This window comes from Murimonas intestini (genome assembly GCF_024622195.1).
Taxonomy (GTDB): domain Bacteria; phylum Bacillota; class Clostridia; order Lachnospirales; family Lachnospiraceae; genus Murimonas; species Murimonas intestini.
The window spans coordinates 115,344-173,014 of record NZ_JANKBI010000013.1; the positions used below are offsets into that span (position 1 = coordinate 115,344).

At 46.1% G+C, this 57,671-nt stretch carries 52 protein-coding genes and 1 pseudogene (1 of these 53 only partly in view); 14 read left to right on the top strand and 39 right to left on the bottom strand.

Features of this window, described 5'->3' with window-relative positions:
• Positions 1–989: the 5' portion of an extracellular solute-binding protein gene (locus NSB28_RS17180; RefSeq protein ID WP_109747692.1), read on the bottom strand. The gene continues 376 nt to the left of window position 1, outside the view; the window shows 989 of its 1,365 coding nt (coding positions 1–989); it begins with the start codon at positions 987–989; its stop codon lies beyond the left edge, outside the window.
• Between the two features lie 393 nt (positions 990–1,382).
• On the opposite strand from NSB28_RS17180, the gene NSB28_RS17185 reads away from it, so the two are divergent.
• The 10 genes from NSB28_RS17185 (at position 1,383) to NSB28_RS17230 (ending at position 9,202) form a co-directional block, all read left to right on the top strand.
• Positions 1,383–2,288 (top strand): ArsR/SmtB family transcription factor, encoded by a 906-nt coding sequence (locus NSB28_RS17185; RefSeq protein WP_109747693.1) that lies wholly within the window; start codon positions 1,383–1,385, stop codon positions 2,286–2,288.
• An 89-nt stretch (positions 2,289–2,377) separates the two neighbouring features.
• The gene (locus NSB28_RS17190) at positions 2,378–2,635 is read left to right on the top strand and encodes a TIGR03905 family TSCPD domain-containing protein (protein ID WP_109747694.1); all 258 of its coding nucleotides are present in this window, start codon (positions 2,378–2,380) and stop codon (positions 2,633–2,635) included.
• A gap of 79 nt (positions 2,636–2,714) precedes the next feature.
• Complete coding sequence (locus NSB28_RS17195; RefSeq protein ID WP_109747695.1) at positions 2,715–3,680, top strand: transglutaminase-like domain-containing protein; 966 nt, start codon at positions 2,715–2,717, stop codon at positions 3,678–3,680.
• A gap of 18 nt (positions 3,681–3,698) precedes the next feature.
• Positions 3,699–4,760: a type II secretion system F family protein gene (locus NSB28_RS17200; protein WP_109747696.1), complete on the top strand. Its 1,062-nt coding sequence runs from the start codon at positions 3,699–3,701 to the stop codon at positions 4,758–4,760.
• 14 nt (positions 4,761–4,774) lie between these two features.
• Positions 4,775–5,107, top strand: coding sequence for a hypothetical protein (locus tag NSB28_RS17205; RefSeq protein ID WP_109747697.1), 333 nt, complete (start codon positions 4,775–4,777; stop codon positions 5,105–5,107).
• Positions 5,108–5,116: 9 nt separating this feature from the next.
• Positions 5,117–5,644: a DUF4860 domain-containing protein gene (locus NSB28_RS17210; protein ID WP_109747698.1), complete on the top strand. Its 528-nt coding sequence runs from the start codon at positions 5,117–5,119 to the stop codon at positions 5,642–5,644.
• Positions 5,634–6,122, top strand: coding sequence for a hypothetical protein (locus NSB28_RS17215; protein ID WP_109747699.1), 489 nt, complete (start codon positions 5,634–5,636; stop codon positions 6,120–6,122). The genes NSB28_RS17210 and NSB28_RS17215 overlap by 11 nt, the downstream gene beginning before the upstream one ends.
• Positions 6,122–6,616 (top strand): hypothetical protein, encoded by a 495-nt coding sequence (locus NSB28_RS17220; RefSeq protein ID WP_109747700.1) that lies wholly within the window; start codon positions 6,122–6,124, stop codon positions 6,614–6,616. Before NSB28_RS17215 ends, NSB28_RS17220 begins: the two co-directional genes overlap by 1 nt.
• Positions 6,617–6,634: 18 nt before the next feature.
• Positions 6,635–7,699: a type IV pilus twitching motility protein PilT gene (locus NSB28_RS17225; protein ID WP_109747701.1), complete on the top strand. Its 1,065-nt coding sequence runs from the start codon at positions 6,635–6,637 to the stop codon at positions 7,697–7,699.
• Between the two features lie 147 nt (positions 7,700–7,846).
• On the top strand, positions 7,847–9,202 hold the full coding sequence (locus NSB28_RS17230; RefSeq protein ID WP_109747702.1) for a sodium-dependent transporter: 1,356 nt from the start codon (positions 7,847–7,849) through the stop codon (positions 9,200–9,202).
• A gap of 161 nt (positions 9,203–9,363) precedes the next feature.
• Here the strand turns inward: NSB28_RS17230 and NSB28_RS17235 are convergent, their stop codons facing one another.
• The 15 genes from NSB28_RS17235 to NSB28_RS17305 all read right to left on the bottom strand — a co-directional run bounded on the left by NSB28_RS17235 (position 9,364) and on the right by NSB28_RS17305 (position 28,341).
• The gene (locus tag NSB28_RS17235; RefSeq protein WP_109747756.1) at positions 9,364–10,275 is read right to left on the bottom strand and encodes a nucleoside hydrolase; all 912 of its coding nucleotides are present in this window, start codon (positions 10,273–10,275) and stop codon (positions 9,364–9,366) included.
• 31 nt (positions 10,276–10,306) lie between these two features.
• Positions 10,307–13,672, bottom strand: a complete 3,366-nt coding sequence (locus tag NSB28_RS17240; protein WP_109747703.1) for an ATP-binding protein — start codon at positions 13,670–13,672, stop codon at positions 10,307–10,309.
• Positions 13,629–14,270, bottom strand: a complete 642-nt coding sequence (locus NSB28_RS17245; RefSeq protein WP_109747704.1) for a DUF4194 domain-containing protein — start codon at positions 14,268–14,270, stop codon at positions 13,629–13,631. Before NSB28_RS17245 ends, NSB28_RS17240 begins: the two co-directional genes overlap by 44 nt.
• Positions 14,267–15,637, bottom strand: coding sequence for a Wadjet anti-phage system protein JetA family protein (locus tag NSB28_RS17250; RefSeq protein ID WP_109747705.1), 1,371 nt, complete (start codon positions 15,635–15,637; stop codon positions 14,267–14,269). The genes NSB28_RS17245 and NSB28_RS17250 overlap by 4 nt, the downstream gene beginning before the upstream one ends.
• A gap of 163 nt (positions 15,638–15,800) precedes the next feature.
• Positions 15,801–17,054: a hypothetical protein gene (locus NSB28_RS17255; protein WP_257497532.1), complete on the bottom strand. Its 1,254-nt coding sequence runs from the start codon at positions 17,052–17,054 to the stop codon at positions 15,801–15,803.
• Entirely contained in the window at positions 17,051–18,172 is a 1,122-nt protein-coding gene (locus tag NSB28_RS17260; protein WP_109747707.1) for a DUF58 domain-containing protein, read from the bottom strand. The genes NSB28_RS17255 and NSB28_RS17260 overlap by 4 nt, the downstream gene beginning before the upstream one ends.
• An 11-nt stretch (positions 18,173–18,183) precedes the next feature.
• Complete coding sequence (locus tag NSB28_RS17265) at positions 18,184–19,128, bottom strand: AAA family ATPase (RefSeq protein ID WP_109747708.1); 945 nt, start codon at positions 19,126–19,128, stop codon at positions 18,184–18,186.
• 130 nt (positions 19,129–19,258) lie between these two features.
• Positions 19,259–19,801, bottom strand: coding sequence for a hypothetical protein (locus NSB28_RS17270; protein WP_109747709.1), 543 nt, complete (start codon positions 19,799–19,801; stop codon positions 19,259–19,261).
• Positions 19,802–20,301: 500 nt separating this feature from the next.
• Positions 20,302–20,907 carry a protein adenylyltransferase Fic gene (gene fic, locus NSB28_RS17275; RefSeq protein ID WP_109747710.1) on the bottom strand — a complete coding sequence of 202 codons (606 nt, stop codon included), beginning with the start codon at positions 20,905–20,907 and terminating at the stop codon, positions 20,302–20,304.
• A gap of 237 nt (positions 20,908–21,144) precedes the next feature.
• Positions 21,145–22,203 carry a family 43 glycosylhydrolase gene (locus NSB28_RS17280; protein WP_109747711.1) on the bottom strand — a complete coding sequence of 353 codons (1,059 nt, stop codon included), beginning with the start codon at positions 22,201–22,203 and terminating at the stop codon, positions 21,145–21,147.
• 12 nt (positions 22,204–22,215) lie between these two features.
• Positions 22,216–23,109: a carbohydrate ABC transporter permease gene (locus tag NSB28_RS17285; protein WP_109747712.1), complete on the bottom strand. Its 894-nt coding sequence runs from the start codon at positions 23,107–23,109 to the stop codon at positions 22,216–22,218.
• Positions 23,110–23,120: 11 nt separating this feature from the next.
• A complete protein-coding gene (locus tag NSB28_RS17290) occupies positions 23,121–24,077 on the bottom strand; it encodes an ABC transporter permease (protein WP_109747713.1) in 957 nt (318 codons plus the stop codon).
• A 60-nt stretch (positions 24,078–24,137) separates the two neighbouring features.
• Positions 24,138–25,706, bottom strand: a complete 1,569-nt coding sequence (locus NSB28_RS17295; protein ID WP_109747714.1) for an ABC transporter substrate-binding protein — start codon at positions 25,704–25,706, stop codon at positions 24,138–24,140.
• 210 nt (positions 25,707–25,916) lie between these two features.
• Positions 25,917–26,705, bottom strand: coding sequence for a response regulator transcription factor (locus tag NSB28_RS17300; RefSeq protein WP_109747715.1), 789 nt, complete (start codon positions 26,703–26,705; stop codon positions 25,917–25,919).
• Positions 26,683–28,341, bottom strand: a complete 1,659-nt coding sequence (locus NSB28_RS17305) for a sensor histidine kinase (protein ID WP_257497530.1) — start codon at positions 28,339–28,341, stop codon at positions 26,683–26,685. Before NSB28_RS17305 ends, NSB28_RS17300 begins: the two co-directional genes overlap by 23 nt.
• Before the next feature lie 230 nt (positions 28,342–28,571).
• On the opposite strand from NSB28_RS17305, the gene NSB28_RS17310 reads away from it, so the two are divergent.
• Positions 28,572–29,600, top strand: a complete 1,029-nt coding sequence (locus NSB28_RS17310; RefSeq protein WP_109747717.1) for a LacI family DNA-binding transcriptional regulator — start codon at positions 28,572–28,574, stop codon at positions 29,598–29,600.
• A 93-nt stretch (positions 29,601–29,693) separates the two neighbouring features.
• On the opposite strand, the gene NSB28_RS17315 is transcribed toward NSB28_RS17310, so the two are convergent.
• The 13 genes from NSB28_RS17315 to NSB28_RS17375 all read right to left on the bottom strand — a co-directional run bounded on the left by NSB28_RS17315 (position 29,694) and on the right by NSB28_RS17375 (position 43,677).
• Entirely contained in the window at positions 29,694–30,251 is a 558-nt protein-coding gene (locus NSB28_RS17315; RefSeq protein WP_109747718.1) for a hypothetical protein, read from the bottom strand.
• Positions 30,252–30,254: 3 nt separating this feature from the next.
• Entirely contained in the window at positions 30,255–31,643 is a 1,389-nt protein-coding gene (locus NSB28_RS17320; protein WP_109747719.1) for an MATE family efflux transporter, read from the bottom strand.
• A 31-nt stretch (positions 31,644–31,674) separates the two neighbouring features.
• Entirely contained in the window at positions 31,675–33,057 is a 1,383-nt protein-coding gene (locus tag NSB28_RS17325; RefSeq protein WP_109747720.1) for an MATE family efflux transporter, read from the bottom strand.
• A gap of 100 nt (positions 33,058–33,157) precedes the next feature.
• The gene (locus tag NSB28_RS17330; RefSeq protein WP_109747721.1) at positions 33,158–34,198 is read right to left on the bottom strand and encodes a sugar phosphate isomerase/epimerase family protein; all 1,041 of its coding nucleotides are present in this window, start codon (positions 34,196–34,198) and stop codon (positions 33,158–33,160) included.
• Positions 34,199–34,215: 17 nt separating this feature from the next.
• Positions 34,216–34,659, bottom strand: a complete 444-nt coding sequence (locus NSB28_RS17335; protein ID WP_109747722.1) for a C-glycoside deglycosidase beta subunit domain-containing protein — start codon at positions 34,657–34,659, stop codon at positions 34,216–34,218.
• A gap of 38 nt (positions 34,660–34,697) precedes the next feature.
• Positions 34,698–35,531 (bottom strand): sugar phosphate isomerase/epimerase family protein, encoded by an 834-nt coding sequence (locus tag NSB28_RS17340; RefSeq protein ID WP_109747723.1) that lies wholly within the window; start codon positions 35,529–35,531, stop codon positions 34,698–34,700.
• Positions 35,532–35,599: 68 nt separating this feature from the next.
• Positions 35,600–36,862: a Gfo/Idh/MocA family protein gene (locus tag NSB28_RS17345; RefSeq protein ID WP_109747724.1), complete on the bottom strand. Its 1,263-nt coding sequence runs from the start codon at positions 36,860–36,862 to the stop codon at positions 35,600–35,602.
• Positions 36,863–36,991: 129 nt separating this feature from the next.
• The gene (locus tag NSB28_RS17350; protein WP_109747725.1) at positions 36,992–38,566 is read right to left on the bottom strand and encodes an ABC transporter substrate-binding protein; all 1,575 of its coding nucleotides are present in this window, start codon (positions 38,564–38,566) and stop codon (positions 36,992–36,994) included.
• 153 nt (positions 38,567–38,719) lie between these two features.
• Positions 38,720–39,670 (bottom strand): ABC transporter ATP-binding protein, encoded by a 951-nt coding sequence (locus NSB28_RS17355; protein WP_257497527.1) that lies wholly within the window; start codon positions 39,668–39,670, stop codon positions 38,720–38,722.
• A 1-nt stretch (position 39,671) separates the two neighbouring features.
• Positions 39,672–40,724 (bottom strand): ABC transporter ATP-binding protein, encoded by a 1,053-nt coding sequence (locus NSB28_RS17360; protein ID WP_109747726.1) that lies wholly within the window; start codon positions 40,722–40,724, stop codon positions 39,672–39,674.
• An 18-nt stretch (positions 40,725–40,742) separates the two neighbouring features.
• A complete protein-coding gene (locus NSB28_RS17365; protein ID WP_109747727.1) occupies positions 40,743–41,651 on the bottom strand; it encodes an ABC transporter permease in 909 nt (302 codons plus the stop codon).
• A gap of 1 nt (position 41,652) precedes the next feature.
• The gene (locus NSB28_RS17370) at positions 41,653–42,612 is read right to left on the bottom strand and encodes an ABC transporter permease (protein WP_109747728.1); all 960 of its coding nucleotides are present in this window, start codon (positions 42,610–42,612) and stop codon (positions 41,653–41,655) included.
• A 15-nt stretch (positions 42,613–42,627) separates the two neighbouring features.
• On the bottom strand, positions 42,628–43,677 hold the full coding sequence (locus NSB28_RS17375) for a Gfo/Idh/MocA family protein (protein ID WP_109747729.1): 1,050 nt from the start codon (positions 43,675–43,677) through the stop codon (positions 42,628–42,630).
• Between the two features lie 290 nt (positions 43,678–43,967).
• Between NSB28_RS17375 and NSB28_RS17380 the strand changes: the two genes are divergently transcribed.
• Both NSB28_RS17380 and NSB28_RS17385 read left to right on the top strand, forming a co-directional pair.
• Positions 43,968–45,008, top strand: coding sequence for a LacI family DNA-binding transcriptional regulator (locus tag NSB28_RS17380; RefSeq protein ID WP_109747730.1), 1,041 nt, complete (start codon positions 43,968–43,970; stop codon positions 45,006–45,008).
• Entirely contained in the window at positions 45,005–45,655 is a 651-nt protein-coding gene (locus NSB28_RS17385; protein WP_109747731.1) for a sugar O-acetyltransferase, read from the top strand. The genes NSB28_RS17380 and NSB28_RS17385 overlap by 4 nt, the downstream gene beginning before the upstream one ends.
• A gap of 99 nt (positions 45,656–45,754) precedes the next feature.
• Here the strand turns inward: NSB28_RS17385 and NSB28_RS17390 are convergent, their stop codons facing one another.
• From NSB28_RS17390 to NSB28_RS17435, 10 genes are all read right to left on the bottom strand, one after another.
• The gene (locus NSB28_RS17390; RefSeq protein WP_109747732.1) at positions 45,755–47,641 is read right to left on the bottom strand and encodes a sortase B protein-sorting domain-containing protein; all 1,887 of its coding nucleotides are present in this window, start codon (positions 47,639–47,641) and stop codon (positions 45,755–45,757) included.
• Between the two features lie 266 nt (positions 47,642–47,907).
• On the bottom strand, positions 47,908–48,522 hold the full coding sequence (locus NSB28_RS17395; RefSeq protein ID WP_109747734.1) for a nucleoside recognition domain-containing protein: 615 nt from the start codon (positions 48,520–48,522) through the stop codon (positions 47,908–47,910).
• An 89-nt stretch (positions 48,523–48,611) separates the two neighbouring features.
• The gene (gene rsmI, locus NSB28_RS17400; protein ID WP_109747735.1) at positions 48,612–49,448 is read right to left on the bottom strand and encodes a 16S rRNA (cytidine(1402)-2'-O)-methyltransferase; all 837 of its coding nucleotides are present in this window, start codon (positions 49,446–49,448) and stop codon (positions 48,612–48,614) included.
• Positions 49,449–49,467: 19 nt separating this feature from the next.
• Positions 49,468–50,205, bottom strand: a complete 738-nt coding sequence (locus tag NSB28_RS17405) for a tRNA1(Val) (adenine(37)-N6)-methyltransferase (RefSeq protein WP_109747736.1) — start codon at positions 50,203–50,205, stop codon at positions 49,468–49,470.
• Complete coding sequence (locus tag NSB28_RS17410; RefSeq protein ID WP_109747737.1) at positions 50,195–51,121, bottom strand: PSP1 domain-containing protein; 927 nt, start codon at positions 51,119–51,121, stop codon at positions 50,195–50,197. Before NSB28_RS17410 ends, NSB28_RS17405 begins: the two co-directional genes overlap by 11 nt.
• A gap of 3 nt (positions 51,122–51,124) precedes the next feature.
• A complete protein-coding gene (gene holB, locus NSB28_RS17415; RefSeq protein ID WP_109747738.1) occupies positions 51,125–52,114 on the bottom strand; it encodes a DNA polymerase III subunit delta' in 990 nt (329 codons plus the stop codon).
• A 69-nt stretch (positions 52,115–52,183) separates the two neighbouring features.
• The gene (locus tag NSB28_RS17420; protein ID WP_109747739.1) at positions 52,184–52,789 is read right to left on the bottom strand and encodes a nucleoside/nucleotide kinase family protein; all 606 of its coding nucleotides are present in this window, start codon (positions 52,787–52,789) and stop codon (positions 52,184–52,186) included.
• A gap of 43 nt (positions 52,790–52,832) precedes the next feature.
• Entirely contained in the window at positions 52,833–54,281 is a 1,449-nt protein-coding gene (locus NSB28_RS17425; RefSeq protein WP_109747740.1) for an aminotransferase class I/II-fold pyridoxal phosphate-dependent enzyme, read from the bottom strand.
• 244 nt (positions 54,282–54,525) lie between these two features.
• A complete protein-coding gene (locus NSB28_RS17430; protein ID WP_109747741.1) occupies positions 54,526–55,212 on the bottom strand; it encodes an L-ribulose-5-phosphate 4-epimerase in 687 nt (228 codons plus the stop codon).
• A 159-nt stretch (positions 55,213–55,371) separates the two neighbouring features.
• On the bottom strand, positions 55,372–55,896 hold the full coding sequence (locus NSB28_RS17435; protein WP_109747742.1) for a PadR family transcriptional regulator: 525 nt from the start codon (positions 55,894–55,896) through the stop codon (positions 55,372–55,374).
• 201 nt (positions 55,897–56,097) lie between these two features.
• On the opposite strand from NSB28_RS17435, the pseudogene NSB28_RS25005 reads away from it, so the two are divergent.
• Positions 56,098–57,458: pseudogene (locus tag NSB28_RS25005) on the top strand (MATE family efflux transporter).
• The last annotated feature ends 213 nt before the right edge of the window (positions 57,459–57,671 follow it).

Consider the following 57,671-nt stretch of genomic DNA (forward strand, 5'->3'; position numbering starts at 1 on the left):
GTATCTGTGTTGTAGCAGATTGAATTTGTAATTCCCCAATTCAGTCCTTCAATAGCATTTAAAGCATTTGCATCCCACACTCCGTCAGGACAGAAGATAGCTTCCCCTGCCATAAAGAGCTGAAGGTTATCTTCTCCTTCGTCACTGCAGCCGCCCAGGTCAACGATCTCTTTTAAAGTCTGCATAGCCTTTGCAAATTCCGGCCCATTGATGTTCGGTGTCGTCTCATCCTTGAACAATTCTGCACCCTCCTGCTTTGCCAGGGAAAGCGCCTGCTCATATCCGAAGAAGGATACCGGGATAGTCACGATCCCGTCCTCTGCTGCCTTTGGTATGATCTCCTTAATCTCATCGATCGTAATCAGGTTGTCATCCAGTACTCCCGGAGCATACTGTTCAACAAGATCTTTATTATATGCCACGCCAATCACACCCATGTCCAGAGGCACAGCGTACTGTTCTCCGTCAAATGTGCCTGTATCCCACACAGCCGCCTTGTAGTTCTCTTTTTTGATCTCAGGTGCGGCGTCCAGCACCGGCTTCATGGATTCCAGCAGCCCCTGGGCATAAAACATGGGGATTCTGGCCACATCCACGATGGTAAGGTCAGGAATTCCTTTTCCTGAATTTACTACTGTCGGGATCTTTGTATAAAGGTCACCTGAAGCCATTGTCACATTCTTAATTCGGTATTTAGGGTTTGTTGCATTGAAGCCTTCAACCATAGCCTTCATATTATCGCCGTCAGGCCCTGTAAAGAAGTTCCAGAATTCTATCTCGTTTTCAGAGGTGCCTTCATCAGATGCATCATCGCCGCTTTTAACAACGCCATCCTGTACATCTGCATTTACCTTTTCTGCTGTTTCTTTAACTGCAGCCGTTTTTGCGCTTTCCGCATCAGCGCTGTTGCCGCAGCCTGCAAATGTCCCCGCCATAAGTGCTGCTGTCAGACAAAGAGATAATCCTATTTTTCCGTTTTTCTTAATCATAATCTTGAAGTCCTCCTTTTAATTAATGTTTTTGTTAACATTTCAAGAAACTGCAGTTTCCAATAAGACGAAAAATAACCAATATTTGGTACTTTTTCAATTGCTTTTTGTGCAATCCGTCATCTTTAAGCATATAGTATATCACTTCATGTTGTTTGTCAATACACAAATTAATAATATTATTAACGTTTAACTTTTGAATTAACAGTGCATGTTGTCAGCATCTATTGTGTTTATATTTAAATATTAATTTTATTTATTCTACAAACTATTCCTTAATTTTGTTTATTTCTTATTATTTTCTCTCTTTTTTCAATCAGCACAATTCACTTTACAATTAACCTTATTATGTTATACTGAATTAAATAAAATGTGTTTTACAAGGAGGTTTATATGCAGCTTGACATTTCCTCGAATAGTTTACCTATTTATGAAGCATTAGCAAGCAGTGTCCGTCTGGAGCTGCTGCGTCTGATATCTGCCGGGGATTACAGCATCACCGAGCTCTCCAAAAAGCTGAACCTGAGCAAAGCCATTATCACAAAGCATATACAGAAGCTGGAGGCGGCGAGGCTTATAACAAGCAAAAAAATACCCGGAAAGTCAGGTGTCAAAAAAATACCTCACCTGGCAGTTGATACTATTGAAATAACATTCCCCACACAGATATACCATTCTTTCTCCATGTACACTACTTCTATCCAGCTGGGCCACTATACCAATTTCGAGGTGGTCCCCACCTGCGGGCTGGCTACCGCAGAAAATATTGTAGGAAAACTGGATGACCCGCTTTCCTTTGTGGAGCCTTCCAGGGTCAACGCCTCCCTTCTCTGGTTTTCAGAAGGGTATGTGGAGTACAAGATACCAAACAACCTGGCTCCCGACCAGAATCCTGAAATGCTGGAATTCGTTATGGAGATCGCCTCCGAATTCCCCTACTCCAACAATGTGTGGCCAAGTGATATCTCCTTTTTTATCAACAATATACCCATTGGCACCTGGACCTGCCCCGGCAACTTTTCTGATGCAAGAGGCTTCTACACACCCTCGTGGTGGGATGACAACCTGAGCCAGTACGGCCTGCTCAAGCATCTGCGGATAAGCCACACCAATTGTGCTATTGACGGCGAAAAGCTCTCGGACGTAAATCTGAAAGATCTGAACATAAAAGACCATCAGTTCATTGACTTCAGAATAGCTGTCCTGCCTGGTGCAGCCAACAAAGGGGGGCTGACTCTTTTTGGGAAAGACTTTGGCAACCACCCCCAGGACATTATAGCTAATCTGTATTTTTCGTAGCCGGCCCGCAATCATTTTTATCTTTGCTTTTTGTCCATCCTCTGCTATAATCTTTCTTAGCAATATAATACAGAAAGGAAGCGTGACATATGAGATACAAAACACATGGTGTCTGTTCTTCAGAAATCAACTTCGAACTGGAAGATGACAAGATCAAAAAAGTAGAGTTTGTAGGCGGCTGCTCCGGCAATACGCAGGGTGTAGCCAGGCTTGTTGAAGGGATGAAAACAGAGGAGGCTATTGCCAGACTGGAAGGTATCCGCTGCGGGAGAAGGCCCACATCCTGTCCTGACCAGCTTGCAAAAGCTTTAAAAGAGGCCATCAGCAGTTCTGGTAACCAGCAGTAACAAAGAGGAGGTCCTTATCCCTTATTCACAGAGACAGGACGATCACATGTCATTACAAAGGCACAGGAGGTATGCAAAAATGGATTTTAAAAAACTTCATATTTTTGCACGGGTTCTTCTGTGCCTTTTCTCATTTACTCTTCTGGCCGGCTGCGGAAGCCCGCCGGGGGAGACTGGCCTATATGAGAAAAAAACATCAGAAGCGGCTGGCAGCGCCGGGGATAAGGGCAGCTGGGACAGCACACCAAAGGTGCTCACCCCCACTGCTGACGGCCTCGTTACATATGGAAACGAGGCTGCCTTAATAGATGCTTCCCACACTCAGGACGGCTATATCATGGCCACCTACCTGGGCTCCTCTTCCAAGGTAAAGCTCCAGATCAAGGGGCCTGACGGCGTCACATATACATACGACATGAAACAGGGAGGATATGATACCTTTCCTCTCAGCGCAGGAGACGGTTCTTACGACATTGGAGTATATGAAAATATAGCAGGTGATAAATACTCCACTGCTTTCTTCCAGACTATAGATGTTCAGCTGAAGGATGAATTTACCCCCTTCCTGTACCCAAACCAGTTTGTCAATTATAATAAAGACACTGAGGCCGTCGCCCTCGCCCAGGAGCTTTCAGCCGGCGCCGGCAGCGGTCTGGATGTGGTTACTAATATCTATCATTATGTAATTGATAATATAAGTTATGATGATGAGAAGGCGGTGGATCCGCCCACTGGTTATCTGCCTGATCTGGATGAAACTCTGGACACGAAAAAGGGGATCTGTTTTGACTATGCCTCACTCATGACATGCATGCTCCGTTCCCAAGGAATACCCACGAAGCTTCAGATCGGTTTCTCCGGAGAGATCAAGCACGCCTGGATCAGCACCTACTTAGAGGAGACAGGATGGGTGGACAATATCATAGAATTTGACGGCAGGGACTGGGAGCTGATGGATCCTACCTTCGCCGCCAATACAGATGCCGCTCAGCTGAAAAAATATATTGGTGATGGAAGCAATTATACACTGCAATATTCCAGATAACAGTAGAAAGGAGTCCATATGGCAAGCAATGAGAAGATAAAAATGCTGTCCAACACAGAGTTGTCCGCTTTTTGTGACCAGATGGCCATGATCCTGCGCTCCGGCATCTCTGCCGCAGAGGGGATCACTATTTTAAAGGAGGACGCCGCCACCCCTGAAGCAGCCGGCATTTTCGGTATGATAGAGACTGAGTTAGAGGAGACAGGACAGCTGCACCTGGCTATAAAGGCGGCCAAAGTATTTCCCAAATACCTGCTGGATATGGCCGAGATCGGTGAATCCTCCGGAAAGCTGGATGAGGTCATGGCCTCACTGGCAAAGTACTATGAGCGTGAGGAAAATATTACAAAGGGAATCAAAAATGCCGTGACATACCCCTTTGTCATGATCGCCATGATGGTTGTCATTATTTTGATCCTTATCATAAAGGTCATGCCGATCTTTAATCAGGTATTCATACAATTGGGCAGCGAAATGACGGGCTTTTCCCGGGGTGTCTTAAATCTGGGCTCTGTCCTCAGCCGTTATTCTGTGGTATTCATAGCTGTTCTCGCCGTGCTGGCAGGGCTTCTCATATACTGCATAAAGTCCCGGAGGGGCCGTGCTTCTTTCCGTGCCCTTGCAGCCAGGCTGCCGTTCACCAGAAAACTGTTTGCCAGCATCGCCTCAGGCAGATTTGCCAGCGGTATGGCCCTCACTCTTTCCAGCGGGCTTGACATGGATGAGAGCCTTGCCATGACTGCCAGGCTTGTGGATAATCCTGTTATGGAAGAAAAAATCCGCAGATGCCAGCAGCTCATAGCTGAGGGGACAAATTTTTCAGATGCCCTTCTCAAATCAGATATCTTTACAGGGATCTATTCAAAAATGGTATCTGTGGGCTTTAAGACAGGGTCGGCTGATGAGATCATGCAGAAGGTGGCGGACCAGTATGAAGCAGAGGTGGACGGAAGGATCGACCACCTGATAGGTATACTGGAGCCGTCTCTCGTAGCTGTCCTGTCCATACTTGTAGGCATGATCCTGCTGTCAGTCATGCTCCCTCTTCTGGGGATCATGTCAGGCATCAGCGCATTTTAAAGAGGTGATTCTATATGAACCGTTTCAGCCACAAACATTCAGGGAGGTCCCCGTTAAAAGGGCTGCTCATACCGCTCTGTTCTTTTATTGCCGCCATGGCGGCGCTTCTCTACGGGCTTTCTTCCATCTCTGACGTGACCGCATCAGAGCAGAAAAAAAGTCTTGAAGCAGCTCTTAGCAGAAGCATAATGGACTGCTATTCCACTGAAGGGGCTTATCCTGAAAATCTTGATTACATAGAAGAGCACTACCCTCTTTATTATGATAAAGACAGATTTTATATCAGCTATCAGCCAATCGGTTCTAACATCATGCCCGTTGTGACTGTCATTGATAAAAAACCTTAGGAGGCGCCTATGAGATTTACAGGTAAAAGAGAACATGTTGTTGATTTCATATTTACGCTGGCGCTTTTCTGTGTTTTTGCCGCCTCTTCGGTACTGGTGACGGTAATCGGCGCGGGCGTATACAAATCAGTGACCTCACATATGCAGATAAATAATACATCCAGAACCTCTCTGGCCTATATATCCGAGAAAATACGCCAGAATGATGTGGCTTCATCAGTGTCCGCCCAGGAGATAGAAGGACATACCGCCCTTGTCCTGTCTGAATACTATGACGGGACAGAATACGCCACTTATATCTATGAGGACGAAGGTCAGTTAAAGGAGCTTTTTCAGAAAGCTTCCTCAACCCCTGCTCTCGCAGCCGGACAGCCGATCATGGAAGTCTCAGACTTTGAAGCCGTGCAGCTGAAGGACCGCCTGTACAGATTTACTGTAGAAGATACGGACGGCGGGAGGTTCTCAGTGGATGTATGCCAAAAAAGCGTCTCAAAGAATGATTCTGCTGACGCCAAAGGAGGCACGGATGAAAAATAACTCCCGATCCACACATTCAAAGTCTGGTCTTTTTTTAATGGAACTGATTCTTGTGATCCTGTTTTTTTCTATTGCAGGAGCGATCTGCATCCAGATATTTGTGAAGGCTCATCTTCTGAGCCGTTCTGCCTCAAAGCTTAACAGAGCTGTTGCCCTGGCACAGAGTGCAGCCGCAGGCCTGGAGGCCGGAAACGGTTCTCTTGAGGACCTGGCTCTGCAGTTTCCTGAGGGTATCCTGGATACGGATACAGATGACAGCCTCTCACATTTTACAGTTTATTATGATGACGCCTGGAAGCCCTGCGGCAAAGCCAGCGCGGTATATTCCCTGAATGTCCTGGCGCCGCGCATTGCAGCTCCGGGTACATTAAACGGGGAATCTGTCGTTATATCCCGCCTTGGCTCCCAGAACAGTGAAATCTACCGGCTGGCGTTTAACATCTATACTCCGGCAGCTGCGAAAGGGGGCGAAGGCTGATGGACAAGAAAAAACATTTTTCCATGAATGTAGGGATATCCTGGATCCTGGTAATATTTATACTGCTCTGTCTCGTTACCTTTGGAGTGCTCTCCATGGTAAGCGCCAATTCTGATTACCAGATGAGCAAAAAGACCGCAGACAGGATTACAGCCTTTTATGAAGCCAGCAGCCGGGCCCAGGATGTTTTAAAACAGATAGACCAGGAGCTGGCAGCTTCTTTTTCAGACGGCAGCTTTCCCCAGTCCGCTCTGGCCAAACTCGCTAAAGATCAGGAGCTGGCAGACAGCCACTCCCTTTCTGTCTCTGAGGAGAATACTATCTCCTTTTCAGAGACTCTCTCCGACACCCAGGCGCTGAGTGTTTCTCTTGAGACCGTACAGGCTCCTGCACAAGGCGAACAGCTTTACAGGATCACCTGCTGGCAGGTAGTCTCTACTGTAGAGTGGGATTATGAGGACACCGGAGAATTATTTAACGGAACCCTTGAATAAAAATGATTGGAGGATATTATGGACATCACTGAAATGCTTAGAAAGGCCCAGGAATCAGGTGCTTCTGATATCTTTATTATAGCGGGCCTGCCTCTTTCCTATAAAGTAAACGGAGTCTTAAAGGAACTCTCTGAAACAAACCTTCTGCCCGCTGACACGCAGGATATCATAGAACAGATCTATGTACTGGCCGGAAACAGAGACATCTCTCATTTTGAAGAGCATGGGGATGATGATTTCTCCTTTGCTGTTCCCGGAATGTCCCGTTTCCGGGTCAGTACTTATAAACAGAGGGGCTCCATGGCGGCTGTAGTGCGTGTCATCGCATTCTCTCTTCCCCACCCATATGAACTGGGCATTTCAGAAAATATCATCCGGCTGGTGGACGCCAATAAGGGGCTTATTCTTGTGACCGGTCCCGCCGGCAGCGGTAAATCCACTACCCTGGCATGTATGGTGGATCATATCAACAGCACAAGAGAGAATCACATCATCACTCTGGAGGACCCGCTTGAATTCCTTCACAAGCACAAGAAAAGCATCGTGAGCCAGAGGGAGATCTCTACCGATACAGACAGCTACATCGTGGCACTGCGGGCAGCACTGCGCCAGAGTCCCGATGTGATCCTCTTAGGTGAGATGCGTGATTACGAGACAATACAGACTGCCATGACGGCGGCTGAGACAGGCCATCTTGTTTTATCCAGCCTCCACACCATAGGCGCAGCCAACACCATAGACCGTATCATTGACGTGTTCCCGCCCAACCAGCAGCGGCAGATAACCGTCCAGCTGGCCATGGTCCTGAATGCCGTAGTCTCCCAGCAGCTCGTTCCGGCCACAGACGGCACCCTCATACCCGCTTTTGAGGTGATGACTCTGACACCTGCTATCAGAAACATGATAAGAGACGGTAAGCTTCATCAGATAGACGGGGTTATCTATTCATCTGCAAGCGCCGATATGATCGCAATGGATACCAGCCTGCTTAACCTTGTCCGCCAAAACCGCATAACGAAGCTGACTGCAGTCAAGTATGCTTCAAATCCGGAGATGCTGGAAAAGAAGCTTAAGATGATTTAGAATGTAAATGTTACTGAACAATTACCTTAATGTTTTATTTTACAACAAGAATGCCCTATGCTATAATAGGAATACTATGCGCAGCAAATGTATGTGCACCACATACAAGTGTGCAAAAAAAGCGAAGCAAACGGGAGAAAAACACAAATGGAGAAAAAACGAAGCAGTTTTTCAGGAAAAATCGGATTCGTCCTGGCGGCTGCCGGTTCTGCAGTAGGACTGGGCAACCTGTGGAGGTTTCCGTATCTTGCAGCCAAATATGGAGGCGGGATTTTTTTATTGGTCTACATCATCCTGGCTGTCACCTTTGGGTACGCGCTCATGACAGCTGAAGTGGCTATCGGCCGCAAGACAGGCCTGAGTGCCATCCAGAGTTTTAAGGTGCTGAATAAGAAGTATTCTTTTATCGGTTATCTGGCATCCCTTGTACCTATCATCATACTGCCTTACTACTGTGTCATCGGCGGATGGGTGATTAAATACTTTTCAGTATTTATCTCCGGGCAGACCACAGCGGCGGCGGCTGACGGTTACTTTGACTCTTTTATCAGCCAGACAGGCCAGCCTATACTCTGGCTTGTGATTTTTATCCTGATCACAGCAGTCATAGTATTTCTCGGCGTAGAAAAAGGGATAGAGAAAGCCAGCAAATTCCTTATGCCTGTGCTCGTAGTCCTCTCAGTCATTGTAGCCATCTATTCCATCACCATGCCGGGAGCTATGGCAGGTGTAAAATATTACCTGATGCCTGACTTCAGTAAATTTTCGCTAAAAACTGTGGTCGCTGCCATGGGACAGCTTTTCTACTCCATGTCACTGGCAATGGGTATTATGATCACATACGGCTCTTATATGAAAAAGGACGTGGACCTGGAGAAGTCAGTATCAAATATCGAGATCTTTGATACTGGAATCGCCCTTATAGCGGGACTCATGATTGTCCCGGCGGTATTTGTATTTAACGGCGGAGATGGGGCTGCCATCAATGCAGGCCCTGGACTTATGTTTGTCACCCTGCCTAAGGTGTTTAATTCAATGCCCTTCGGCTCTGTGATAGGAGGCCTCTTCTTCATCCTGGTGCTGTTTGCGGCGCTGACATCCGCCATATCCCTGATGGAGACTATTGTTTCTATCCTGCACGACAAGCTGGGATGGGGGAGAAAAATCTCCTGTGTAATTGTAACACTTTACGCCATTGCAATGGCCCTGCCCTCATCTTTGGGATTTGGGGCACTGAGCTCCGTACAGCCTATGGGAATGAGTTTCCTGGATTTCTTTGACTTCATCAGCAACAGTATCCTGATGCCTATCGTGGCATTCCTGACAGTGTGCTTTGTTGGATACGTTATCAAGCCAAAGGCTATAGCAGATGAAATCAAGTTAAGCTCTGCATTTAAAAAAGAAAAGCTGTTTAATGTAATGATAAAATATATAGCACCAATCTTCATTATCATGATACTTGTCAGCTCAATCCTGAATGCACTGCAGATCTATACACTGTAATCCCGCAGATATCATGAGTGATACAGTTCAGCCGTCAAGGTCAGACGGGCTTGTCTTTGGCCCGCTGCCTGCAAAAATAACTCCCGGTGGTTATCCACTGCGGGAGTTATTTTTGTTATAGGCCGTGACTAAACCACCCGTTTGACGGGTTGTCATGATTATCAGGAACTCAGTTTTTTAAACAAGTCTTCAAACAGGAGATCCCTGTTTATCCAGAACACATACTTAATAAAATGCCTTGTCTTATTAAATGCATAGCAGTCATCATATTCGGGTATAGGGCTGTGTTCCAGCCTGTCATACATGAATCTGTCATCCAGGAGCCAGCCCACTGCTGTCACATCCCATATTATCCTGCTCCAGCACCTGCTCTGTCCGGTGGCCTCACCTTCTCTCTCAGTTACAGATACCAGGTAATCACACAGTTTATTTTTCCCCTTCAGCCAGTAGTTGAGCTCCGGCCCTGTGGTGGCAAATTCCGAGACAACTCCCATGCAGGGCAGCTGTACAAGAGGCACGCCGCATCCAAACACGATCCTGGCCGCCGCCACATCCTGGTACATATTAAATTCTTTTGTGTCAGGCCACTCAAAGGAATGTCCCCCCAGCCATACTACAACGATCCTGTCAATGATTGCAGGCTCCATCAGGATGGCGGAAGCCACATTCGTGATAGCTGCAATAGCAACTACATACAGAGGATGGTCCTTGTCCCGCTCCATGGCCAGTTCCACCAGATTCCTAGCTGCCGGGGATTCCACAGGCTGCTTTTCATCCGGCAGATACCTGTCTGCCCCCTTATGGACAAGCTTCTTTAGATCCTCCCTGTCCATAAGCTCCAGAACATTCGTGATCTCCTGATAGCTTCTTTCCATACCGTCCGCCGGCCCCGCAGAATTACTGTTAAAAAAGGGAGCCGCATAGACTGCCTTTAAGTTTAGCTTGTCGTCTGATTTAATGAGATATGCCAGGGCATACTGATCATCAACCTCATTATAAGTATCCGTGTCAATAACCACATCAATTTTCCCCTGCGGACGCTGCAGCTTCTGCAGCCTTTCTGATTCTGTCATTTTCCTTCTCCTCCTGTTGTTTATATGCTCCTCATTCTTCTTCATCCAGCTCCTGTGCCAGCTGGGCAAATTCCACCTTTTCAAATTCCTGAATTGATATATGCTTTTTATTAGGATTTGCAAACACAAATGTCTTATCCACGTTTTCCAGATAGTTCTGTATCTTATCGTTTGTGGCGCTGATGATGGCCTGGAATCCCAGCCCCCTGATCAGTTCTATACAGCTTGCCACCTTTTCCGCATCCATCTTGGAGAATGCCTCATCCAGCACCACAAGGCGTATGGTGGGACTGCGCTGCAGGCGGGATCCCAGGTTTATCCTGTAGGCCTGCGCAAAGCTGGCCAGAAGCGCCACATACAGAGGATTCTGCCCCTCACCCCCGGAATTTTTCTTTATCATCTTGCTGAGGCGTATCTTGATAGTCTCATTCCCCTCACCCTCGATGATCTGCTGCATATCAAAGGAGAGGTAGGTGCGGTAATCCGCATATTTCTCCATGTTATGCTTTGCCTCTTCCAGTTCCTCCCCTGTAGCATTATCCGGCGGAATAAAGATGCTGATAAGTTCCTTTGTCATTTCCCCATACTTGCTCTCATGGTTCATTGTGAAGAAATTCATCTGGTTTTCTACTCTGTCAGAGACAAGAAACGGATTTACTTCCAGGTTCTCATCCATAAACAGCTCAAAGAACCTTCCGTCAGGGCCTTTATTTTTAGTAATCACAAACTGGTATCTGTCTTTCCCAAAATCCAGCCTGCTGATGATCCCATTCAGCTCATCACGCCTCTGGAAGGCTTCACGGATCGCACTCCTGATCTTAAAGATGAAGTCCTGCTTGAACAGCTCCATAGCCTCCTGGGCCTGCTCATCAGCCTTCGCATACAGCTCTTCCAGATCAGCATACTGAAGGCGCCCGAGAAGCTCATCATACGCACTGTTATCCCTGTCCTCAGCTGAAAAGGTCCTGTTTGGATGATTCCTCAGATATTCGAATCTGAGCTCCCTCAGGGAAGACATTGCTTCCTCTGTCTCTGAGGCGGCGGCGTTGACACGCCCAAAGAAAAAGCTCTGGAGCTTTTCATAATTAGGATTTTCCCTCTTTTTCAGAAATTCCTGTACGCCCCGCTCCATCTCCTCATCTTTCCTGCAGCTTTTCTCACAGATAATGAGAGCCTCATTCTTCTCCAGATACATCTGCCTGCATTCCTCTATCCTGTTATCAGTGTCCCGGATATCCCGGATAACCTTATCCCTCTCAGACTTTCGTTCCCCACACAGCCTGTCCGTCTGCTCCTGTCTCTCCTTCCACTCATCTATGTTCTGCTCTTCCAGGCCTTTCAGCTTCTTTTCAAGGCGTGACTTCTCTGCCTTTCTGGCCGGAAGCTCATCAATATCCTTTTTCCATGACATATATTCCTGTACATCATAAGGCAGGGCTTCCATTGAAAGTATCCTGCTGCAGTGTGCTGACAGCTCCATAAGCGGTGTCAGCTCTGCATCCAGCTTTTCCTTCAGCTTTTCCAGCTGGCCTATCCTTCTCCTGGTGCTGACCTCTCCTATGTAGGCCCTCCTCGTATAATGTTCAGGATTAATATGCTGCAGCTTGAATCCGTGGTAAAGCATACAGTCACTTGTTATCCCTACCCTGCACCTGCGCAGGCTGTCAGTATCTGAACATTTAATGACGCCGCCCAGCAGAAAATCCACATACGCCCGGGCATAAGGCACCTTTGTAACCACCTCTTCCGCCAGGGCGCCATCCAGGACCTCCACCGTGCCCTCCAGGACCTTTTCTGTGTCCAGTACAGCCACTTTGCAGTACTTCTTCTTATCCAGCTCCTGGTACAGTTCCATGGCTTTCCTGGCATATTGGGGTTCTACAATGAGCAGCAGCTTGTTTCCTGCCATATAGCCTTCCACAGCGTTCCTCCATTTATCATCTCTGATATCCAGAAGATCTGCCAGGATCTCTACCGGTACAACCTTACCTGTCATCTCTTTAAGCCCCTGCCTGATATGCTGCCTGGCCTGTTCCAGCTCTTTCGGATACGCCTTGCGCCCCTGGCGCAGTTCTTTCAGTTCTTCCTGGATCTCTTTTTCCTGTTTTCTCAGATCCCGTATCTTTCCGTCAGCCTCTTTTTTCTGTTCTTCAGTCTCCCCCCGAAGCTCTGACAGAGATGTCTTCAGGCCAGCTATCTGCGCTTCCTCAATGCTCTGTTTGCGGAACCGCTCTATATCCCACAGCACCGTATTTGGGGTAATATCTTCGCCCTCCCAGTCTGAGAGCTTCTCCGCAGCCTGCTGCCATTTGGTCACGCTTCCCCCCAGCCGTTCCACTATCTCATTGACGCCTTTTAACTGAACCTTTATCTCATCATAACCGGAGGAAGCTATCTGTTTTAACAGCTCCCTGCTTTCCTTTTCAAGGCCTGCTATCTCCTCCTCCAACCTCTTTTTATACTGCTCCTGGCTCTGCCTGTCATCTGTGGAGGCAGCCATCTTTACCTGAAGCTCGTATGCAGCTGCTCTTAGCTTTCTGATCTCCATGGCAGTCATGAAATAGTGGTATTTCTGCCTCTCCTTATCCTTTGCCTCCACCTTTTTATATGATTTCTGCAGCTGTGTAAGTTCAGCTATCTCAGCCTTGATATCACCTATCTTCTTGCGCATCCTGCCATACTGCATGACACTTTCCTGCATATCCTCGATGTGGATATCTTCCTCGAGGCAGATGTATTCCTTGACGAAATCTTCCAGCTTAATATTCATCTTAAAGGGGATTGCCCTCTTAAAGAGCAGAGGGAACCTTTCCATATTCAGCCCGCCCAGATATACATCATACAGCTGGCGCCTGAACCTCTCATTGCTGGGCCCTATGTAAAAATCATCCTTTTCGCAGTGTATCTGAAGATACTCCTTGATCTCATCAGTTGACATGGCCCTGCCCGCATTCCTGTAACCAGACTCCAGAAACGGTCCCCTGTGCCAGAAGAAAAGCCTGGATATTTCATTTGTAGCTGATTCTACATCAAATGCAACACCTATGCTCTGACATTCCTGGGTATCTGTCTGTTTTAATTCCATCACTATTGTGGATGAAAAATTTTTATTTCTCAGATAGGAGAACTCATTATTCTCTCCTATATTGACCATGCCCCTGAGATATTCAATAAGAGTCCTGTCTGAATCGTCAGCTGCAGCCTTATTGAAAAATCCCCTTCCGTCCGTATTTGCATACAGAAGGATCTGCATGGCATCAATAACTGTTGATTTACCGCTGCCTGAATGGCCTGTGAAGAAATTGATGCCTTCCGCAAAGGACAGGATCCTTTTATCTATATAATGCCAGTTATTAAGACATATCCTGGATAATGCCTGAAATCTCTGCTTCTCCATCTTCATCCTCCGTTTCTTTAAAGGTATCCAGCAGGGCACGCACGTCATCACCCAGCAGCACCATATTTATGCTGGGATAGATCACCATCCTGCTCTTTCCCTCCAGCTCCTCCAAAAGGTCCAGGGGCTCTACGATCTGGTATTTCTTCAGCAGTGAAACAGCGCGCCTGACCTCTGTGGGCGAAGGCTGTTTTGCCAGCAGGCCGAAGCTGCCCAGCCTCTCATGGATATCTGCCACTGTTGTATATACATTGGCGCTGTTAGATGCATTTGACATCTGTTCATCATAGATCAGCTTCAGAACCAGTACGTACAGTGTCGTCAGCTTAGGCAGCTTTTCCCCCATAAGGTTCTCCCCCTGGAGATATATGATTCCGCTCTGGCTGTTCTCCTTTACAGAAATGCCCGCTATCTCAAAGTAACTTTTTATAAACTCCAGGTGTGTATTGCATACCCTGAAATCCTTATTAAAGGCCAGTCTTCCCATCCTTCTGTCGTATTTCCTCTCCAGCACAAAGGTCTGCCTGTACAGCAGCTGTATGGCAGCACTCACTGCCTCCTTTTCCTCCGGCATCAGCTGCTCATAATATTCTATCATCTGTCCTCTTCCTTTCGTACTTTATATCCTGCCCTCACAAACACAAGATCCGGATAACGGTATCTTCCGCCTTCTATCTCTCCTGATTCCCCGCCTGTTACCCTGTATCTGCTCCCTTTCCTGGCAGCATAATCATATGCAAGAATAAGCTTTTCAAAATCTTCGTCATCTTCTATGACAATATCCTTAACCCTGAAACTGTCCCCGTCCATATGGTCTTCAATAAACTGTTCGATCTGCCTTTTGCTGTAACGGTTGTGGATCCTGTTCAGCTTCAGCACATCCTCTCTTGTAAGCTCCTGCAAAATCTCATCAGGCTCCAGGTTTTCCCTGAATGACCTCTTCTCTTTCCTGCGCTTGTACAGGGACTTCTCTGAAAGGATCTCCACCTGGGAAAAATTCAAACGTCCTGCTGTTTCCCAAAGAATCTCCTCCCTGTCAGGCGCACCGCTCATCCTGTTGAGCAGGCTGACAATAAGTCCCTTCATATCCTCCTCTTCATTGAGAAGATAATTCAGCCTTGTCACAGTTGCCCTCACATACTTCATGTGCTCCTTGTCCATATTAGAGATTCTGTGTTCAATATCATCAAAACCTCTCTCAATCTGCCCTACCATATCCAGAATCCGCATCTGCCTCTCCCGGCTGCCCTCATCTGTAAATTGTCCTGCGCTCTCACGTATCTCTCTCAGCCACTGCTTAATATCATTTTTATAGATATAGAAATTATCGCTTGTCTTCAGGATATGGTATTTCTTCCTCACGACCTCTTCCACATAACCATTCAGATGTTCCTTCAGCAGATCTCCGTAAAATTCTTTTTCCAGAAGGCTGGCAAAAAATTTATCCATATTGTGAAGCATGTCCTGCAGCGCCTTATTCAGTCTCCTGGCATTCACAAGGGCGGTATGGAGCAGCCCCTCGCTGCCCTTTGCATCATTTTTATAAGAAAAAAGTATGGCATAGATGTTCTGGATGTATACCTCCGTGTCATCCTCTTCCTCCCCTGTCAGACGCTCAAACGCATCTATAAAAACCGCTGAATAATCAGGGATTATAATATTGGTAACTCCTGTTGTATAATCTTCCAGCTTCTTCAGCCATCCCGTCCTCACCAGCCAGTTCAGTATCCTGGTGGCCGGCGGCTCCAGAACATCTGCTTCAGACTCCTGCTCCTCCTGCATGATACTGATCCTTCTCTGGGAGAAATAATTCCCCAGCACCTGTATACATATCTCACGGCTCAAAAAATAATTATTATACTGGTATTCCTCGCTGATCTTCAGCAGCGCTTCTATATAAGTCTCCCTGTTGTAGGAACGGAACAGGCTCCAGAAACCATCTGGTATTTCATTCATTAGGGGCATTTACTATCGCTCGCTTTCCCGTATATTCAAGAACGCTGTAGCGTTCCTGCTGCACAAACCAAAAACTCCGGGCCCGCAGGTCACCGGAGTAATTCTCACTATTAGCTCTGACATATATTTTACAATACCAAACTTGTTAATGCAAGCGATTTCAGCTTAGCCGCTAAACTTCTCTGGCCTCTTCTTTTGTACAGCCGTCTTTGCTGTATCTGGCCTTTTCATAGACTTTATGGAGAACCTTCATGCTTTCATCCTCCTGAAGCTGCGCACCTGTCTCTAATTCATATGGCGTCTCCCATCCCTTCGGCCTTTCTTTCGAAGACTTTCTGATGATTTTTTTGTATTTCCTTCTGATACGCATGTTCACAGACAGCATTTCAGAACCTTTCTCTTTTTTTCTTCCTCCAAGACGCCTCCGCTCTTCCTCCTCGCTCTTCTTCAGGAAAATAACCTCATCTTCCCCGTCCTCCCCAAATGACCTGATGAAATTTCTGGATATCTTATAAATTATCCTGAGCAGCACGAAAATGACAGCGGCAACCACAAGAAACGCCACAGCTCTGCCAAGAAAAACAAGCCATACAGGAGGCTCCTTCTCCTCAAGTTCACCCGCGTAAAATGGTTCAAAGCCTCCGCCGCCCAAGTTCTCGAACTCCATAGGGCCTATCTCACCATTCGCCTGTGCATTATAGAACATGCCCACCAGATCTGACAAGATATCCTTCTCATACAATACAGATGGGAGTATAAAAACAACAAGGGCCAGCGCAGATATGCCAAATATGATCCTGCTCACTCTCTTCATCATATTTACAGGCATGTTTGCTATCTTCCTGCGCTCCTTTAAAAATTCCCACATCCTGTCTATGTAGCAGAATGCAAAGCACACGAATATCTCCGCAACAAAAAGATAAAATTCCCAATGCCAGATATACTCAGTCTGGGCCAATATACCTGTTATGTAGACAGCGCCGAACAGTATCCAATGCCACGGATGAGGCTTGTCAAGTATAGTCGGGATCTGCCAGGCCTCCATATCCATATTGGCAGCTGTCTCACCGGGCATATCCTGCATTTCCTTCTTTAACTGTGCCTTTTTGATCTTTACATATCCCCTGATGATAAATATCAGGGCTGTAAGAACTCCTGTGAGCACAGAGTTAAATACCGCTCCCATAATAAAGGTGACGGCTGCACCTGATATTACATAGGCCAAAAGGACTTTCAGTTTTCTGATGAGGATCCAGCTGATTATGACTGGGATAATAAGAAAGAACCCCTTTACAGCATAGAACTGTGCTTCCCTTATTTCCATCCCTATGAAACCTGCTAACACCATATACAGGCCATCAAACAAAAGGACATCATGTATCCAGGACAATATGACAGGCAATAAGCCCCTCTTCTCTTCCATCATTCCACCTCCCAGCGCATAAGATGGATCTCCCTCTCCCCGGCATACGTCATTTCCATAGACGGGTGTACGGGTATTACCCACAGGACCTGGCTGTTATTCATTGCAAGGATACGCAGCGCCTCCATATTTTCCGCTGTCTGGTTTTTTGAGACAAGCAGATAGATATGGCCGCTTTTCTTTTTAGCCGCCTCTCTTCTTAATACCTCAGCTATACCTTCCACATCACATCCCGTATCAATACATGCCAGCCTCTGATTCAGCTCCGCCACCCTTCCGCCGCCCGCCTTCATGTGCATATACAGTCCCTGTGAAGAGTCCTCTGCTTTTCCGTTGCTGATTATATTCAGCTCCATCTTATTTCTCACCATTGCCGCTGCCAGCGAAGACACTATGCTGATGCCTTCCTCTGTGAGCTTTTCATACTTCAGTATATTCCTGTCCTCTACATCAAGTATGACAGTCACCTCTATGCTTGTAGTAGAGTCATACTGATTTACCATAAGCTCCTGGCTTCTCGCAGATGCTTTCCAGTTAATATGGTTCATGGGATCATCCTGCCTGTATTCCCTTATGCCGGAAAATTCAAATGGATCCGGATAAAGCCGGTTCTGGACCACTACCATCCCCGAGAGCGCCTGACAGATCAGCCTGATCCTTCTGACATCGATTTGGGCGGGATATACATACATGTGGGTCTGCTGCGGAACTTCCATATAGTGGCCTGACCCGAAAAAAAGATCATATCCCACCACCTCAGCCTTTGTAATATGATAGAATCCCCTCTTCCTGCACCGAAATGCCAGTGTCCTTGTCACCTGCTGGTGTAGAAGGAAAGAAAAAATATCCCTTTTATAGCTCTGATCTGTCACATTTGAATTCTCTTTGGCCTCCTCCTCAAATTCCAGGTTCCTGTTCATAGACAAGCGTACTTCAAGGGCAGGCAGCGGCAGAGCTTTATCATTAATGATCACTTCCCTGAGCGCTGATGCCTCTCCCTGATAAGCATAGGAATCAGTAAATTCAACAAGCACTGAGAGCTTTTTATTCCAGTTTTTCTTATACAGCACGCATGAGAGCCACCATGCCAGGCCGACCCCCAAAAGTAATATTATCAGCATTTTGCCCCTCCTTACCTGCCTGACCAGTCCTCCGTAGGAAGGGTTATACTGGAAATGATATCCTCTATCACCTGTTCGGCACTTCTGCGCATATCTGCACCCGCCGAAAGACTGAGCCTGTGTGCCAGCACCGGGACAGCTACTGCCTTAATATCTTCGGGGACAACATACTCCCTGCCCCTGACCATGGCATAACCCTGGGAAGCCCTGACAAATGCAAGTGTTCCTCTGGGGCTTACTCCATTTTCAACTTTTGAATGCTTCCTTGACGCGTGTACCACCCTCACAATATAATCCAGCAGGTCACTGTGGACATAGACCTTCGTACACTGCTCCTGCATATCCGCCAGCTCTTCCCTGCCGCATACCGGCTTCAGCTCCTCTAACGGCTCATTTACCAGAAACCTCTCCACCATGGCCCGTTCCTGTCCTGATCCAAGCTCTTCCATAGAAAACTGCATCAGGAACCTGTCCATCTGCGCTTCAGGCAGAGGAAACGTCCCCAGCGTCTCAAGAGGGTTCTGAGTGGCAATCACCAGAAACGGCTCCTCCAGCGCACGCGTCACCCCGTCAACTGTCACCTGGCGTTCAGCCATGCACTCCAAAAGACTGCTCTGAGTCTTGGGCGTGGCTCTGTTGATCTCATCCGCCAGAAGGATATTGCAGAAAACAGGCCCTTTAGAAAAAGTAAAATCCCCAGTCTTAGCGTCAAAATAATTCAGCCCTGTCACATCTGACGGGAGAAGGTCCGGCGTAAACTGTATCCTTCCAAAATCAGCCTGCACCGACTTAGCCAGAGACTTGGCCATAACAGTCTTGCCCGTCCCCGGAACATCCTCCAGCAGAACATGCCCCTTTGCCAAAATACATGTCAAAAGCAGCTCGATCGTCCTCTCATTCCCCACGATTACCTTAGAAACATTCTCTTTTAAAGTCTGTAAAATCCCCGTATCCATAGCTACCTCCCTTATATGCGGTAATATACTCTGTTATCTCTTATAATATCATGAAGATATATGAAAATACAGACAAAACTTTAAAAATCTGTTACGCAAAAAAGAAGCTGCCATAAATGACAGCCTCTGCTTAATTACTGGCAGTTTTTCCGTCACCCATATATTTTTTTGCAATTTCTGTATCCGTACATCCGGGGTTATCCTCTATAAGCTTACAGATATTTTCAACATAGTCTATTTTCTGCTCTAAGATGTCAGAAATCACAGCTGCGGTATAACCCTTTTCGTATTTTCTCCTTATACAATAAATCATCTGGGCCTGTCCCTCAGCTATGCCTTCTTTCCTGCCTGCCGACTTACCTTTCTCAATCCCTTCATCAAAAATCAATTGTGCCACCTTCGTCATCATAATTACCCCCTTCACATATTCCGCATATTCCTTATCTATAACTTTATCTGTAAATGTGATAATCCCGGACAATGCCTGAAGCATTTGTCGCTCATCCCGTATACACTTCGCTAATTCTATGGAATTTTTCACTAACTCCTGCTTTGCTTCTTTCCCCTTTACTGTAAGCGGAAGCACAATCAACTCAAGAAGCTCCTCACCGTTCAAAACCCCGTCCTGTTTAACTTTTTCCTTCAGCCTGAAGTAGATTTCCTCTGTATCCATGCCTCTTATGTTTCAAAGCCTCTGTGAGAAGTTTTAATGTAATGTCCTTATTTTGATATGCAATATCACTCATATTGCTGTCCTCCCTTATATTATAATGTCCGCTGCAAATGATTACAACAAAAAACCACAATCCCCGCAAAGGCATCACCCGATTCTAAATATTTGTTTCAATTGGGAAATAAATGATAATGTAAGAATAAAAGAATAATTCCAGAAAGCAGAACGCTTTCTGTGGATATAGGTATATTAACAGACAGGCGCCAGAATGTCAATATTGCTGTTCCGGAGAGTAACTGGACGGTTACTGTTCACACGTCACCATCCCGCGAGGTGTTTTCGTGCGTATTTGCACGAAAATCCCGAGAGTTGCAGCGCGAAACGGCGGTTTTTCCGTTTCTGTGCATCGCGGAGCGTGTTACTGGTCACGGAGTGAACAGTAACACTGGACGTTAATAGTAACGCAAAAAAGCTCCTGAAAGGAGCTTTAAAGTAATTGCTTACAAATCTTTGGTCCTGTAGACCGTATATCCCTCATAATAATAACTATGATCAATGCCTTTCATATAAATCTCCCGGTCATTGATTTTATCTGTCAATGCCTGTTTTAAGATATGCTCAATTTCAATATCTTTTATCGGGCTGCGCTCCATAGCAAGCAAATAATCGTCTTTGTCAACCTTGCTCCAGTCTACTATAAGCTTTAATTCCTTTTTTAACATAAGATCCAGCCAGATCCTTGTGCTTCGCCCGTTACCTTCCCTGAATGGGTGCGCCACGTTCATTTCAACATACTTCTCAATAATTTCGTCAAAAGTTGACTGTGGCATTTTTTCAATATTTTCTAATGCCGCCTGCAAATACATAACTGGCGCAAATCTAAAATTGCCTTTTGCAATATTCACATCACGTATTTTCCCCGCAAAGTCATAAATATCCTGGAATAAAAACTTATGAATTTCGCAAAGCGTCATAAAGGTCCCAGGCTCTAACTTATCTAAATAATCAAATTCAAATAACTCTGCTGCTTTTTTCTTGCTTAACTTTTCTTCCTGCCGGGCAAGTTCAGCCAAATCTGTTATGTTCAGCTTATTTTTAGGCGTCATTTAATCACCCTTTCCGTCAAAGCTATCCTGCTTACAGCGTCCCTTTCCAAAAAGTATAGCATAGATAATTAAATAAATATAGCCATAACATGCCTGATTCGGCTGAACTTTAACACACTGCTACTGTTCATACGTCACCGTCCCGCGAGGTGTTTTCGTGCATATTTTACACGAAAATCCCGAATTTTGCAGCGCGAAACGGTGAATTTTGCCGTTTTTGTGCAACGCAACAGCTGCCTACTTATAATCCTCTACCCGCCACTCATCTTTCCAGTCTATATAAACCATTTCCCCATCAAATCTGAGCGGCAGCCACACGTAGTCTGCAATTGAGGTATTTCTCATGCCCGGATCGTCCAGGTCATCTTCTCTGTTGTCCATCTCTTCAGGCTTTACATCACCGCTGAAGATCTTTTCGAAGACTGCGGCATATTCTTCATATTTTCTGTCCATATACAGAGGCAGCCATCTGTCAGCACAGGCGATGTACAGGTCTTTTTTACCCGGCACCTTGAATACGGAAGAGATCTGGGAATGGAAGGAGGTGTTGCTCTCATCTCCTGTATGGGGATTTCCCAGCACTGTATACGGACCGTGCCATGTATCGGCCACAGCCACCTCAGAGGGGTTCGGCAGATATCCTGTAGTTCCTGAGGTGAGCAGGTAGTGCTTTCCCTTTCTGTAGAAATGGGCTGTGGCTTCCCTGACATAAGGAGGCTGTGTGTGCGGGAAATGTGTGCTGTAGTACCCAGTCACATCTGTATAATCAGGAGTCAGATCCGCACAGATCGTCTCGCTGTGCACACGCTCAAAATAGTAATATGCTTTGCCGTCAGGCGCAACCGCCAGGTCGAAATCCCCCGCACTCATATTCAGCGGCTTCAGCCCTTCACGGACCTTTTCGTATGGTCCAAGGATGTCATCTGCTGTCATGACAGTTTCTGTCTGTGTTCCGTCTCTGTGCATGATCTTAAGCCATGCCACATATTTTTTTGTATCTTTATTATAAATGATGTGGGGACGGTCCATCTGTGAGGATGGGTGCATAGAAGACTTGGGATCATCCGGTTCCGGAGGAATGATCAGCCCTTTATCTTCCCAGTTGTACAGGTCTGTAGACGCATAGCATCTGACGCCCCAGTGCCAGATATCATTCTCTGAGGTAGTTTTTTCTTTATTCTCTCCATACCAGTAGTATGTCCCGTCAACATAGAGGATGGATCCTCCGTGAGCCTGGATTCTGTTTCCGTTTGTGTCCAGCCATACCTGGCCCGGACGAATACTGTTATATGCCATTTTATTCTCCTTTTATTCTTTGACACCGCCCAGTGTAATGCCCTTCACAAAGTACTTCTGGAAAAATGGATAGATAACCAGGATGGGCAGGATACCCACAGTGGCTATAGCCATTCTGACTGTCGTGCTTGGCATCTTGATGTTCATTCCTCCTGTTGCTGAAGAATTCTGAAGCAGTGCATTAATGTTTTCGTTAATATTATTCAAAATGATCTGGATCGTATAGAGATGGCCCCCTCCTCTTTCTGTGAGGTAGTACATGCCGTTCTGCCAGTCGTTCCAGTACATCAGGCCAGTCATAAGCCCGATGGTTGCAATGATTGGCAGGCTCAAAGGCATAACAACCTTAAAGAAGATGCCAAATTCACTTGCTCCGTCCAGCCTTGCCGCTTCTATCAGGCTGTAAGGGATGCTGTTTACAAAGTAATTTCTTACCAGTATTACATTAAAAGCATTCATCATCAGGTTTGGAAGTATCAACGCCCATATCGTATTGCGCACATGAAAGTAATTTACATATGTATAATAAGTTGCAACAAGTCCGCCGTTAAAAAGCATTGTGAAGATGAGCATGAAACTCAAAACCTTCATCCCTGGCACGTCCTTCTGACAGATCGCGTATGCGAATAAGGTGGTCACAAGTATGCTGGATGCAGTACCAACCAGGGTGACTACGATTGTCATAACATAAGCGCGTCCTATAGTATCCCACTGTACCGCAATATACCTGTAGGCATCCAGGCTCCACTCCTTAGGAAAAAAGGAAAATCCGTTTGCCGTGGCCCATCCGTTGTCTGTAAAAGACGCTACGATCAGCAGTATAAACGGCAGCAGCGCCATAAGGGCAAACAGACCGCATACCAGGTGGGCGAGCAGCTGCGTCACCCTGTATTCTCTCGATTTCATTCTTGCACCCCCTAGAATAATGCGCTGTTAGAATCGTATCTTTTAACCAGCTTATTAGCTCCTACTATCAGTACAAATCCCACGATAGACTGATATACACTTGCAGCGCTGGACATGGCATAATCGTTGTTTTTCATCAGTGCCTGGTATATATACACGTCCAGTGTCCTGGTCACAGAGTACAGAGAACCGCTGTTTCTGGGCATCTGGTAAAACAGGCCGAAATCAGATCTGAAAATCTGCCCTACGCTCAGTATAAAGAGCGTTATTATAGTCGGCTTTAGCAGAGGAAGCGTAATATTCTTGATCTGCTGCCATTTTCCAGCCCCGTCGATCCTGGCAGCCTCATAGTAATCTACGCTGATGCCCACAATGCTGGATAAGTAAATGATCATACTGTATCCGACGCCCTTCCAGACATTAACGAAGATCAGAATAAATGGCCAGTACTGTTTTTCCTGATACCAGTTGACCCCCTCCCTGCCCAACGGCTGCAGAATACTTTTATTGATCATTCCTGTCTCAGCCGACAAAAAAGTAAACGCAAGATAGCTGACAATTACCCAGCTCATTAGATAAGGCAGCAGTATCAGGCTCTGATAGACCTTCTTTGCCTTCTTCCTTTGTACTTCATTAATCAGTATTGCTATTGTGATAGCTACAATATTACCGGCCAGAAAGAATGCTATATTATAGAGGATCGTATTCCTTGTTATGATCCACGCATCTGAAGACGCAAACAGGAATTTGAAATTGTCAAACCCGCACCATGGGCTTCCAAAGATCCCTTCCCTGAAATTCAATTTTTTAAATGCAATAGTAATTCCAAACATAGGAAGGTAATTATTTACCAGCATATATATCAGCCCTGGCAAAGCCATCAGATAGAATGGAAAAATCCTCTTCCAGCGGATTTTTCTCTTAGGTTTTTTTCCTAATGTGAGAGCTGCTCCCTTATTTCCGCTCATTTTGTACACTCCTTTCCGGCTTCAGGCGCGGGGAACATATCCCCGCGTCCTGCTTACCCTTTATCGGGCTGCGGCCCATTCATCCAGCTGTCTCTGGTTTTCCTCTATCACTTTCTCAATTCCCGCTGCCTTTAATGCAGTTCTAAACTCTTCCAGGTTTGCAGAAGGCTCTATAGTTCCGCAGTTCACACTCGGTATATACTGCTGGATAACAGCTGTTACAGCTGAATACTCTGTTGATACGTTCTGGGTATTAAAACAGTATCCCAGTGCAGGAGATTTTCTGGAATCAGGTATATTGTCGCTGAATTCCTTGATTGCCTTATTCATGTCAACAGGTGAAGGATCCATTACAGGCCATGCCAGCCTGTCTCCATATACCCCATACGGCTGGTAGTATGGAAGGGCCGTAGGATCTGCTGCAAGATATTTTATCTTTGTGCCTTCATCTGTCTGCTCCACGATCTCATAATCCTGCCCTTCAATCCCCCACTGGAGAAGCCATGCAGCCTCGTTGTGCTCATAGATATAATTTAATGCTTCAACTGCTTTTTCCGGGTTTGCTGAGGTTATGGGGACACTCCAGAGGATATTCTGGAATCTGTCGCCTGCTGTATATCCGTCAATTATCTTCAAAGTTGTCATTTCATACCCTGTCTTAGCTTTTGTGTTCCAGATTGACCCAGGTGTGCTCCAGCCAAAATATCCCAGATAATTTCCTCCTGATACCAGCACATCCCTGTCCTCAGTATTCGTGGCCGCATCCCTGGAGATATATCCTTTTTGTGCCCAGTCGTACATCCTTGCCGCATACTCCTCATATTCCTTTGTCTCGTATACGTTATCGATCTTCATATTTGTGAAGTCATTATTTAACATCAGAAATCCTGAGGCTGATGTGGCGCCCAGCTTGTCATATTCAAATGCATTCCTTGAAAGCGGTTCCTCAGATATAGGCTCAGGTATAAGGCAGAAGAAGTTGTCGCCTTCACCTTTTTTGACTGTCTCAAATATTTCTGCCAGTTCATCCAGCGTATAGAACTTTTCTTCATCAATCGCAATGTTATATTTTTCCAACAGATCCTTGCGGATCAGGTATCCATAAGATTCACCCTGTATGTATGCATTTGGCATGCCGTAGAGTTCTCCTCCGTAATACCCTCCAGACATAGCCGAACCACATTTTTCAACAATTGATGCCCCATGCTCATCAATAATATCATCCAGAGGTTCGATCAGTCCGCTGCTCACCAGATTGCCCACCCCTGTTCCGACAGAGAGACACAGATCCAGCTGCTCACCGCTTGATACAGCCAGTACAGTCTCATTTGCCAGATTGCTGAAGTTGACCGGCTCTAATATCACATGTACACCGATATCAGGCTCCATCATTGCATTCAGGGCATCCTCCACTGCCTGGAAGCCTGCTCCTGTACTTCCCATGGACGGCCACTGCCATACGATCTCAGTCAGTTCCTCATCTCCTGCCGTCTTCACCTGTGTGACGTCCTCCGCCGCTTTTGACTTGTCTGCTGCAGCTGTTTCTGGCTCTTTTGCATTTGAGCATCCGACCAGACCTGCCAGCGCCAATGCAGAACACAGAACCATTGATAATACTTTTCTCTTCATTTTTTCTGCCTCCTTGTTTACTTCCCTTTAAAGGGCTGTTCTGGATTTGATGTTAATATTGTATATTTTTATCCCTGGCTTTACCATATTTAAATCAAACCCCGGAATTTCTATTTCAAACCTCTGACCAGGATATATGACTTTTTCACACAGCTTTAACGTAAAAATGCCGTCTGCCCGGTCTTATTCCCGGCAGGCGGCATGTCTGGTTTAGTTTTCTTTGTGGTCCTCCAGATACTGGCTGGGTGAAGTCCCATAATACTTTTTAAACATATTATAGAAATTCGGATAGTGGGAATACCCCACCTTTTCAGATACTTCATTGGCATTATACCGCCCTGTCTCAAGCAGGGAGGCCGCAAGCTTCATCCTCTCGTTGATGATGAACTGGCTCACAGATACTCCCTTTGCCTTTTTAAACATCCTGTTAAAATAGACAGGGTGAAAATGAAACTGTTCTGCGAGACCGTCCACACTCAGGCTGCTGCTCCTCAGATTCTTGATTATACATGCAGCCACCTCCTCCACCACTTGCTCCGGAGGGATCTTCCCGTTATCATCCTCCTGGCGCAGATGCTCCTTCAGCATATATTTCCCGTACTCCTGATAGCGCATGGCCACTCTGCGCTCTTCCAGACGCCTGACTACCTTAAGTATGATCTCTCCTATATCCTCATATTTTGCAGGTATCAGGATATAGTCCTGACATCCCAGGCTGATGGCCTCCCGGGCATATGCAAAGCTGGCATGGCAGGTCAGGAACACACACTCCATCTCTTTCCTGTTCTCACGAACCCACCTCAGCAGAGCCAGGCCGTTCTCCCCGGGCATCTCTATATCACAGAGCATAATATCCGGATCATACTCCTGAATGCGCTCTTTCCCTGCCTCAGCGTCATAGGCCGTATATACTTCATCAATTCCGTACTGCTTCCAGGGAATTTCCTCCTTCATCGTCTCAGCAGTCAGAATCTCATCATTCACAATCAAAAGCTTCATCCTGTACCTCCAGATTATATGGAAAACGTATGGTCACACATGTCCCAGCTCCTGTTTCCGATGTAATGACTATGTCAGCTTCCTCGCCATAGAAATATTTCAGACGCCGGAGCGAATTGGAAAATCCTATATGTGATCCATCTGACTTCCCCCTCCGCATAGATGCATCCAGTTCCTTAAGCGCCTCCTCACCTATTCCAGGTCCGTCATCCATGATCATGAAGGTCACCCCCTGCTCATCGTACTGCCCCACTACAGAAATATGAGTCATATGCCCCTGTTTAACAACGTGTTTAATAATGTTTTCCACAAAGTTGTGCAGCAGCAGGGGAGGAACACGGACAAAAGATATTTCCGGATCGTACACATATTCAATATCAATGCTTCCCGGATACCGTACAGACGCCATCTGTATATATCCCTCTATAAGATGCTGCTCTTTAGAAAACAACTCCAGGCTGTTTCCGCTGCGGAAAAGATACCTGAAATATTCAGAGAGATACAGGACAATATCCTGGACAGCTTTTTCTTCCCGGCGCTGTACAAGAGTATAGATCAGATTAAAGGTATTCAGAAGAAAATGAGGCCTTATCTGCAGCTGCAGATTCTTCAGCTCCATCTGCTGTGTGGCCAGCTCCTTCTCATAATTTTCGATCTTCAAGGTCTGGATCCTGTCAGCCATCTTATTAAAGGACTGAAAAGAATATTCAAACTCAATAGAATTTGCCTTATCAGTAATCCTGTAGTCCAGATCACCTTCCCGCAGCCTTTTCTGGGCCTGGTTAACAGTTTTTAACGGCGACATCAGCAGATGTGATATCATCATGTAGAGAACAGGTATCAAAAACAGCGCAATAAAAGCCCCCGCCTGCATCATCATATATACATTCGATATATTTCCTGCGATCTCCTGCCTGTCCAGGCATGCATTCAGATAAAATTTACCTTTTTTCGAATACGCTGACACGGCTGTCTCCCGCTGATTCTCCGGGTTTTCTGCAAAAGTGAATTCTGCCTTCTCATACTGGATATCATTTTCCAACTGGGAGAGAATATCATCCAGATACAGCCACCCTCCGTATATCACACTTCCGATCTGTATGAACAGACAGGCTGCGGGCCTCTCTCCTATCATGTTCAGATTCCACCCTGCCTTAAAACCTTTATCAATTTCCGACCGGACAAATTCTTCTCCCGCCGTCCTTTTGGCAAATGTACTGTCCCATACCAGGATATCGTCCAGATCCTTCATATAGAAAAAATACCCGTCTGTCCCGTCCGCCAGCCTCATCCCGTTCATCAGCTTATAATAAAGACGGATCCTGGCTGCCTGGTAATCATTCCCTTCCTCCTGCCGGGCCAGCGTCAATCCGTCTGATTCTTCATTTTTCATACTCCACAGCAGGTATTCTGCTGCCTGCATGTTATTCTGCATATCAGTGACATAATTCTCCATCACGTTTTTCACCGATATCCTGGCCTGCTCAATCATAGAATCCACAGCCGCCCTGCTCAGCATAATTGCCAGAATATTAAAGGGCAGAACAAGTATCAGCATAATGACAAATACCTTTGTAGATATAGACTGAAAAAAATATTTCAGGCGGCCGCCGCATTTTCTTAGTATTTCCCCCATACCTTCCTCCAGGCTTATGCAAGTTTCTTTTGCATCTTCTTGTGTTTTTTCAATAAACCAGTACTCCATCCAGCCCCGTGTTCCTTTATTATATCATTTAACCAAGAATTCCGTCCACCATGATTATTTTAGCAGTAATTCCAAAATTTGAAGACTTTTCTTAGAAAAATTTTCATGATATAATAAAACGTGATTGTATAAAAAAATATGCACTAAAAGAAAGAAAAACTATGGGAAAAAATAAAGTTACATTAAATGATGTTGCGAAAGCAGCAGGTGTTTCTTCAAGCACAGTATCTCGCGTGCTGAATCACCGCTCTCTTGTAAAGAGCGATACTTTAAAACAAATAGAAGATGCCATGAACTCCCTGGGTTATATTCATAAAAATACTAATACAGAAGCTGATTCCCATGACAATGCCGCAGTCATTGATGAGTCCCCGTTAATTCTGCTCAGCATACCGTCAAATAATTATCAGTTCTACCATGAGATCATAAGCGGGACTTATGAGGCAGCCAGAGTCCATGGTTATTACCTGATTACAAGTCAGTTAGCGCTGGACCCGGATTCTGACCCTGTTTTCTGCAGTCTGGTCCGTCAGATGAATGTAACCGGCGTGATCATGTTAAACAATGTTTCGGAAAAGTTTCTGAATGAGATACAGGCTATATGTCCTGTAGTACAGTGCTGTGAACACAACGATAATACTGCCTTTTCATATGTCGGCATAGATGATTACGCTGCGGCAAGAAATGCAACCGATTATTTAATTTCCTGCGGATGCAGGAAAATTGCGTTTCTCAATGGGCCTCTCTCTTACATGTATGCCCAAAAAAGAAGACTCGGTTTTTTAGATTCTATTAAAACGGCTAACCTTACAATACCAGAAAACTGGATCGTTTCCATTGGTGAGATAGATTATGATATGGCCTTTTCTACCTGCTACCGGCTTCTCAGCCTGGAGAATGCGCCAAAAGCGTTTTTCGCGGTTTCAGATATATTTGCCATAGCCGCCATCAATGCCGCGGAGCAGTTTAACCTGCGGGTCCCGGAAGATATTATGGTTGTTGGCTTTGACAATCTGGAGGTATCCCGTATGGCCCACCCGGCCATTACGACAGTAAGCCAGCCCCGAAGGCAAATGGGCTATTCCGCTTTTGAATTATTATATAATCACATTTTAAGCCCCGACACACCTACTTCTATAATATTAAATACAGAACTGATCGTCCGTAATACCACGGCCCGTTTCCTGTAAGCTTTCAGGGCTATATTCTCATCATATTTCTCAATATCTTAATACCGCTTTCTGCGGGCTGACACCCGCGGAAAAGTATTTCTCTTATATCTCTTAAAATTTCCGGATGATTACAGCTGCCAAATAATACAAAACCATCACACATCCTGTCAGCAGCGTTATCTTCATCCATTTCATATATTTTTTCTTTGCCGGAATTTCTTCCGGTCCGGCATAAAGAATAAGCTCAGGGTCTTCCGCTTCATTCACCTGCGTATATTCATCTGCCTCTCTGCCGGATATTTCATCTGAAAACTTATATGTTTTTTCTTTATAGCCGTAATAACAGACCCTGATCAATTGGATCAGGCACAGGGCAAGCAGGGGTACTGCAAAAAACAGCCACACAGCCAGAAGTGACTGGCTGCTTCTTAAAAAAAACGCTGCAGGCCCTGATGTTCTCTTATCCTGGATGGTGACAATAATTTCTACCAGTAACGTGACCGGAAGCAGAATCAGCATGGCCCAGAAAAGTTCCTTTACAATAACAGGAAGCAGCGGTTCATAATTGGCCCTGATCACTTTCCGCCTCTTCCTTTCGCTTTTCTGTTCCTGCTTTTCCCTCCTCTCTGCTTCTCTTTCCCTATTATAGTAAGCTTTATATTTCGGCATAGGCTACTCCCCTTCTATATCCCTATGGACTTCCTGACCTCCTGTCAGGCTCTTAAGCTTCCACTTTCCGCTCTTATAGCGGATCACTCCAAGCACAGTGGTGACTGTCCATGCAATCGGCGTTGCCCAGAAAATCCCCACATAACCAAGAGGTGTATAATAAGCAAGTACATACGCAGCCCCAATGCGGAGAAACAGTTCAAAAAAGCTGAGAGACGCGGAGGCGGCCACATCACCCACTCCTGTGAGCGTATAACGGAGCGTGTAATCCACACCGCAGAAAAATATCCCGGCAGCCGTAGCTGTCAAATACTGCTGTCCTACATTCACAGTGGTTTCTGTAGAAGTAAAAAGTCCCATGAGGGCTCCGCCCCCAAAAACCAAAACCAGCACCGCAAATATAGAGTAAAGCAGCATGATTTTCATACATGCCGAAAGCCCTTTTCCCACACGGTCAAACTTTTTTGCACCCACATTCTGCCCTGCAAATACCTGCATTCCATCTGATACACCTCCCGGCGGGTAAGAGACCATCTGCTCAATCTTCGTCGCAGCCGCATATGCTGCCATGACCGGAAGCGCGGCCGTTGTAAACGAGTTGACAAATGTCTGCAATACAAGCGCTCCTATAGTCATAGTGGAAGACTGCAGCGTGGCCGGAACCCCGATCTTAATTATCTGTCTCACGGCTTTTCCGTCAGGGCTCAAGTTCTTTCTGTCCGGATGAATAATGGTAAATTTATGCCATAATATGACCCAGCAAACCATTGCCGATATTATAGTGGCTATAACTGTGGCATAGGCCACCCCGCGGGTACCCATATGAAACTGTGCCACAAACAGGATATTCAGCGTTATGTTGATGACTGCAGTGACAATCAGCACGATCATTGGGGTCACAGAATCACCCATGGCCCGCGAGACAGAGTTGCCTGCATTATAAAAAGCAGTAGCAATGGTGCCTGCAAAAATAATCGTCAGGTAATCCTTTGCCATTGTCAGTACTTCCCCTTCAACATGCATCATTTCCAATATCCACCCTGATGCAGCGATCCCGGTAATCGTTAAAATGACTGCCACAAAAACAATGATATATATGGATGATGTTAAACACTTTTTTACTCTCTCATAATCCTTCGCGCCAAGATGCTGTGACAGGACAACACTCACTCCTGTTGTCATCCCTGACACGACCATCAGAAGGACTCCTGAAACAGCCCCCGCAGAACCGACTGCCCCCATGGCTGTATCCCCCACAAAACGTCCAATGATCATAACATCTGCAAGATTATACAAATTCTGCAGTATGAGCGTCAAAGCTATGGGCCACGAAAACAAAAGAAGTTCCTTCACCGGGTTTCCTTTTGTAAAATCTCTGACATTTTTCTTCATAATCTTGCTCTCCAAACTCTCTTATGATTTTTCAAGATTCCTGCGCTGTGCGGACAGACGATGATTTAACGATTCTTTTCTGTTTCCATTTTCCGCCGCAAAACCTGGCGGTAGCTGCACCTGATGTAATCACCCATCCTATAGGTGTTCCGAGAAATACGCCTATATAGCCAAGCGGGGTATATCCTGAAAGTATGTATGCCCCTGCAATACGGGCAGCCAGTTCAACCACAGTAAATACTGCCGATGCAACAGAGTCACCGGCGCCGTTTAACACGGCCCGCAGAGTAAAGCTAACTCCATTAAAAAACACAAAAACCGCAATGATCACCAGGTACTTATAACCGATCCCAACAGTCGCTTCAGTTGCCGTAAACAGACTCATAAGGGTGCGGCCGCCAAAAAGGAGCAGTGCTCCGCACAGCAGGGAATAAACAGCTATGATCTTGACAGATGCCTTCAGCCCCTGACCCACGCGCTCAAATTTTCCAGCTCCCACATTCTGTCCCACCAATACCTGTATCCCATGGGAAATCCCACCCATAGGATAAGTGACCAGCGCCTCAATTTTGGTTGCCGCGGCATAGGCTGCCATGACAGGAAGACTGCCTGTGGTAAAACTGTTAACCATACTCTGGACAGCCATCACTCCAAGCGTACCTGTAGAAGAACTCAGAGCTGACGGGATCCCCAGTTTAAAGATAATCTTTCCGATCTCTCTGTCCGGCTTCAGAGATGTACGGTCAGGACGGATCATAGGACATCTTTTCCATATAATGACCCAGCAGATAACAGCTGCAATAACTGTCGCCAGGACTGTGGCGTAAGCCACGCCTGCCACACCCATATGAAAGCCGGCTACAAACAGAACGTTCAAGCCTATATTTAAGACAGAAGTGAAAATCAGTATGATCATAGGGCTAAGGGAATCTCCCAGAGACCTGGAAATCACATATCCCATATTGTAAAGGGCAGTGGCAACAGTTCCTGCAAACATGATCCTAAGATATTGTGATGCCAGAACCTTTGCTTCCCCTTCTACATTAATGAAATCCAGCAGTGCAGAAGAAGCACACAGTCCCACAATGCCAAAAACAACTGCCAGTGCAATAATAATATAAGTAGACGTCATAAGTGTTTTCTTCACATTTGTCTCCTGAACTGCCCCGACATACTGCGAAATCACTACAGCTGCACCCTGGGTCATCCCAGTCACCAGCATCAGCACCACATTTGTGATCGTCCCGGCACATCCCACGGCACCCATAGCCACATCCCCCAGAAACTTTCCCACAACCATTGTATCTGCCGAATTATAAAAGTTCTGTAAAAGTATTGCTATAATCAGGGGCCATGAGAAAGCCAGCAGCTGCTTTCCAGGATTTCCCTGTGTGAAATCTTTCATCTTTGCCATATTCTTCTGCTCCTCTTCTGCCTTTCTATTTTAAAGGGCATCCTGTCTGATACAAAACGGATGCCCCTAAAATATATTTATCTCAACAAACTGCAGCCGTTTACTCCCCGATCAGCCTCCTCATCATCTCGTGATTCCGCCTAACCTGTTCCACCTCGTCTACCAGGTTTTCTCTGCCCATATCCTGCCATGCACGCTGTCCCTCGAACTCGGTACAGATATAACCATCCCAGTTATGATCCTTCAGGACTTGGATTACTTTTTCAAAGTCTTCAGCTGGTTCTTCATATTGTCCTGGCTTTCCTGGAATCTCAACCATATCATGGCATTTGCCGTGGAAACTGAATACATACGGCAAAATCTCAACTAAATCTTCGGGATCCGCACACTTCTTCCAGTGGAAGGCCCCTGCCTCTGCCTGTGTCAACTTACCGGGATATCGCTTGTCAATCTCAGTTCCAAGTTCTGAGAGCGGGACTTCCTTCCATAAGGCTCTGATATCTTCAGCCAGGCCCTTATCTTCCATATGACGGAGAGTACGTTCAATACCATCTATATAAGGTGCTTTGTTGAAAATGCCCATATCTGGAATAAATCCGACTTTTGTTGTACCTGTTTTTTTGATAAAATCTACCGTGTCCTGTACAGCAGTCCCGGGACTTTCACAGAAAAGTCCTTTAATGGCTGGATTCGGCTTGATTGGAATAGGGAGATGGATTTCCCAGGCTATTGCCACATTCAGTTTTTCTGCTGTATCCAGTGCACGTTCAGCTACGTCGGCTGGAAGTCCCGTCATGGCACGTACATGTGTAAATCCCATATCATGGGCAAGCTTTAATTCCAGCTTCAAAAGTTCAGCTGCCTCCCTGTGGTTCATCACATGGTCACGGAACCGCAGCGGATCTAAAAATCCGTCAAGTGCAACAGGTTTCAAGTCATAACGGGCCATCGTATTAGCCCAGTCAGCTAAAAACTCTTTAGATGGAAACGGATATCCGGGAACAGTTGCCTCACTGATGATCTCCACTCCGTCACACTTCAAATTGTCATGCATTTCTTTTGCCATATCATGATAATCCATTCTTCCGAAAAATTGTTCCTGCTGATAACTGTAAAAAGATACTCCTCTTTTAATCGCCATTCTTTTTCTCCTCCTGTCTATTTGATTTCAACATCAAAATAGTAAACTTCTTTTTGCTTTGTCTGTTCTCCCACCAAATCCTTAGGAAGTGGGGTATTCTCAATCCACTCCTGGTCATGGGGCTGCCAGCCGTACTGAACCATTGCACCCTGCATTAGCCCTAACCTGTGCGGGCCCTTAGACAATCCCCCCGGACAGTCTATATAGAGCGTTGCATAATCATCAAAATCCCAATGTTCCCATACTGCCTTTGCTATCTCATCAAAGGTTCTGGGCGGTTTTCCGTTAATTTCAAATTTCTGTTTTTCTAATGGGTATTCCACTCCGTCAACCTCAACATAATACCCCCGGACCAGGCTTAAAAAACAGCCTCGGTAATCACCTACATGAACCTGGAATTTGAAGCCGTCCTGTCCATTGTTCTGGAAGCTTCCTTCCTTAACCATATATTTATCAAACATGCTTTCTTCTCCTTTTTAATAAAATAGTATTTATGAAGTTACCATCCCAAAATCTTCAGATATTCTCTGCTTCTCCTGGCAGCCTCTGCTGGTGTCAGTCCATAATGCTCATCCTGTTCCACAACCACCCATTTTGACCCGGCTTCAATGACAGCGTCTAAAACAGGCTCCCAGATCTGCATTCCAAATCCCACCGGCCTGAATTCAAATATGCCTGTGTCCTCTTCTTCCTGCTCTGTCTCAATTCCTATCAATTTATACATATTCCTGGGATTTCCTTCTTTTATGAAATCCTTCAGATGTACGATCTCACAGCGGCTGCCATATTTCTTCAGGTACTCCACTGGACTCTGCCCCGCCACCTTGATCCAGCAGAGGTCCGGTTCCACTTTTAATATGTCCTCCGGTATCTGCTTATAAATATCATCAAATCCAAAGGTGCCGTCCGGCAGCCTGACGAATTCAAAGTCATGGTTGTGATATTCCAGTTTGATGCCGTTCTCCTTCATGACCTGTCCTATCCTTGTCATTTCCTTTTTCACTGTCTCATAGCCGTCCGTATTTGGCCTGTATTCCTCCGGAAGATAGGGAACAGCAATATATTCCACCCCTATCTTTTTGTAAGTATCTGCTACCCCCTGTGCATCTGCCATCATATCCGCCAGCGGTACGTGTGCACTGATAGGGACAAGGCCAATTTCATCCAGTGTTTTCCTGATATATTCCGGCTCCAGTCCATAAAGCCCTGCCAGTTCTACACCATCATACCCCATGGCTTTTACCTGTCTCATAACATCCGCAAAATTTTCAGGAGTGTCTTCAAGAAGGTCCCTGAGACCATATACCTGAATGCCAACCGGAAGTTTCTTCATAGTTCTCACCTGCCTTTTCTTCTAATATTTAGTATCTGTCTTCACGCAGTGCCCTTTTCTGCAGGGTACTAAAACTCCGTGTCAAACCTGTATAACCTGCCGTCGATCTCCTGCTCTCTCATGTATGTGGACGGTGAACTGTTCACTATCTCATCGTATGTCACGCTGCGTCCAAGCTCATTGGAAAGAAAGAATCCATCCGTAATAATAAGCTGATTCAGGGCTATCTCCGGTGTATTATAACGTGTCGTATCATCAAGGATCCCCAGTTTATATGCCAGCCACATGCACTGGTTGTCATTGTAGAGCATCATGCGCGGGTCTTTTCTTGCCTCCAGCATGCCATTGCTGTCACATTCCAGATCGATTCCCACATCACGGCCGTCCATTGTTCCAAAGAACCGCAGGTCCGGTTCCCCGCCAAATGACGGAGGCCTGTTTGGATTAGACCTTGCAAATTTTCCGCCCACAGTATCTGTATCCTTCACCTCAAGCCCGCCCCTGGAGCCCAGAATATAAGTCATAGCATAATCCTTGTAATTGTTAGCTGAGGTAGAGAGGAAGTGGAAACCAAGACCTGTCTCAAACCGGACAAAACCATCGATCGTATCTTCTACCCCATACCCGTCAGGCGCCGTGACCAGCTTTGGATCATAATCTACAAAATGGCCTGTAAATCCAGTTACAGACTGTACCTTAGGACAGTCAAACAGATACAGGATCTGGCCGATCACATAAATGCCAAGATCAATGGAAGGTCCATGGCCTGCAATTTTCTTTGAGAGAAAATCAGAGGTAAACTCAGGAAGATCATATCCCGGCCGCCTGCGGCTGGTACACTGCTCCAGATTTACATAGTAGGGAGTCCCAAGCTTTCCGCTCTTGATATACTCTTTTGCGACCCTGGTCTGCGGTGTCATAAGTGAACTTATCTGTACATGGAATTTTCTGTTCAGCTTTTTAGCCGCATCTGCCATCAGCTTCCCGTCAGCATATGTAACTGCCGCCGGTTTTTCGCAATAACAATCAAAGCCTGCTTTCATCACTTCAATGGAGACTGGGACATGGAGATTGTTATGCACGCACACGTCGATCGTATCGATATCATCACGTTTCAGCATTTCGTGATAATCGGTGTACATATCTTTTTCATCCATCTGGTATTCTTCTCCCCAGGCCTTCAGCCGTTCAGGGCTAATCTCCGCAATAGCCGCTATCTCTGCCCGGAATCCAAGGAGTTCTGCTCTCTCATTTATATTTTTATAAATCTGCATATGGCGGTGGGAAATCATGCCTCCGCCAATGATGCCTATCCTCACTGTCTTTATCATGTATACCTCCTTACTTTTTCTGTCTGTCTTAAGTTTCGGTTACCGGAAGCCTGCTTCCGGTAACCTTTTACCATAAACTCATCCCTGGCTGTACTTTTCTTTCTGTGTCATGAATCTTTTGTATGCTTTCTATTCTCCCGTACTGCGAAGATTACTTAGGTCAACGATTCCGATGCCATAGAGATTGATATTTTCCAGATCCTTGCGTGCCACTTCCAGATTGACCGTAGTATACAGCGCCACGGAAACATAGTGGTCCCTGAAATGCTGCTGCAGCTGGGCATAGGCTTCCTTACGCTCTGTTACGTCATAAGTCGTCAGTGCCCTCTGGCAGATTTCTGCATACTCTTCATTGCTGTATCCACATCCTCCAAAGACGTCAGAGAAACTATATGTATAACCGTCTGTTGTCCTGACTGCTTCAGAATAATAGCCGCACTGCTGTGTCGAAATGTAAAGGTCATAATCACCCTCAGCCAAAGCTGCAAAATGTACCTGCGTCTCTGCCACTTCAATTTCCATTTCAATTCCGCCGACTCTAAGCTGTTCCTGTATCATGGACAGAACTGCTGTTACTGAATTATTGATCCTGGCCTTGACTGTCATTCCATCCTCATAGCCAGCCTCAGCAAGAAGCGCTTTTGCTTTCTCTACATCTACCTCTTTCGTCTCATTCTGCGCTATTCCATCCCACATTGGGCAAAGCGGTGAGATTGTGGTATCTACATACTTGCCCAATCCAGAGATCCCCACTTCTTTGATTGACTTGATATCAAGCAGCCAGTAAACAGCCTCCCTGACTCTTTCATCCGCAAAAGGCCCTCCATTCCCACTGTTTAAGAAAAGAACTGAAGAATTTCCGCTTTCAAGAACCATTGCCTGCACACTTGGATCTGCATCATATACAGAATAGTCAGACACTGCACAGTTTAAAGCAAGATCCGCATCCCCCGACTGTACTGACATGGCACGGGCCGATGTATCTGTTATGAATACAAATTTGTATCCGGCATAATACCCCATATTGTCCTTATCCCAGTAATCTTCATTTCTCTCCAGCATGATATACTGGCCTGGAACCCACTCTGTCATTCTGTACTTTCCTGTTCCTGCATTTTCCAGATACTGTACTGTAGCATCAGCGCCCCCTGCTGCCCCCAGCACTTCACTGTCTACAGCAAGGTATACATCAAAGCCCAACAGCTCTGTTGCCTGTGCCCACGGTGTATGGAGCGCCAGAACCATATTGTAGTCATCTATGATCTCATTATTTTCCGGATCCCACATATAGTAAAAATCTGAACGTCCGCCCCTGATGCCCTGCTCAAACTGATACTGGACGTCTGCTGTCGTGAACTCTTTGCCGGACTGGAATTTTACGCCCTCGCGAAGGGTGATTGCTATATGTGTGTCATCTACATTCTCTACCTTTGTGACGAGTCCGTTATCTGTAGCCTCCATAGTGGTGACATCCTGGATCACAAGAGGTTCATAGATCAGTCTGAGGATCGCCGAGATGTGGTTTCCAAGGAAAGTTACATCCGGGACAAGCGTATTAGGCTCAGCCTCAATTGCCACTGTCAGGATCTCATCGCTGAGACTCTCCCCCGATGTTCCCTCCTCCGCGCTGACACTCATTACTGCCAAGGACGCAGTCATAACTCCCGCCAGCAGCACCGCCAACAATTTTTTCATCTTTTTCATTTCACTTCCTCCTTTTCTTAGAAATTAATATTTTGGAACATACGGCCTTCTCCGTGTGCCGCCTGTTCCGGTTTTATAAATAAGTTACTTTCAGCCAGGGCCTGTCCGTAACCTAATTATTGAATTCAGCGTAACTGTCCTGTGCCTGCACAGTTACACTTCCCCGGCCCTGTGGCATTTACAGAAGTGGCCGTTTCCCATATCCCGCAGTTTTGGTTCTGTCTGTCTGCAGATATCCTCGGCATGGGGGCATCTGGCAGCAAACCTGCAGCAGGGCTTTGGATTAACAGGACTGGTTATCTCCCCTTTCAGCAGGATCCTCTCCCGCCTGTTATGGATAGATGGAACAGGGATCGCCGAAAATAATGCCTTCGAATAGGGATGGAGCGGTCTTGCAAACAGTTCTTCAAATCCCGCCTTTTCCACTACCTGTCCCAGATACATAACCGCAATATCATCTGAGATATGCTTCACAACAGACATATCATGGGTGATAAACATATATGTCAGATCCTTATCTTTCTGAAGATCCATAAGGAGGTTCAGGATCTGTGCCTGAATTGACACATCAAGGGCTGAGACCGGCTCATCGCAGACTATGAATTCCGGGTCCAGGGACAATGCCCTGGCAATTCCGATTCTCTGCCTCCGCCCGCCGTCCAATTCATGAGGATAGGAATTGGACAGTCTTTTTGCCAGTCCCACCTCCTCCATCAGTCCAAATACCTTCTCCTCCAGATCCTTCTTTCCCTGTGCCAGCTTATATGTCTGGATTGGTTCCGCGATCAGCTGGTAAACACTCATCCTGGGATCAAGAGAGGAATACGGGTCCTGAAAGATCATCTGCATTTTCATCCGCATCTTCCTGAATTCATGGTGCTGCATACCAGTGATCTCCTGGCCGTCAAACCAGATCTCACCGGCTGTGGCATCCTCCATACGGATCAGGGTCTTACCCAATGTAGACTTCCCGCACCCGGATTCCCCCACAATACCGATGGTTTTTCCTTTTTCAATGTTCATAGTCACATCATCCACAGCGTGAAGCAGGCCGCGTGGCGTACTGTAGTACTTTTTTACATTTTTGATTTCTAACAATGGCACCTTACTCCACCTCCCCTCTTCCCGCTGCCGCGCTGCATGCTGCAAAATGCCCCCTGTTTATTTCCCTGAGCACGGGAGCGCCGTCTTTACAAGCGTCGCACCTTACACTGCATCTGTCATAAAAACTGCAGTAGCTGGGCAGATCCATTGGATTTGGCATGAGTCCTTTTATGGGTTTTAACCGCAGAGAATTGTCATACATATCCGGCATGGAATCAAACAGGCCCACAGTATAGGGGTGTACCCTGTTGTCAAAAATATCTTCCAGAGTCCCCTCTTCCACCTTCTCCCCTGCGTAAATGACCATGCACCTGTCACAAATTTCCGCAACCACTCCAAAATCATGGGTAATGAGCATAATGGCTGTACCAAACTTTTTCTGCAGGTCTCTGAGCATTTCCAATATCTGTGCCTGTATGGTAACATCGAGAGCCGTTGTCGGCTCATCCGCAATGATCAGGTTTGGGTGGCAGGCTAATGCGATAGCAATAACAACTCGCTGCTTCATGCCTCCTGAAAACTGGTGGGGATACTCCTTATATCTGTCTGCTGGAATGCCTACCAGCTCCAGCATCTCTCCTGCCCTCTCTCTTGCCTGTGCTTCAGATACATTTTCATGGATCTTGATCACCTCTGCAATCTGATCCCCCACATAGAGAACCGGGTTTAACGCTGTCATAGGATCCTGGAACATCATAGATATTTTTTTGCCCCTGATCTCCCTGTAAATCCTCTCCAGACGACGCTCATCCGCACTGCGGGCCCTCTTTTGGGCAAAGTCGAAGAATCCCTTTGATTCCGGCTTATCTGACAGCATTTCCTGCCCTTCTATCTGGATGCTGCCGCTGATCACATGAGCCGGAGGCTTTGGCAGAAGCCCCATGATACTGCGGGCAATCGTTGTCTTGCCTGCACCTGTTTCACCTACGACCCCCAGGATTTCTCCGGGTGCAATGTGAAAGGAAATATCATTTACCGCCTCCACGATTCCCTCATCCGTCTCATAATGTACGGTCAGATTTTTTACTTCTAATAACTTGCTATTTTCCGCCATCTTAAAATCCTCCCTACATTATTTCAGCCTTGGATCAAGCGCATCTCTCAATCCATTTCCAAAAAGATAAAAAGCCACAACAGTGATTGCGATCATCAGACCCGGAAAGTAAACCATATGAGGCGCCACCGCCATATACTGCTTGCCTTCCGCAAGAATCGCACCCCACTCCGGAGTCGGAGCCACAAGCCCTACACCCAGATAGCTCAGGGAGGAGATGGTCAGAATACTTGTGGCGACAACCCCCACCGCATTAATAACAATGATTCCAACCGCATTTGGCACAAGATGCCGGATCATGATCTGAAAATCGGACACCCCGATTGATTTAGAAGAATTTACATACTCATTATTCCGTACCATAAATACAGCTGCCCGGACATTCTTTGTCATTCCCTGTATCGTTCCTGCAGTGATAGCCACCACCAGCTGCCACATTCCGTTTCCTAGTATGGCTACCAGGGCAATACAGAGCAGGATACTGGGAATCGCCTGTATAATATCAATGATCCTCATAATAATATTGTCTGTTCTCCCGCCAAAGTAAGCCGCTACCAGCCCCAGGCCGCCCCCGATGACCAGCCCCAGCAGAGTGCAGATAAGGCCGATCGGCAGAGAATACCTTGTCCCGTATACACATCTGCTGAAAATATCCCTGCCCAGATGGTCTGTGCCAAACAGATGCTGCAGGGAGGGTCCAAGCCGGACCTCTGTGTAGCTCTGTTCCTGATATCCATAAGGTGCTATCAGCGGCGCAAAGATTGCAATAATAATCAGGAATAGTATAATGATCATACCAGCCATTGCCGTCTTATTCTTCCGCAGCCTTTTTAAGCCTTCCTGCATAGGCGTATTGCCTGTCTCTTTATGCCGGCCTTTCGTCTTTTTATTAAGCTTTACCATAGCCGGAGTCGTAATTTTTGACATCTTACACCGCCTCCTTTACCCGCTTTTTAGACGATTTCATAAATGTTGTCTTCAGCCTCGGGTCTACAACTGTATAAAGCACATCCACGATAATGTTGATAATGCAGCAGAGCAAAGCAATCACAATAATACCGCCCTGCAGCGCCGGGTAATTTCTGGCGCTCACTGCATCTGATATGTATTTCCCCACGCCGGGAACTGCAAATATCTGCTCCACAATAAGAGATCCGCCCAGCAGGCTGCCCAGGGCACTTCCTATACTGGCTATTACCGGGATGAGAGTATTTCTGAATGCATGTTTAAAAATCACAGTACCTTCCTTCTGCCCCTTTGCCCGGGCAGTCATGATATAATCCTGCCTGATGACCTCCAGCATATTTGTTCTGGCCGCACGGGCTGTATGTGCTATGGAGCCCACAAGTATAGCAGAAATAGGAAGTATCCAGCTTATAAGTGAACCGTTGTACATAGAAGGCAGCCAACCCAGGTTAATGGCAAACCACTGTATCAGCATCAGGGCCAGCCAGAAGTTGGGCACCGAAGCGCCAAACATGGTAAAGACCACGATTATGTTATCCACAGCGGAGTTTTGCTTCACTGCCGCCCAGATCCCCAGTGGTGTGGCTATGATCTGTGCAATAAACAAGGCCCATACTGCAAGGATGATCGTATTAGGCAGACGTTCCGCAACTTCACTGAGCACGGGCTGCTTTGTCTTATAAGAGGTCCCCAGATCCCCGTGCAGGACACCAACTACATATTTACCAAACTGGACAATGATCGGGTCATTCAGCCCCAGCTCTTCACGCAGGTTTTCTTTTGACTCTTCTGTCGCAGTCAGAGGAAGCAGTTCCAGAACCGGATCGCCAGGTGTGACGGCTTTCATTATAAATACCATCACGATAATTCCAAACATGACAGGAATAATGTACAGGATCCGCTTTATAATGTACTTTACCATTGTATTCCTCCCTATTTATTCGAATGAAATTGCCTCTCCGGTCTCTGCAGATTTCCAGGCAGCCGCCATAACAGACAGTACCCTTTTCACTTCAGATATCTTTACCAGCTGTTCGGCCTCACCATTCAGGACATCCCTGAAATTCCTGTAAAAATCCAGCACATCCGTTTGAATGGCAGGCAGTTCCTCCTCCACAATACCGCCTGGCGGCAGAGGTGCAAACTGCCTGGTGGGACCTGCCTCTGTCTCCGCGATCTGCGGCGGCAGCTTCTCAAGTACCTTCCCGGTCCTGTAAATCCTGCCATCCTGCCTGCCCAAGCTCTGAACAACCATCGTCCCTTTATCCCCCGCGGCCAGCCATCTTGGCTGATACTTCAATATATAAGTACCCAGTTCGATCTGGCAGGTGATCCCGTTATCCATTTTCATAATAATCTTAAAGTAATCATCTACTTCTTCATGCAGGATATTCTTGATGTCCGCATACACAGATTTAACTTTTGCATCCGGCATCATAAAAAGTATCTGGTCAATTAAATGCACTCCCCAGTCATACATCATTCCTCCGCCGAATTTCTTGTACAGATGCCACTCATGTACATAGCCGTTTCCTGAATGAAGAGTTGACTCAATTGTAAAAATATTGCCAAGCAGCTTGTTATCGAAAGCATATTTCACTGTCAGCATATCCTTATCCCACCTGCGGTTCTGGTGAACTGTAAAGTGAACACCGGCTTCCTTACAGGCAGCTTCCATCTCTTCCACTTCCGCCACATTAAGTGCGCAGGGCTTTTCGCTGATCACATGTTTACCTGCCTTTGCAGCTTTAATGCCAATCTCCTTGTGCAGATAATTTGGGACAGTTAAAATAACCGTATTCACGCTCTCATCTGCAAGAAGTTCTTCTGCGGAATGATATCCCGTGATTCCCTGATCCTCTGCTTCCTTTACTCTTTCCGGTAAAATATCCGCAGCAGCAACTACCTTTACTCCCCCCTCAGGAGCAATTGACGCGTGATATTTCCCCATACCTCCAAATCCTATAATCCCCAACCGGATATCCATAGACGCCTCTCCTTTCATTTGTTCCTTTCATTTTCTTTGAAATATTTCATCGTTAATGAAACTTTTTATACCCTCATTATGGTTACATTTGTGTGTTTTGTCAATAGTTTATTGAAAAAAACTGCTTTTTTGTGAAATTCGACAGTTTGCGCTTGCATTTTTTATTAATATTTCACATTTATTATTTCATAAATGAAAACTTTTCATTTTCTTCTTGTTTTCTTTTTCATTCAGGATTATAATAAATATGACACAAAACGAACAACCATCTATAAGGAGCCTGTCGCAATATGAACGTAAAGAATAAAAAGGCAACGGTTGCAAAGATTGCGGAAGCTTCCGGCACTTCCTCGGCTACCGTTTCACGGGTTTTAAACCATCCATCAATGGTAAATGAAAAAACCCTGAAAAAAATACATGCTGCAATGAAAGAACTGAACTATCCGCGGAGGGAACCGGCTGCTAAGGATAACGCATCCGGAAATCTCATACTGGTGATCACGTCAGACCCTGCCAATATGTTTTACAGCGACATTGAAAAGGGGATACGGACTTCTGCGGCTTTTCATAAAAGCCATGTTATGTTCTGCCACGATCCTATTGATGATTCAACAATGCATTATATTTCTGAACAGATAAAGAGAGGGATGGTCCAGGGTCTGATCTTCTGCACCCCTACAAAACCGGAGTATCTTGAACTGCTCTCTGCGTCTACTCCCATAGTACAATGCACAGAATTTATATCACCGGATTATTCCTATGTGGGGATCAATAATTATGAGGCTGCCAGAGCTGTATTAAACCATATTTATTTTCTTGGATACAGAAAAATATTATTTGTAAACGGGCCATTAGAATATCGTTATGCCAGAGAACGGCAGGACGCTTTTGTCCAATTTGCCAAAGAAGTGAATATACCTTATGAATCACCTTATATTGTCAACATTCCCAGGATCGATTATGACATGGCTTATGTCACTCTCACACAGCTGTTAATGTCCGAAAACAGACCGGATGCAATTTTTGCAACCTCAGATATTTTTGCCATTGCCGCTTCAAAAGCTGCTGCCCATTTTCACATTAAAGTGCCTGACGAGCTGGCCATCGTAGGGTTTGATAATATCAGCCTGCTTTCCGCAATCGCAACGCCCACGATCACATCGCTAAGCCAGCCGCGGTTTCAAATGGGCTATACTGCTGCAGACATTCTTTTTGAAGCAATGCATTCAAAAGAACCGGACAGCAAGCCAAAACATATCCTGCTGGGTACGGAGCTTATTATCCGGGAATCATCAACACTTACAGCTTTACAGCAAAGGAGTCTATTATGAATGAAGAAGAAAAAGCATTGAGCGGAATCCTTTTCTCGCCCGCTGACCCTGCTTTAGTAGAAATGAAATTAAAAGCCCATAATTTAAATACTGCTTATAACAGCACCTACGAAGATGAGACAATAAAACGCACCAGGATCCTGGATGCACTGTTCAAAACAAGAGGAACAAACTGCCGTATCCAGGGCCCTGTCTATTTTCATTACGGAAAACACACTACCATTGGCTGTAACTTTTTTGCCAATTTTAACTTTACAGTCCAGGATGACGCAGCTGTCACCATTGGCGACAACTGTAATTTTGGTCCAAATGTTACAATTGTTACCCCGATCCACCCCATGCTCCCAAACGAGCGCCGCATGATGGCGGATAAAAACGGCAGTCCAAAGCATCTATGCTATGCACTGCCTGTCACTATCGGAAATGACTGCTGGCTAGGGGCAGGGGTGACTGTCTGCTCCGGCGTAACTATAGGAGATAATTGTGTCATTGGAGCCGGAAGCGTGGTCGTCAAAGATATCCCCCCTGATTCTTTTGCTGCCGGCAATCCCTGCAAAGTCATCAGGAAACTTACAGAGCGTGACAGCATGAAATACAGACCTGAAATCTTAGCTGATAACCAGGTTCCGGATGACGGGACATGTTAAACGCCTGTTACCTTTTTACAAAAAATATGCCAAGCCACATGTTTTAGTTCGTGGCTTAGCACTATTTTCAAGTTTTATATTCTTAACACCGGAACCGCTTTATTTATCCACACTGGCTTTTCTTTTCAATACAATAGCTATGCCTGCACCCGAAATAAGCAATACTGCCAGATATAATCCCAGCGGTGTCTCATCCCCTGTCTTAGGGGTAGCTGACGGTTTTTCCGTCTGTTTTACCGCCGGCTTTTCTGTCGGTTTCTCCGTTGGTTTTTCTGTCGGCTTTTCTGTCGGTTTTTCTGTTGGAGCCTCTGTAGGCGCTTCCGTTGGAGTCTCAGTCTCTTTCACAACGTCTTCGATAGTAAAATCAATGCCTTCGGTTCCCGAAGCCGGTATTGTCAGTTCGCCGGCATCCAGCGTCTGCTTGCCGTCCTTTCCCGCAATTGCAATATTATATGCACCCGCAGGAAGCAGAGACATGTAATTTCCCTGGTCATCCGTCATAACCTCAGCGACCACCCCGCCCGTGGCCTTATCTGTGATTTTAATCACTGCCGGCAGGTCGCTGCCATTGACCTTTCCGCCGACCCGGCACAGAGTGACGTCCTGTGAAGAAACCGGCACCGACTGAGGCGCTTCGTCTGTCACAGGTATGTACGCTTCAATAATATAAGCCGTGTTTTCTGTAAGGCCTGCGAAAGTAATCTGGCCCTCTGTTGTATCCGCGTCACCTTCCCCGCCGTCAAAAAGCCAGTCAGCAGCGGTCTGGCCGTCTGTTGTCAAGACTCTGTAAACATGTCCGCTTTCCGCCCTGATGGTCAATGACGTATCATCCCTGGCTGTCACTGCCGGCGCTATTGCAGCCGGCCGGGCAGCTACGGGCAATTGCTGAACATCGCTGGCAAATTCAGTGCTTGACGTATCTTGTGAAATATCAAGTGTTGTGCCGTACCAGACTTCCTGGACCGGTACATTTCCATTAGCATCAGCTGTATATGTTGTTCCGTTAATCGTATATGAAACACCTGCGGCCAGCCCTGTCAGCTTCTTATTCGGGTAATTGGCTGCCGCCTGCGGTACCACCGCCTTAACTACAGGCAGCAACTGTGCGTCACTGTCCACATAATTGTCATCCACAGCCGTCTTTACAATGGAAATCCCCATACCTTTCCATCCGTCATCAGCCGCAATATTTCCGTCAGCGTCGGCCGTATATGGAGTTCCGTTAATCATATATGCAGCGCCTGGTTCAAAGCCTGTAAGGACGCCGTTCATATAATCCACCTGAGCCATAGGTACAGCCTCTTTGCCGCGCATGTCAAAATTTACAGATACTCCGCCAACATCCAGCGTTACTGTAACATCATCCGGGAAATTCACCTGGTCATCCAGGAAGGTGAAATTCGTTACCTGATAGTCCAGACCCTGATCCGAGACAACAATATGTACATTCAGGTCTGAATTGGTAATCGTATTTGCCCCTGGCCCGGGTGCATAGGTATCACTCTCCGAAACGAGAATATTTTGTTCAGTAAAATTTACAGTGCCTACGGAGTACAGATAGTAAGGGCCTGCATTCTGAGCGCCTCCATAATTACAATAATAACGCCATGCCCCTTCATCCGTACTGTAAAACAGGTGTCCATCATCGCAGCTGTCAAACTGCGAATCCCTCTGTATAACATTTACCGGATACCCATCCCCGTATGTGCCGGAGCCGTAAGTTGCATTTTCCTTATCCCCTGTCACTTCCAGCTCAGCGCTCAGTATGTCACTTGGAAAGTTCACGCTTGCAAAGCTCATGTCCTCCAAATTACCGTTCGTACTAATGTAAATATTGCCCGCACTCAACGTATCACTACTGTTTTTCAGGAGCTGATAATACATTACACCTCCCCCGTCTGCATAGGCCGGAATTTTTGTTCCCAAAAGACCCATCACAATGAGACAACACATCATTAATGCAGCCACTGACTTTTTACTTTTCATTTTTTCTTCTCTCCTCTCCGTTTTTTTGTATAACAGGTAATTATAAAACTCCAAACACTATATTATTGCGGTATTTTTGATGTAGTTCCTGATGCTTCAAATTCACTGTATCTGTCTTTCAGATACACAGAATTAAACATCAATTTTATTATACGACAGGGTTCTGACACCACACTGACAAATATTCTGCATTTATTTTCTTCCCATAAATATAAAATGCGGAGCAGTTCCCCGCTCCGCATCACACTACTCATATACAATTTTCTTTATTCTCTCCGCCTTCTCTCCATCACCTTGCAGAATATTATTCCCACCACAGTACTTACAAGAGTGGCCACAATGGATGGGCCTACAATGGACGTGGGATTTGCGCTCCCATACTGGCTCCTGTAGGCAATAATGTTTACCGGTATCAGCTGCAGTGATGAAATATTCAGGATAAGAAATGTACACATGGATCTGCTGGCAATATCCGGCGCCCTCTTTTTAGTATTGCCCAGTTTTCTGCATTCTTCCACATTCAGCTCTTCCAGCGCCTCCATAGCCTCTAGTCCTGCAGGCGTGGCTGCCCAGCCCAGGCCCAGGAAATTGGCAATAATGTTTGTGGTAATATGCTCCTGCGCCGGATGCCCGTCCGGCACATCAGGAAACATGAATCTGATGAATGGCCTGATTTTCTTTGACATACTCTGTATCAGGCCTGCATCCCTTGCAATTTCCATAATGCCGACCCACAGTGACATCACACCCACCATGGTAATGCAAAGAGTGACTGCTTCTTTGGAAGAAGAAAGCGCCGCATCTGTAACAGCCTGCATATTCCCTGTAATAGCTCCATAGATGATCCCTATGAGGATCATACTGCCCCAGAGGTAATTCATAAAGCCCTCCAGTATTCCATTCTCTTTACAGACTATGCTGTTTCCGGCGTGTCTATTCCACGTCAAACAGCCATCCGGCAAACTGCCGCTTACAGCAGGGCCTGATACACATCACGTTTGCTGATTCCCCTGTCTGCGGCCACCTTTTTCATGGCTTCCTTCCTGTCTATGCCTTCATCAAGATACATCTGCATATGCTCCGGGACAGTAAACTTGTCCCAGTGCCGGATCTGCTCTTCCTTGATGGTCTCACGGCTCTTTCCCTCAATTACCAGGACGCATTCACCCTTTGGCTCATTTTCCTCATAGTAGGCAGCAGCCCCGCCAAGTGTTGTGGAAAATGCAGTCTCATGCTTCTTAGTCAGCTCCCTGCATACGCTCATACGCCTGTCTCCAAGCCTCCCATACAGCTCTTTTAATGTCTTGACAAGCCTGTGGGGCGCTTCATATACGATGATGGTTCTTGTCTCTTCTTCCAGTTCCTTTAAGATATCCTGCCTCTCCTTTTTATCAGACGGCAGAAAAGCCTCAAAGCAGAATCGCCTTGTCCCGAGTCCCGACAGGGTCAGCGCTGTGACACAGGCACATGCGCCGGGCAGAGATGTCACCTCAATCCCTTCCTCATAGCAGATCCTTACCAGGTCCTCACCGGGATCTGAAATTCCCGGCGTCCCTGCATCTGTGATAAGCGCCACGTTCATCCCGCCCTTCATCTTGTCTGCCAGATAATGGGCCTTTTCTATTTTGTTATATTCATGGTAGCTGGTCATAGGTGTATGGATATCAAAATGGTTCAGCAGCTTAATACTGTTCCTTGTATCCTCGGCAGCTATCAGATCCACCTCTTTCAAAGTACGCAGTACACGCATGGTAATATCCTCCAGGTTCCCTATAGGTGTAGCGCATAAATATAATTTTCCCTGCATGTCTGCCTCCTCTGGTATATTAATATCCATATACGTCGTAGATCTCATCTGTATACACTCCCGGTTCCCTGTATACAATCAGCGGTTTCTCAACAGTTATCCTGGGCCTTCCTCCCCTGTGTGCTTCTATCAGGACCATATTTGGCTCCTTATCCGCAAACGGATAAACCAGTCTCATTCTCTTGGGTTCCAGCTTGTAACCAGTCAGCGTGCACATTATCTCCGACAGCCTGAAAGGCCTGTGCACCATAAAAAACCTGCCTCCCGGGCGCAGAAGCTTGGCGGCCTGCCTCACCACATCGTCAAGCGTGCACAGAACCTCATGGCGGGCTATGGCTTTTGGCAGATCAGGATTTACAAGTCCATGGCTGCCTGTCATATAGGGAGGATTACTTGTTATAACGTCAAAAGAAGCCGCTGGAAATATCTTATCGGCCTCTTTTATATCCCCACAGACAATGGAAATCTTTTCTTCCAGATGGTTGTAGGCCACACTGCGCCTGGCCATATCAGCACTTTCTTTCTGTATCTCCAGACCTGTAAAATGCTTTCCCTTTGTCTTGGCTTCCAGCAGAATGGGAATGATACCTGTTCCTGTCCCCAGATCCAGCACGCTCTCCCCCTCCTTTACCGAAGCAAAGCCGGAGAGCAGCACCGCATCCATACCAAAACAGAATTTCTTCTCATCCTGTATGATTTTATATCCGTTTCTGTTAAGTTCATCCAGGCGCTCGCCCGGATGCAGCTCAATCGTCATCTAATTTTGATTTCCCTTCCTTTTTCTCAAGCGCTTCCAGCTCTTTTAATTCTCTCTCTTCTTTGCTGAGCTGGGCCTGCCCGCCCTTCTTGTCCTTCTTCTTTCTTGGTTTGAACTTCAGATCATTTACTGAGTATTCACGCAGTTCCTTCTCATCCTCCACATCCACCAGAACCTTGACCTGCTGCCGGAGCACGCTCACACTCTGTACTTCCCCTTTAAGGCCGTCATCTGTGATCACAGAGTCACCCAGTCCGGGAAGCCTTCCATTGAGGTATTCATAAGTCTCTTCCTCATTCTTCAGGCAGCACATCAGCCTTCCGCACACACCTGATATCTTTGTGGGATTTAATGAGAGATTCTGCTCCTTAGCCATCTTGATAGATACTGGAGCAAACTCTGAGAGGTAGGTATGGCAGCAGAGAGGTCTGCCGCAGATGCCGATCCCTCCGATGATCTTTGTCTCATCCCTGACTCCTATCTGGCGAAGCTCGATCCTTGTCTTAAACACAGCAGCCAGATCCTTTACAAGATCCCTGAAATCAATCCTGCCATCTGCCGTAAAATAAAACAGCACCTTATTATTGTCAAAGGTGTATTCAGCATCAATGAGCTTCATTTCCAGCTTATGCTTCTGGATCTTCTCCCGGCAGATGCGCATGGCATCCTTTTCCTTCTCCCTGTTCCTGGCAGCTTTTGCATCATCCTCGGCATTTGCCACACGAATGACAGCCTTCAGGGGCTGGATCACCTTCTTATCCTCAACCTCCTGGACACGGCCGACAACACTTCCGTATTCGATGCCTCTTGCCGTCTCCACTATAACATGGTCATCAGGTTTTATCTGAAAATGCTTGGGGTCAAAATAATAAACCTTCCCTGCATTCCGAAATCTTACTCCTACAATTTTTATCATTACTTAATTCTCCTTTATTAAGAGGAACAACAATCCTATTACAAGCTCAAAATTTACGTTAGCATTAAGTCTGGTCTTTGCTTTCTGGAGGGCCTTCAGTATCTCTTCAATCCCCTCATAAGAGCTGATATTGGCCTGATCTGAAATGGACTGGGCCTGATCCTTAAAGATAAGCCCGTCTATATCCTTTGTCGCCTTAAAATAAAGCACATCCCGGTACCATACCGCCAGAAAATCCAGGAAGTCCTGTACTTCCAGCTTAAATTCTGAGATACCTTTCATATGGCTCATAATATCACTCATATCCATCTTTCTGACATTCTTTAAAAGATGGAGGGCTGCTGCCCTTATCTCATTAAAACTGTCGGAAGAAGCCAGCTGCACCGCTTTTCCTATATTTCCCTGCGCAAATGCCACACACACATCAGCCTGATAATCAGGTACCTGAACATGCTCCATGAGGTATTTCTTTACCTCTTCATCCGGCACTGGTTTCATGGAAAGCGTCACACACCGTGACAGGATAGTCGGCAGCATAGAAGATACATTTCCTGCCAGCAGAAGGATGACGGCATATGACGGCGGCTCTTCAATTGTCTTGAGCAGGGCATTCTGGGCCTGCACAGTCATCTTATCAGCGTCATTCACAATATAGACCTTATACTTGCTGCTGTAAGGCTTTATCAGCACATCTCCCACCAGCTGCTCCCTGATCTCCTCAACACCAATACTGTTGGGTTTTTCATGTGTCACATATATAATATCAGGGTGATTCCTGCTCTCCGCCTGCTTACAGGCGTGACAGATACCGCATGCATCCGTCTGACCCTGCTCACACTGCAGTGTCTGCGCAAAAGCTGTCGCTATTGTCCTCTTCCCTGATCCTTTTTCACCTGCCAGAATGTAAGCGTGGGAAATCTTATCCATCTTTATTGCATTCTGAAAGTGTTCTATGATCTGTCCGTGTCCTACTATATCTCTAAATCCAGGCATCGTATCACCCCTTTATATCTGATTCAACCACGCTGTACGTGATTTGCTGCTGTCATTATAGCATAGTTTTTATAACAGAACCAGCCCTTTTATATGCTTGATATAGGACGCGGCCTCCTCAATGCATATCTCCCGGTCCCCGTCGTTGCAGAACCTTTTTTCAATTTGGGCCTTTCTGATGTTTTCCTCAGAAAAGTCCCGGCTGTCTGCCAGAAAACGCCTGCACATTTCCTCATAGTCAGGGTTCGCCTGCTTCCGTTCCCTCTTCAGTGCACGCTCCAGCCTGTTGTCATCAGATACCTCTATATAAATTGGAACCAGCATGTCAGCTCCAAAATATTCCTGCAGCTTTTCATAAGACACGAGCGTACCGATCGCCAGATAATCATGGCGCTCCAGATCGATCTGGCCGTCATCCACAGTGGCATATTTCCATATACCCTGTACAGTATGGTAGGCCCTCATCTCAATAATTCTGTCCGCCCGCTCAAATTCATGCAGCTTTTCTTCGTCCACAAAGTGGTACTGTACACCGTCAGTCTCCTTTGCCCTTATGGGCCTTGTGGTATATAATATTATATTTTTAAGTCCCAGCTCATCCCTGTTTATAAGCTCCTCAAAAATAGTATCCTTTCCCGATGAGCTCTTGCCCATCACATAAAATATCCTACCCATAACACCTCATACTTTCCGCGTGCCCAAGTCTCTCCTGCTTCCTTCAGCAGCGCTCCAGCACCTCTATCGATTCAGCTTCATAGTCAGAGCACCCCTGTATGCTGTGCCCCAGCTTTTTATATTGTAATACTTTCTCTATAAACTCACCACTTATTTTTTCTCCAGGCACGATCAGCGGTATTCCGGGGGGATACAGATACATGTACTCGGCAGATATCTCTCCTTCACTTTCCTGCAGCATCAGCCGTTTTCTTCTGTACCCATCGTCACCGCGCCCTGCGGCCTTCCATATGGGAAGCACAGCTATATTTTCAGGCAGGCCGTCCTCCTTCTGACAGCATCCTGACTCCTGAAGATCAGTCTCCCAAATATGGGGCACTTCTTCATCAATACTGTAAAGAGCCCGTACAAGCCGGTCATAGCCTTCCCTGGTGTCCATGACAGAAGTCATTGCCAGAGCATATCTGCCCGCGGCCATCTCCAGCCAGAGGCCATACTCACACCGCAGACGTTCATAGAGTTCATTTCCCGGGATTTTTCCCTTTATGTCTGATATTATGATCTTAGACATGTCCACATCATAAATATCTGCCCGCCTCTCAATATCTGCCACACGTATCCTGTGAAGCGCCTGTGCCCTTTCCCTGAATTCCTTCAGCCTCTTTACATAGCTTTCAAACAGCTCTTCCCCTCTCTCCCGAAGAAGGCCCACACATGAGTCCATGCTGGCCATAAGTACATAAGACGGGCTGCTTGTCTGGTATATCCCCAGATAATCCCTCAGGGCCGCCCTGTCTGCAAGTTTTCCATTTACATGTACAAGAGCTGTCTGTGTCAGGCACGGAAGCGTCTTATGAAGACTGTGTATAACAATATCAGCGCCCTGCTTTACAGAACTCTCCGGAAAATATTCATGAAAGCCAAAGTGTGCCCCGTGAGCCTCATCCACTATCAGAGGTACATGATGTCTGTGCGCCGCCTCAGCTATTCCTCCTACATCAGATACTATGCCGTCATAAGTGGGTGAAGTGATAAATACCGCCCTGATATCCGGATACTTTATCAACATCTCCTCCACTTTTTCAGGAAGTAATCCACCATTTATCCCCAGCTGCCCCACCTTTTGTGGATAAATATATGTAACCTTCAGCTGCCTGAGGAAAACTGCATGGTACGCCGCCTTATGGCAGTTCCTGGTCATGAGTATGCGGCTGCCGCAGAGTGCGCACGCCGATATGGCGCTCAGTATGCCTGCCGTACTTCCATTCACACAGAAATAAGTTTCCTCACTGCCATACAGATGTGCGGCGCGCTCTTCTGCCTCCTTTAATATCCCCTGTGCGTGATGAAGATTATCAAACCCTTCTATCTCCGTAATATCTATCTGATAAGGATTTTCAAAATCCATTCCCCGCCGCTTATGCCCCGGCATATGGAATGGGTATGCATCCGACTGTCCGAAGGATTTAAGCTTATCATAGAGTAACTGCATAAAATTTCCTCCCTGCCGCTTCTCTCCAAATACTGTTTTTTATTCTAACTATTCAGTACCCTTGAATCATTTTTTTACGGTCTGTGCAGTAAATGCACAGACCTGCTGAATAGTTACAATTTATTTTACAATATTTTTATGTAAAAAGATAGTAAAACCCGGCAGGAGCATATTGGCTGGCTCCTACCGGGTTTCTGTCCATACGCCGCTATTGCGCGGGGTGTTGCTGTTCACACACCGTTAGTTACTGTCCGTAATAAGCATTTGGTCCATGCTTTCTCATAAAATGTTTATCCTGGATCACCTGAGGCGCAGGCGGCACATCCGCCCTCAGACGCTCTGTCCTGGCTGCCATCTTGGCTACCTCCTCAAGGACAACTGCATTATGCACTGCCTCAGCGGCATCCTTTCCCCAGGTAAACGGTCCGTGGTTAGCACAGAGCACTCCCGGTACAAAGACAGGGTTCTTCTCCTTAAAGGTCTCTATAATAACAAGGCCTGTATTCTTTTCATACGCTTCACTGATCTCTTCCTCTGTCAGGTTCCTTGCACACGGGATATCCCCATAAAAGTAATCTGCATGTGTCGTTCCATAGCACGGAATGCTCCTGCAGGCCTGAGCCCATGATGTGGCCCATGGAGAGTGGGTATGTACGATACCGCCGATCTGCGGGAATGCTTTGTACAATTCCAGATGTGTAGGTGTGTCTGAAGACGGTTTATATTTACCTTCAACCTTATTTCCCTCCAGATCCATGACTACCATATCCTCCGGCTGCAGCTTATCATAATCAACTCCTGACGGCTTTATAACAAAAAGCCCCCTCTCCCTGTCAATCCCGCTGACATTCCCCCAGGTATACGTAATCAGCCCTCTCCTAGGAAGCTCCATATTTGCTTCATAAACCTGCTGCTTCAATTCTTCTAACATACTTGTCTCCTTCCCTGATACGGCCCTTACAGCCGCATCTGCACTGTACAGTTACGTTTTCTCTATTTTAACCCAGGTCCCTGGTGCAAGTCAATCTTGTATGGTACTTCATTGGCCGCCCCTCTTTTGCCAGGCATTTACATAAGTCAATGAGAAGTTTTAAAAGTTTTCTTTCACAGATGCGATCCATGCCTCAATGGCCTGAGCCAATATAAACTGCTGCCGCAAAACAGCTTTTCCAGTCTCCGGGATCTCCGGGTTATTTTCCTTCATGCTCATATTTTCTTCCAGATACATTTTCATAGTTTTTACACTGCTTTCAATATTGTCCAGGCATATCTTCTGTTTTTCAGGGGAAAGACTGTCCAGATTGACTATAACAGCGTTAAAGTCCAGAAATATATTGACAGGCTCAGATGCGATTCCCAACATTAATTTTTCAAATTCTTTTTCCCCATCACCCGTCAGCGAATAAACAGCCTTCTCCGCCATTTTGCCTTCCTTTACCAGAATCCCTTTAATGAGTCCTTTTTTCTCAAGCTGTATTACCTTTTTATAGATAGAGGGAGTACTGATTTTAACCCACCTGGAAATATTGCGGTATTCAACCATTTTCTGAATATCATAAGCACTTAACGGTTCGTTCTTTACCATTCCTAATACAATCAGATCAATCGTTGCCATAAAAAACCATCCTTTTAAACTTTATTTCCGCGGGCAGCGAGCCACGTGAACATGCTTGCATGTGAATTTGGCAGCTGCTGCGGAGTATTTAGCTCTTGACTTTTACTATAATTTATAGCAGTATCAATTCCACTACTATTTTGTACTATACTTTATAGTATTATGTTTTATATTTTATGTCAAGAGAAAAGGAGAGTTAACATGAATGAAAGAAGTAAAAAAACAGAACTGCTGGGAAGCCTGCCAATACCCAAAGCGTTTTTAGCAATGGGACTGCCTGCTATGATCGGTATGATGATCAATGCACTGTACAATCTGGCAGACGCTTACTTTGTAGGAGGGCTGGGAACAAGCCAGATGGGTGCGATCTCTGTGGCATTTCCTATCGGACAGGTAATTGTGGGATTAGGCCTGCTGTTTGGAAATGGGGCCGCATCGTATATTTCCAGATTGCTGGGTAAAGGAGATCAGAAAACTGCAGACAAAGCTGCCAGCACCGCTCTTTACTCCAGTATTTTTGCAGGTGCAGTCCTCATCATCTGCACACTTATTTTTCTTAATCCAGTCCTTAAGCTTTTAGGCGCAACTGAGAGCATTCTCCCATACGCCCTCACATATGCAGGTATTTATACCGCTTCATCTATTTTCAACATATTTAACGTTACTATGAATAATATTGTGACGAGTGAGGGAGCCGCTAAAACTACCATGTTCGCGCTGCTTTCAGGCGCTCTCCTGAACATTATTCTGGATCCCATCTTTATCTATGTCCTGAACTGGGGAGTTGCCGGCGCAGCAGCAGCCACAGCCATCTCTCAGATAATTTCTGCTTTAGTATATTTATACTATATTCTCAGCAAAAAAGTGTTTTCAGCTTTAGTATTAAAAAATGCTGCTTCTCAAAGGAAATCATATCAGAAATATTAAAGATAGGCATCCCCACAATGATCTTTCAGTTACTTACAAGCCTGTCCATATCACTCATCAATATGAGGGCAAAAGAGTACGGTGATTCTGTAATCGCAGGAATGGGGGCCGTGACAAGGATCATTTCTATGGGAAGCCTCATGGTCTTCGGATTCATCAAAGGCTTTCAGCCAATTGCCGGATACAGCTATGGCGCCAGAAAGTATGACCGCTTACGTGAAACAATCAGGACCGCCATTATCTGGTCAACTGTTTTTTGTGCCGTCTTCGGAATTGCCGCAGCCATATTTTCCAAAACAATCATCTCCGGTTTTACAAAAGACGATATGGATATGATAGAAACAGGCCGGAAAGCATTAATAGCAAACGGCCTGTCCTTTCTTCTTTTCGGTTTCTATACCGTGTATTCCTCTCTTTATCTGGCACTTGGAAAAGCAAAAGAAGGTCTCATCCTGGGCGCCTGCCGTCAGGGCCTCTTCTTTGTCCCCATCATTCTGATCCTGCCGCTCCTCTGGAACATAAACGGTATCCTCTATGCACAGCCGATCTCAGATATAATATCTGCTGTCATCACTGTCTTTATGGGGGTGCATCTTCATGGGGAACTGGATTTGTTGAGGCGGTTAACGGAATAACAGGACGCTTTGTGTTGATAGTTAGTGAGCTGTCAGGCAGGGCAGGGATGCAGGGTTCTGTCCGAACCGCTGCGTCCTGAAACTCTAAGGCCGCGTGAAACGCTAGAACCGCAGCCTCCGGAGCCTAAGATTTTCATGTCCTCGCTCAAGTCCTTCACCACGAACCCACCCGGCCGCCTGTCCCTCCCGCTGATGCCAAAGCTATCGATGCAA

Bases quoted from the DNA above. Each gene is read 5' to 3' on its own strand.
- NSB28_RS17185 (WP_109747693.1), top strand. From the start codon at position 1,383: ATGCAGCTTGACATTTCCTCGAATAGTTTACCTATTTATGAAGCATTA.
- NSB28_RS17190 (WP_109747694.1), top strand. From the start codon at position 2,378: ATGAGATACAAAACACATGGTGTCTGTTCTTCAGAAATCAACTTCGAA.
- NSB28_RS17195 (WP_109747695.1), top strand. From the start codon at position 2,715: ATGGATTTTAAAAAACTTCATATTTTTGCACGGGTTCTTCTGTGCCTT.
- NSB28_RS17200 (WP_109747696.1), top strand. From the start codon at position 3,699: ATGGCAAGCAATGAGAAGATAAAAATGCTGTCCAACACAGAGTTGTCC.
- NSB28_RS17205 (WP_109747697.1), top strand. From the start codon at position 4,775: ATGAACCGTTTCAGCCACAAACATTCAGGGAGGTCCCCGTTAAAAGGG.
- NSB28_RS17210 (WP_109747698.1), top strand. From the start codon at position 5,117: ATGAGATTTACAGGTAAAAGAGAACATGTTGTTGATTTCATATTTACG.
- NSB28_RS17215 (WP_109747699.1), top strand. From the start codon at position 5,634: ATGAAAAATAACTCCCGATCCACACATTCAAAGTCTGGTCTTTTTTTA.
- NSB28_RS17220 (WP_109747700.1), top strand. From the start codon at position 6,122: ATGGACAAGAAAAAACATTTTTCCATGAATGTAGGGATATCCTGGATC.
- NSB28_RS17225 (WP_109747701.1), top strand. From the start codon at position 6,635: ATGGACATCACTGAAATGCTTAGAAAGGCCCAGGAATCAGGTGCTTCT.
- NSB28_RS17230 (WP_109747702.1), top strand. From the start codon at position 7,847: ATGGAGAAAAAACGAAGCAGTTTTTCAGGAAAAATCGGATTCGTCCTG.
- NSB28_RS17235 (WP_109747756.1), bottom strand. From the start codon at position 10,275: ATGACAGAATCAGAAAGGCTGCAGAAGCTGCAGCGTCCGCAGGGGAAA.
- NSB28_RS17240 (WP_109747703.1), bottom strand. From the start codon at position 13,672: ATGGAGAAGCAGAGATTTCAGGCATTATCCAGGATATGTCTTAATAAC.
- NSB28_RS17245 (WP_109747704.1), bottom strand. From the start codon at position 14,270: ATGATAGAATATTATGAGCAGCTGATGCCGGAGGAAAAGGAGGCAGTG.
- NSB28_RS17250 (WP_109747705.1), bottom strand. From the start codon at position 15,637: ATGCCCCTAATGAATGAAATACCAGATGGTTTCTGGAGCCTGTTCCGT.
- NSB28_RS17255 (WP_257497532.1), bottom strand. From the start codon at position 17,054: ATGATGGAAGAGAAGAGGGGCTTATTGCCTGTCATATTGTCCTGGATA.
- NSB28_RS17260 (WP_109747707.1), bottom strand. From the start codon at position 18,172: ATGCTGATAATATTACTTTTGGGGGTCGGCCTGGCATGGTGGCTCTCA.
- NSB28_RS17265 (WP_109747708.1), bottom strand. From the start codon at position 19,128: ATGGATACGGGGATTTTACAGACTTTAAAAGAGAATGTTTCTAAGGTA.
- NSB28_RS17270 (WP_109747709.1), bottom strand. From the start codon at position 19,801: ATGGATACAGAGGAAATCTACTTCAGGCTGAAGGAAAAAGTTAAACAG.
- fic (WP_109747710.1), bottom strand. From the start codon at position 20,907: ATGACGCCTAAAAATAAGCTGAACATAACAGATTTGGCTGAACTTGCC.
- NSB28_RS17280 (WP_109747711.1), bottom strand. From the start codon at position 22,203: ATGGCATATAACAGTATTCGTCCGGGCCAGGTATGGCTGGACACAAAC.
- NSB28_RS17285 (WP_109747712.1), bottom strand. From the start codon at position 23,109: ATGAAATCGAGAGAATACAGGGTGACGCAGCTGCTCGCCCACCTGGTA.
- NSB28_RS17290 (WP_109747713.1), bottom strand. From the start codon at position 24,077: ATGAGCGGAAATAAGGGAGCAGCTCTCACATTAGGAAAAAAACCTAAG.
- NSB28_RS17295 (WP_109747714.1), bottom strand. From the start codon at position 25,706: ATGAAGAGAAAAGTATTATCAATGGTTCTGTGTTCTGCATTGGCGCTG.
- NSB28_RS17300 (WP_109747715.1), bottom strand. From the start codon at position 26,705: ATGAAGCTTTTGATTGTGAATGATGAGATTCTGACTGCTGAGACGATG.
- NSB28_RS17305 (WP_257497530.1), bottom strand. From the start codon at position 28,341: ATGGGGGAAATACTAAGAAAATGCGGCGGCCGCCTGAAATATTTTTTT.
- NSB28_RS17310 (WP_109747717.1), top strand. From the start codon at position 28,572: ATGGGAAAAAATAAAGTTACATTAAATGATGTTGCGAAAGCAGCAGGT.
- NSB28_RS17315 (WP_109747718.1), bottom strand. From the start codon at position 30,251: ATGCCGAAATATAAAGCTTACTATAATAGGGAAAGAGAAGCAGAGAGG.
- NSB28_RS17320 (WP_109747719.1), bottom strand. From the start codon at position 31,643: ATGAAGAAAAATGTCAGAGATTTTACAAAAGGAAACCCGGTGAAGGAA.
- NSB28_RS17325 (WP_109747720.1), bottom strand. From the start codon at position 33,057: ATGGCAAAGATGAAAGATTTCACACAGGGAAATCCTGGAAAGCAGCTG.
- NSB28_RS17330 (WP_109747721.1), bottom strand. From the start codon at position 34,198: ATGGCGATTAAAAGAGGAGTATCTTTTTACAGTTATCAGCAGGAACAA.
- NSB28_RS17335 (WP_109747722.1), bottom strand. From the start codon at position 34,659: ATGTTTGATAAATATATGGTTAAGGAAGGAAGCTTCCAGAACAATGGA.
- NSB28_RS17340 (WP_109747723.1), bottom strand. From the start codon at position 35,531: ATGAAGAAACTTCCGGTTGGCATTCAGGTATATGGTCTCAGGGACCTT.
- NSB28_RS17345 (WP_109747724.1), bottom strand. From the start codon at position 36,862: ATGATAAAGACAGTGAGGATAGGCATCATTGGCGGAGGCATGATTTCC.
- NSB28_RS17350 (WP_109747725.1), bottom strand. From the start codon at position 38,566: ATGAAAAAGATGAAAAAATTGTTGGCGGTGCTGCTGGCGGGAGTTATG.
- NSB28_RS17360 (WP_109747726.1), bottom strand. From the start codon at position 40,724: ATGGCGGAAAATAGCAAGTTATTAGAAGTAAAAAATCTGACCGTACAT.
- NSB28_RS17365 (WP_109747727.1), bottom strand. From the start codon at position 41,651: ATGTCAAAAATTACGACTCCGGCTATGGTAAAGCTTAATAAAAAGACG.
- NSB28_RS17370 (WP_109747728.1), bottom strand. From the start codon at position 42,612: ATGGTAAAGTACATTATAAAGCGGATCCTGTACATTATTCCTGTCATG.
- NSB28_RS17375 (WP_109747729.1), bottom strand. From the start codon at position 43,677: ATGGATATCCGGTTGGGGATTATAGGATTTGGAGGTATGGGGAAATAT.
- NSB28_RS17380 (WP_109747730.1), top strand. From the start codon at position 43,968: ATGAACGTAAAGAATAAAAAGGCAACGGTTGCAAAGATTGCGGAAGCT.
- NSB28_RS17385 (WP_109747731.1), top strand. From the start codon at position 45,005: ATGAATGAAGAAGAAAAAGCATTGAGCGGAATCCTTTTCTCGCCCGCT.
- NSB28_RS17390 (WP_109747732.1), bottom strand. From the start codon at position 47,641: ATGAAAAGTAAAAAGTCAGTGGCTGCATTAATGATGTGTTGTCTCATT.
- NSB28_RS17395 (WP_109747734.1), bottom strand. From the start codon at position 48,522: ATGAATTACCTCTGGGGCAGTATGATCCTCATAGGGATCATCTATGGA.
- rsmI (WP_109747735.1), bottom strand. From the start codon at position 49,448: ATGCAGGGAAAATTATATTTATGCGCTACACCTATAGGGAACCTGGAG.
- NSB28_RS17405 (WP_109747736.1), bottom strand. From the start codon at position 50,205: ATGACGATTGAGCTGCATCCGGGCGAGCGCCTGGATGAACTTAACAGA.
- NSB28_RS17410 (WP_109747737.1), bottom strand. From the start codon at position 51,121: ATGATAAAAATTGTAGGAGTAAGATTTCGGAATGCAGGGAAGGTTTAT.
- holB (WP_109747738.1), bottom strand. From the start codon at position 52,114: ATGCCTGGATTTAGAGATATAGTAGGACACGGACAGATCATAGAACAC.
- NSB28_RS17420 (WP_109747739.1), bottom strand. From the start codon at position 52,789: ATGGGTAGGATATTTTATGTGATGGGCAAGAGCTCATCGGGAAAGGAT.
- NSB28_RS17425 (WP_109747740.1), bottom strand. From the start codon at position 54,281: ATGCAGTTACTCTATGATAAGCTTAAATCCTTCGGACAGTCGGATGCA.
- NSB28_RS17430 (WP_109747741.1), bottom strand. From the start codon at position 55,212: ATGTTAGAAGAATTGAAGCAGCAGGTTTATGAAGCAAATATGGAGCTT.
- NSB28_RS17435 (WP_109747742.1), bottom strand. From the start codon at position 55,896: ATGGCAACGATTGATCTGATTGTATTAGGAATGGTAAAGAACGAACCG.